The organism is Nocardioides sp. URHA0032, assembly GCF_000620645.1.
Taxonomy (GTDB): Bacteria; Actinomycetota; Actinomycetes; order Propionibacteriales; family Nocardioidaceae; genus Nocardioides.
The window spans coordinates 449,550-502,093 of record NZ_JIAV01000014.1; the positions used below are offsets into that span (position 1 = coordinate 449,550).

49 protein-coding genes and 2 tRNA genes (1 of these 51 only partly in view) are annotated in these 52,544 nt (G+C 71.9%); 10 read left to right on the plus strand and 41 right to left on the minus strand.

Going from position 1 to position 52,544, the window contains the following annotated elements; all coding sequences use genetic code 11:
* On the minus strand, nucleotides 1-758 hold the 5' portion of the coding sequence (locus N538_RS0104200) for a helix-turn-helix domain-containing protein (protein WP_028636263.1). 229 nt of this gene lie to the left of the window's left edge; 758 of the gene's 987 nt are visible here — the first part of the coding sequence; it begins with the start codon at nucleotides 756-758; its stop codon lies off the left edge, out of view.
* Nucleotides 759-817: 59 nt separating this feature from the next.
* On the opposite strand from N538_RS0104200, the gene N538_RS23780 reads away from it, so the two are divergent.
* Nucleotides 818-2,035 (plus strand): MFS transporter, encoded by a 1,218-nt coding sequence (locus N538_RS23780; RefSeq protein ID WP_036569324.1) that lies wholly within the window; start codon nucleotides 818-820, stop codon nucleotides 2,033-2,035.
* Here N538_RS23780 and N538_RS0104210 read toward each other — a convergent pair.
* The 3 genes from N538_RS0104210 to N538_RS0104220 all read right to left on the minus strand — a co-directional run bounded on the left by N538_RS0104210 (nucleotide 2,007) and on the right by N538_RS0104220 (nucleotide 7,279).
* Complete coding sequence (locus tag N538_RS0104210) at nucleotides 2,007-5,021, minus strand: ribonuclease E/G (RefSeq protein WP_028636264.1); 3,015 nt, start codon at nucleotides 5,019-5,021, stop codon at nucleotides 2,007-2,009. The two genes, N538_RS23780 and N538_RS0104210, sit on opposite strands and share 29 nt — an antisense overlap.
* Before the next feature lie 338 nt (nucleotides 5,022-5,359).
* Nucleotides 5,360-6,076, minus strand: coding sequence for a TIGR03936 family radical SAM-associated protein (locus N538_RS0104215; protein ID WP_028636265.1), 717 nt, complete (start codon nucleotides 6,074-6,076; stop codon nucleotides 5,360-5,362).
* Between the two features lie 9 nt (nucleotides 6,077-6,085).
* The gene (locus tag N538_RS0104220; RefSeq protein ID WP_028636266.1) at nucleotides 6,086-7,279 is read right to left on the minus strand and encodes a winged helix DNA-binding domain-containing protein; all 1,194 of its coding nucleotides are present in this window, start codon (nucleotides 7,277-7,279) and stop codon (nucleotides 6,086-6,088) included.
* Nucleotides 7,280-7,322: 43 nt separating this feature from the next.
* On the opposite strand from N538_RS0104220, the gene N538_RS23785 reads away from it, so the two are divergent.
* Nucleotides 7,323-8,543 carry an MFS transporter gene (locus tag N538_RS23785; protein ID WP_442937140.1) on the plus strand — a complete coding sequence of 407 codons (1,221 nt, stop codon included), beginning with the start codon at nucleotides 7,323-7,325 and terminating at the stop codon, nucleotides 8,541-8,543.
* A gap of 15 nt (nucleotides 8,544-8,558) precedes the next feature.
* Here N538_RS23785 and N538_RS0104230 read toward each other — a convergent pair whose 3' ends face one another.
* The 3 genes from N538_RS0104230 to N538_RS0104240 all read right to left on the minus strand — a co-directional run bounded on the left by N538_RS0104230 (nucleotide 8,559) and on the right by N538_RS0104240 (nucleotide 12,399).
* Nucleotides 8,559-10,523, minus strand: coding sequence for a TIGR03960 family B12-binding radical SAM protein (locus tag N538_RS0104230; RefSeq protein ID WP_028636267.1), 1,965 nt, complete (start codon nucleotides 10,521-10,523; stop codon nucleotides 8,559-8,561).
* A 73-nt stretch (nucleotides 10,524-10,596) separates the two neighbouring features.
* Entirely contained in the window at nucleotides 10,597-10,755 is a 159-nt protein-coding gene (locus tag N538_RS28305; RefSeq protein ID WP_155991956.1) for a hypothetical protein, read from the minus strand.
* 18 nt (nucleotides 10,756-10,773) lie between these two features.
* Nucleotides 10,774-12,399 (minus strand): MDR family MFS transporter, encoded by a 1,626-nt coding sequence (locus N538_RS0104240; protein ID WP_028636268.1) that lies wholly within the window; start codon nucleotides 12,397-12,399, stop codon nucleotides 10,774-10,776.
* Nucleotides 12,400-12,444: 45 nt separating this feature from the next.
* Between N538_RS0104240 and N538_RS0104245 the strand changes: the two genes are divergently transcribed.
* Entirely contained in the window at nucleotides 12,445-13,569 is a 1,125-nt protein-coding gene (locus N538_RS0104245; protein ID WP_051548707.1) for a calcium:proton antiporter, read from the plus strand.
* On the opposite strand, the gene rodA is transcribed toward N538_RS0104245, so the two are convergent.
* The 7 genes from rodA to N538_RS0104280 form a co-directional block, all read right to left on the minus strand.
* Complete coding sequence (gene rodA / locus N538_RS23790) at nucleotides 13,559-14,734, minus strand: rod shape-determining protein RodA (protein ID WP_051548709.1); 1,176 nt, start codon at nucleotides 14,732-14,734, stop codon at nucleotides 13,559-13,561. The two genes, N538_RS0104245 and rodA, sit on opposite strands and share 11 nt — an antisense overlap.
* 1 nt (nucleotide 14,735) lies before the next feature.
* Entirely contained in the window at nucleotides 14,736-16,814 is a 2,079-nt protein-coding gene (gene mrdA / locus N538_RS0104255; RefSeq protein WP_028636270.1) for a penicillin-binding protein 2, read from the minus strand.
* A gap of 6 nt (nucleotides 16,815-16,820) precedes the next feature.
* A complete protein-coding gene (gene mreD, locus N538_RS23795; RefSeq protein ID WP_036569326.1) occupies nucleotides 16,821-17,348 on the minus strand; it encodes a rod shape-determining protein MreD in 528 nt (175 codons plus the stop codon).
* A gap of 10 nt (nucleotides 17,349-17,358) precedes the next feature.
* Nucleotides 17,359-18,258, minus strand: coding sequence for a rod shape-determining protein MreC (gene mreC / locus N538_RS0104265; RefSeq protein WP_028636271.1), 900 nt, complete (start codon nucleotides 18,256-18,258; stop codon nucleotides 17,359-17,361).
* Nucleotides 18,255-19,286: a rod shape-determining protein gene (locus tag N538_RS0104270; protein WP_028636272.1), complete on the minus strand. Its 1,032-nt coding sequence runs from the start codon at nucleotides 19,284-19,286 to the stop codon at nucleotides 18,255-18,257. The genes mreC and N538_RS0104270 overlap by 4 nt, the downstream gene beginning before the upstream one ends.
* A 199-nt stretch (nucleotides 19,287-19,485) precedes the next feature.
* On the minus strand, nucleotides 19,486-19,893 hold the full coding sequence (gene ndk / locus N538_RS0104275) for a nucleoside-diphosphate kinase (RefSeq protein ID WP_028636273.1): 408 nt from the start codon (nucleotides 19,891-19,893) through the stop codon (nucleotides 19,486-19,488).
* Nucleotides 19,894-19,903: 10 nt separating this feature from the next.
* Nucleotides 19,904-20,575 (minus strand): pyridoxamine 5'-phosphate oxidase family protein, encoded by a 672-nt coding sequence (locus N538_RS0104280; RefSeq protein WP_028636274.1) that lies wholly within the window; start codon nucleotides 20,573-20,575, stop codon nucleotides 19,904-19,906.
* A gap of 71 nt (nucleotides 20,576-20,646) precedes the next feature.
* Between N538_RS0104280 and N538_RS23800 the strand changes: the two genes are divergently transcribed.
* A complete protein-coding gene (locus N538_RS23800; protein ID WP_036569329.1) occupies nucleotides 20,647-21,990 on the plus strand; it encodes an aminotransferase-like domain-containing protein in 1,344 nt (447 codons plus the stop codon).
* On the opposite strand, the gene N538_RS0104290 is transcribed toward N538_RS23800, so the two are convergent.
* Genes N538_RS0104290 through N538_RS0104300 form a run of 3 tightly spaced genes read right to left on the minus strand, consistent with a single transcriptional unit; the run spans nucleotide 21,964 to nucleotide 24,647 of the window.
* On the minus strand, nucleotides 21,964-22,359 hold the full coding sequence (locus tag N538_RS0104290) for a DUF4233 domain-containing protein (RefSeq protein ID WP_028636275.1): 396 nt from the start codon (nucleotides 22,357-22,359) through the stop codon (nucleotides 21,964-21,966). The two genes, N538_RS23800 and N538_RS0104290, sit on opposite strands and share 27 nt — an antisense overlap.
* Nucleotides 22,356-23,741, minus strand: coding sequence for a bifunctional tetrahydrofolate synthase/dihydrofolate synthase (folC, locus tag N538_RS0104295; RefSeq protein WP_028636276.1), 1,386 nt, complete (start codon nucleotides 23,739-23,741; stop codon nucleotides 22,356-22,358). Before folC ends, N538_RS0104290 begins: the two co-directional genes overlap by 4 nt.
* Nucleotides 23,742-23,774: 33 nt before the next feature.
* Complete coding sequence (locus tag N538_RS0104300; RefSeq protein WP_036569330.1) at nucleotides 23,775-24,647, minus strand: GNAT family N-acetyltransferase; 873 nt, start codon at nucleotides 24,645-24,647, stop codon at nucleotides 23,775-23,777.
* Between the two features lie 77 nt (nucleotides 24,648-24,724).
* Here N538_RS0104300 and valS point away from each other — a divergent pair, with 77 nt between their 5' ends.
* Nucleotides 24,725-27,367: a valine--tRNA ligase gene (gene valS / locus N538_RS0104305; protein WP_028636278.1), complete on the plus strand. Its 2,643-nt coding sequence runs from the start codon at nucleotides 24,725-24,727 to the stop codon at nucleotides 27,365-27,367.
* Between the two features lie 33 nt (nucleotides 27,368-27,400).
* Here valS and N538_RS0104310 read toward each other — a convergent pair whose 3' ends face one another.
* The 14 genes from N538_RS0104310 to N538_RS0104375 all read right to left on the minus strand — a co-directional run bounded on the left by N538_RS0104310 (nucleotide 27,401) and on the right by N538_RS0104375 (nucleotide 38,226).
* Entirely contained in the window at nucleotides 27,401-28,153 is a 753-nt protein-coding gene (locus tag N538_RS0104310; RefSeq protein WP_028636279.1) for a hypothetical protein, read from the minus strand.
* Between the two features lie 99 nt (nucleotides 28,154-28,252).
* Entirely contained in the window at nucleotides 28,253-29,536 is a 1,284-nt protein-coding gene (gene clpX, locus N538_RS0104315) for an ATP-dependent Clp protease ATP-binding subunit ClpX (RefSeq protein WP_028636280.1), read from the minus strand.
* Nucleotides 29,537-29,672: 136 nt separating this feature from the next.
* Nucleotides 29,673-30,281 (minus strand): ATP-dependent Clp protease proteolytic subunit, encoded by a 609-nt coding sequence (locus tag N538_RS0104320; protein WP_028636281.1) that lies wholly within the window; start codon nucleotides 30,279-30,281, stop codon nucleotides 29,673-29,675.
* A gap of 11 nt (nucleotides 30,282-30,292) precedes the next feature.
* A complete protein-coding gene (locus N538_RS0104325) occupies nucleotides 30,293-30,880 on the minus strand; it encodes an ATP-dependent Clp protease proteolytic subunit (protein ID WP_051548769.1) in 588 nt (195 codons plus the stop codon).
* Nucleotides 30,881-30,975: 95 nt separating this feature from the next.
* A complete protein-coding gene (locus N538_RS0104330) occupies nucleotides 30,976-31,494 on the minus strand; it encodes a hypothetical protein (RefSeq protein ID WP_155991957.1) in 519 nt (172 codons plus the stop codon).
* Nucleotides 31,491-31,964: an SRPBCC family protein gene (locus tag N538_RS0104335; protein WP_028636284.1), complete on the minus strand. Its 474-nt coding sequence runs from the start codon at nucleotides 31,962-31,964 to the stop codon at nucleotides 31,491-31,493. The genes N538_RS0104330 and N538_RS0104335 overlap by 4 nt, the downstream gene beginning before the upstream one ends.
* The gene (locus N538_RS23805; RefSeq protein WP_051548711.1) at nucleotides 31,961-33,082 is read right to left on the minus strand and encodes a PGAP1-like alpha/beta domain-containing protein; all 1,122 of its coding nucleotides are present in this window, start codon (nucleotides 33,080-33,082) and stop codon (nucleotides 31,961-31,963) included. The genes N538_RS0104335 and N538_RS23805 overlap by 4 nt, the downstream gene beginning before the upstream one ends.
* 111 nt (nucleotides 33,083-33,193) lie before the next feature.
* Entirely contained in the window at nucleotides 33,194-34,606 is a 1,413-nt protein-coding gene (gene tig, locus N538_RS23810) for a trigger factor (protein ID WP_036569333.1), read from the minus strand.
* A gap of 39 nt (nucleotides 34,607-34,645) precedes the next feature.
* Nucleotides 34,646-34,718: transfer RNA gene (locus N538_RS0104350), tRNA-Pro, on the minus strand.
* A gap of 24 nt (nucleotides 34,719-34,742) precedes the next feature.
* Nucleotides 34,743-34,816: transfer RNA gene (locus tag N538_RS0104355), tRNA-Gly, on the minus strand.
* 85 nt (nucleotides 34,817-34,901) lie between these two features.
* Complete coding sequence (locus N538_RS0104360) at nucleotides 34,902-35,969, minus strand: PP2C family protein-serine/threonine phosphatase (RefSeq protein WP_028636285.1); 1,068 nt, start codon at nucleotides 35,967-35,969, stop codon at nucleotides 34,902-34,904.
* Nucleotides 35,970-35,997: 28 nt separating this feature from the next.
* Nucleotides 35,998-36,834, minus strand: coding sequence for an Fpg/Nei family DNA glycosylase (locus tag N538_RS0104365; protein ID WP_028636286.1), 837 nt, complete (start codon nucleotides 36,832-36,834; stop codon nucleotides 35,998-36,000).
* Between the two features lie 2 nt (nucleotides 36,835-36,836).
* Complete coding sequence (locus N538_RS0104370; RefSeq protein ID WP_028636287.1) at nucleotides 36,837-37,334, minus strand: ribose-5-phosphate isomerase; 498 nt, start codon at nucleotides 37,332-37,334, stop codon at nucleotides 36,837-36,839.
* Between the two features lie 25 nt (nucleotides 37,335-37,359).
* Nucleotides 37,360-38,226: an alpha/beta hydrolase gene (locus tag N538_RS0104375; RefSeq protein ID WP_028636288.1), complete on the minus strand. Its 867-nt coding sequence runs from the start codon at nucleotides 38,224-38,226 to the stop codon at nucleotides 37,360-37,362.
* A 33-nt stretch (nucleotides 38,227-38,259) separates the two neighbouring features.
* Between N538_RS0104375 and N538_RS28850 the strand changes: the two genes are divergently transcribed.
* Nucleotides 38,260-38,619 (plus strand): YrdB family protein, encoded by a 360-nt coding sequence (locus tag N538_RS28850; protein ID WP_197025226.1) that lies wholly within the window; start codon nucleotides 38,260-38,262, stop codon nucleotides 38,617-38,619.
* Here the strand turns inward: N538_RS28850 and N538_RS0104385 are convergent.
* The gene (locus tag N538_RS0104385; protein ID WP_051548715.1) at nucleotides 38,601-39,749 is read right to left on the minus strand and encodes an amidohydrolase family protein; all 1,149 of its coding nucleotides are present in this window, start codon (nucleotides 39,747-39,749) and stop codon (nucleotides 38,601-38,603) included. The genes N538_RS28850 and N538_RS0104385 overlap by 19 nt on opposite strands.
* 108 nt (nucleotides 39,750-39,857) lie before the next feature.
* Here N538_RS0104385 and N538_RS0104390 point away from each other — a divergent pair, with 108 nt between their 5' ends.
* The 3 genes from N538_RS0104390 to N538_RS23820 all read left to right on the plus strand — a co-directional run bounded on the left by N538_RS0104390 (nucleotide 39,858) and on the right by N538_RS23820 (nucleotide 41,996).
* Complete coding sequence (locus N538_RS0104390) at nucleotides 39,858-40,208, plus strand: Rieske (2Fe-2S) protein (RefSeq protein WP_028636290.1); 351 nt, start codon at nucleotides 39,858-39,860, stop codon at nucleotides 40,206-40,208.
* Complete coding sequence (locus N538_RS0104395) at nucleotides 40,205-40,651, plus strand: RbsD/FucU family protein (RefSeq protein WP_197025227.1); 447 nt, start codon at nucleotides 40,205-40,207, stop codon at nucleotides 40,649-40,651. Before N538_RS0104390 ends, N538_RS0104395 begins: the two co-directional genes overlap by 4 nt.
* 130 nt (nucleotides 40,652-40,781) lie before the next feature.
* Nucleotides 40,782-41,996 (plus strand): endo-1,4-beta-xylanase, encoded by a 1,215-nt coding sequence (locus N538_RS23820; RefSeq protein ID WP_051548717.1) that lies wholly within the window; start codon nucleotides 40,782-40,784, stop codon nucleotides 41,994-41,996.
* 16 nt (nucleotides 41,997-42,012) lie between these two features.
* Here N538_RS23820 and N538_RS0104405 read toward each other — a convergent pair whose 3' ends face one another.
* From N538_RS0104405 to N538_RS0104435, 7 genes are all read right to left on the minus strand, one after another.
* Nucleotides 42,013-43,035 (minus strand): Gfo/Idh/MocA family protein, encoded by a 1,023-nt coding sequence (locus N538_RS0104405; RefSeq protein WP_051548719.1) that lies wholly within the window; start codon nucleotides 43,033-43,035, stop codon nucleotides 42,013-42,015.
* Nucleotides 43,032-44,033 carry a Gfo/Idh/MocA family protein gene (locus N538_RS0104410; protein ID WP_028636293.1) on the minus strand — a complete coding sequence of 334 codons (1,002 nt, stop codon included), beginning with the start codon at nucleotides 44,031-44,033 and terminating at the stop codon, nucleotides 43,032-43,034. Before N538_RS0104410 ends, N538_RS0104405 begins: the two co-directional genes overlap by 4 nt.
* On the minus strand, nucleotides 44,030-45,220 hold the full coding sequence (locus N538_RS0104415) for a hypothetical protein (protein WP_028636294.1): 1,191 nt from the start codon (nucleotides 45,218-45,220) through the stop codon (nucleotides 44,030-44,032). The genes N538_RS0104410 and N538_RS0104415 overlap by 4 nt, the downstream gene beginning before the upstream one ends.
* Nucleotides 45,217-46,236: a carbohydrate ABC transporter permease gene (locus N538_RS0104420; RefSeq protein WP_051548721.1), complete on the minus strand. Its 1,020-nt coding sequence runs from the start codon at nucleotides 46,234-46,236 to the stop codon at nucleotides 45,217-45,219. Before N538_RS0104420 ends, N538_RS0104415 begins: the two co-directional genes overlap by 4 nt.
* Entirely contained in the window at nucleotides 46,233-47,186 is a 954-nt protein-coding gene (locus N538_RS23825) for a carbohydrate ABC transporter permease (RefSeq protein ID WP_051548723.1), read from the minus strand. Before N538_RS23825 ends, N538_RS0104420 begins: the two co-directional genes overlap by 4 nt.
* A gap of 80 nt (nucleotides 47,187-47,266) precedes the next feature.
* The gene (locus tag N538_RS0104430) at nucleotides 47,267-48,583 is read right to left on the minus strand and encodes an ABC transporter substrate-binding protein (RefSeq protein ID WP_155991959.1); all 1,317 of its coding nucleotides are present in this window, start codon (nucleotides 48,581-48,583) and stop codon (nucleotides 47,267-47,269) included.
* Nucleotides 48,584-48,714: 131 nt separating this feature from the next.
* Complete coding sequence (locus N538_RS0104435; RefSeq protein ID WP_028636297.1) at nucleotides 48,715-49,545, minus strand: helix-turn-helix transcriptional regulator; 831 nt, start codon at nucleotides 49,543-49,545, stop codon at nucleotides 48,715-48,717.
* Nucleotides 49,546-49,601: 56 nt separating this feature from the next.
* Here N538_RS0104435 and N538_RS0104440 point away from each other — a divergent pair, with 56 nt between their 5' ends.
* Nucleotides 49,602-50,630, plus strand: coding sequence for a LacI family DNA-binding transcriptional regulator (locus tag N538_RS0104440; RefSeq protein WP_081790268.1), 1,029 nt, complete (start codon nucleotides 49,602-49,604; stop codon nucleotides 50,628-50,630).
* Between the two features lie 283 nt (nucleotides 50,631-50,913).
* On the opposite strand, the gene N538_RS0104445 is transcribed toward N538_RS0104440, so the two are convergent.
* Nucleotides 50,914-51,426 (minus strand): nucleotidyltransferase domain-containing protein, encoded by a 513-nt coding sequence (locus tag N538_RS0104445; protein WP_028636299.1) that lies wholly within the window; start codon nucleotides 51,424-51,426, stop codon nucleotides 50,914-50,916.
* 276 nt (nucleotides 51,427-51,702) lie between these two features.
* The coding region (locus N538_RS28855) for an HNH endonuclease signature motif containing protein (RefSeq protein WP_028636300.1) at nucleotides 51,703-52,544 on the minus strand (842 nt) is incomplete at its 5' end.

The window sequence follows — 52,544 nt, forward strand, 5'->3', positions numbered from 1 at the left end:
TCCGCGGCGCCCCGGTCGACGGGTGCCTGCGCGCCGGTGACCGGGTAGACGACCGCGAACCGCTCGGGCAGGTCCCAGGCGACCCACTGTCCGTTGCTGTGCACCGGCACGAAGGTGAGCTCCCGTGCGGCCGAGAGGTCCCGGGTGGGCAGGTCGTAGGAATTGATCTGGAGGTGACCGCCGCCCTTCCAGTCCATCCGGCGGCCCAGCGTCGGGACGACGCCCGCCCACCCCTGGGTCGCGAGCCGTGCGGTCCGGGACACGATGTCCGCCTCCAGGACCCGGCGTCGTCTCGGCCAGTCCGCGGCCACCGTCGCGGTCCAGACCCAGGCCAGGATCGCGGCGACCGCCGCCCGCAGGCCACCGCCCTCCAGGAGCGCCGGAAGCGGCACGTCCGGCCGCATCGTGCGGATCTCGGCCCGGATCCGCGCGTCGTCCCAGGCGTCGAGCTGGGCGAGCTCGGCGGCGAACGACGCGCCCGGGCCGAGCGGCGGCGCCGTGAGGAAGTCGCCCATCCACCCCGGGACCGACCCCCGCCGGGGCCGCCACAGCCACCCGGAGATCGCGCCGCGGAGCGGGTCGTCGGCGAGCATCTCGGCGTACGCCTCACGGTGGGTGACGTGGAACGTCCGTTGCCAGGGCACGCCGGGCGGCTCCGGCGCGTCGAGCACGGTCAGCGCCGCCACCGTCTCGGCCAGCGGTGAGACCTGGAACCTGCTGCGCGCGAGCAGGTCGGCCGGCACCAGCCACGTCCCCATGTTTCGCCTCCTCGCGAATGATTGTCGCACCGGTGCCCGGGCCTCGCAGACTTCCGAGCGTGTCGACGTACCGCCAGCTGTTCGGGATCCCGGAGTTCCGGGTGCTGTTCGTCAACCGCTGCGTCGTGATGCTCTCGGTGGCGGCGTCCGGGCTCGCGCTCGGCACGATCACCTACGAGGCGACCGGCTCACCGGTGCTCACCGCGATGGCGATGTTCGGCGGCCCGCTGGTGTCGCTGGTCGCCTCCCAGCTGCTCCTCGCGAGCTCGGACTCGGTGCGGCCGCGGACCGCGCTGCTGTGGCAGATGGCCGCGCCGATGGTCGCGAACGCGCTGCAGGCGGTGCCCGGCGTGCCGTGGCAGGGCCGCTTCGTGCTCCTGGCGATCCCCTACGTCGTCAACGCGATGTTCTCCGGCACCCAGTGGGTCGTGGTGCGCGACGTGGTGCCGGAGGGCTCGTACGTGCTGGCCCGGTCCGCGCTGAACCTGGCCGTGGGCGGCATGCAGGTGGTCGGCTACGGACTCGGCGGCCTCGCGCTGCTGTGGCTCTCCCCGCGGGACCTGTTCCTCGTCGCCGCCGTCGCGGACGCCGTGTGCCTGGTCAACCTGCGGCTCGGGCTCCGCGACAGGCCGGCCCGGGGCACGGGCGGGGGCAGCGTCGTGCGACGCACCGCCCGGGTGAACCGGCTGCTGCTCGGCTCCGTGGTGACCCGGCCCCTGTACGTCGCGATGTGGGTGCCCAACGGCCTGGTGGTCGGCGCCGAGGCGCTCTACGTCCCCTACGGGCACGGCTCGACCGCCGGCTACCTGTTCGCCGCGGCCGCCGCCGGCATGATGCTCGGCGACCTGGTCGTCGGGCGGTTCGTGCCCCACCACCTGCGGGACCGGCTGATCGGGCCGCTGCGGATCACGCTGGCCGCGCCGTACCTGCTCCTGCTGCTGAGCCCGCCCGCCGGGGTCACCGTGGTCGTGGCGTTCGTGGCGTCGGTCGGGTACGCCGCGTCGCTGCCGCTGCAGGAGCGGCTGTTCGCCCGGACCGACGACGCCGTCCACGGCCAGGCCATGGGGCTCTACGGCACCGGGCTGATGGTCTGGCAGGCGATCGGTGCGCTGCTCGGCGGCCTGGCCGCGACCAGGGTCTCCCCCGCCCACGCCATGGGCCTGATGGCCCTGGCCTCGGTGGCGGTCACCGTCGCGAACACGCCCGGTCTCCGGCGCTCGGCGCCGGACCCCGCTGCCGCTGACGAGGTCAGCGCTTCCGGGAGCCCTTCTTCTTGATCGGCACGTGCTCGATGTGGGGGTGGTCGCCGTCCACATCGGGCTCGGAGCCCGGCTCGGCAGCGGCCGTACCGGGCTCCACGGCACCGTCCACCGGCGGAGCGCCGACGCTGCCGAGGGTCCCGACCGGAGCCGGCAGCTCCTCACGCACCGGCGGACCGGCCGGACGACTGGCCGCACGACGGCGGGTGCGCGTCACGACCTTGGGCGGCTCCGGCGCGGCCGGGACCTCCTCGGGAGCGTCCTCGATCACCGGCTCCACCACCGGCGCCACGACGGGCTCGGGCGTTGCGACGACGGCCTCCGGCTCGCCGGCCGGGCGGCTGGCGCTCCGTCGGCGGCTGCGGGTGCTGACCTGCGGCTTCTCGGGCTCGGCGGGAGGCTGCTCGACCGGCTGCTCCACCGGCTCCTCGGCCGGCTCCTCGGCGGGCTCGGCGTCGGCCTCCGGCTCGCCGGCCGGGCGGCTGGCGCTCCGTCGGCGGCTGCGGGTGCTGACCTGGGGCTTCTCGGGCTCGGCGGCCGGCTGCTGGGCCGGCTCGTCGACCGGCTCGGCGACCGGCTGCTCGAACGGCTCGTCGAACGGCTCGTCGAACGGGGCGTGGTCGCCGTTCTCCGGCTTGGCCATCGCCGCCACGTCCTTGGGCGACGGTGCCGCCTTGGGGGCGTCCTTCTGCTGCGACTGCTGCTCGCCCTCGCCGCGACCGCGGCGACCGCGGCGACCGCCACTGCTCGGTCGCCGCGACTCGTCGTCGCCGCGCCGCGGCTCGACCGGGTGCTCGTGGACGATCACGCCCCGGCCCTGGCAGTGCTCGCAGGTCTCGCTGAACGCCTCGAGCAGGCCGGTGCCGATCCGCTTGCGGGTCATCTGCACCAGGCCGAGCGAGGTCACCTCGGCGACCTGGTGACGGGTGCGGTCCCGGCCCAGGCACTCGACCATCCGCCGCAGGACCAGGTCGCGGTTGGACTCCAGGACCATGTCGATGAAGTCGACGACGATGATGCCGCCGATGTCGCGGAGCCGGAGCTGCCGGACGATCTCCTCGGCCGCCTCCAGGTTGTTCTTGGTGACCGTCTCCTCGAGGTTGCCCCCGGAGCCGGTGAACTTGCCGGTGTTGACGTCGACGACCGTCATCGCCTCGGTGCGGTCGATGACCAGCGAGCCACCCGACGGGAGCCAGACCTTGCGGTCCAGCCCCTTGGCGATCTGCTCGTCGATGCGGTACTCGGCGAACACGTCCGCCTTGCCGCCGCGGCCGTGCTCGCCGGGCTCGTAGCGCTCGAGGCGCTTCTCGAGGTCCGGCGCCACGTGCTGGACGTAGCTCTGCACGGTCTCCCAGGCGTCGTCGCCCTGGATGACCAACCGGGAGAAGTCCTCGGTGAACAGGTCGCGGACGACCTTGAGCGTGAGGTCGGGCTCGCCGTAGAGGAGCTGCGGCGCACTGCCCTTGGCCTTGCGCTCGATGTCCTCCCAGCGGGCCTTGAGCCGCTCCACGTCGCGGGTGAGCTCATCCTCGCTGGCCCCCTCGGCGGCGGTGCGCACGATCACGCCGGCGCTGTCCGGGACGATCTCCTTGAGCAGCGCCTTGAGGCGGTTGCGCTCGGTGTCCGGGAGCTTGCGGGAGATGCCGCTGGTGGTGCCGTCGGGCACGTACACGAGGAAGCGGCCGGCCAGGCTGACCTGGCTGGTCAGCCGGGCACCCTTGTGGCCGATCGGGTCCTTGGTGACCTGCACGAGCACGGTCTGGCCCGACGACAGCACGGACTCGATCTTGCGCGGCTGGCCGTCCTTGTGGCCCAGCGAGGACCAGTTCACCTCGCCGGCGTACAGGACCGCGTTCCGGCCCTTGCCGATGTCGATGAACGCCGCCTCCATGGAGGGCAGTACGTTCTGGACCCGGCCGAGGTAGACGTTGCCGATCAGGGAGGTCTGGGACTCGCGGGCGACGTAGTGCTCGACCAGGACGCGGTCCTCGAGGACGCCGATCTGGGTGAGCTCGTCGCGCTGGCGGATCACCATGACGCGGTCCACGGACTCGCGCCGGGCGAGGAACTCCGCCTCGCTGACGATCGGGGCGCGACGGCGGCCGGCCTCGCGGCCCTCGCGCCGGCGCTGCTTCTTGGCCTCGAGGCGGGTCGAGCCGGAGACCGCGGTGATCTCGTCCTCGGCGGACCGGCGGCTGCGGACCCGGGTGACGGTGTTGTCGGGGTCGTCGTTCCCGTCACTGTCGTCGCCGGAGCGACGCCGACGGCGCCGGCGGCGGGACGAGGTGCTCTCGCCGTGGCCGTCCTCGGCAGGGGTGGACTCCTCGTCCTGCTCGTCCTCGTCGTCGCCCGACTCGTCGCCCTCGGCGGTCTGGGCGTCGCCGCCCTCGCCGCCGGGCTTGCGGCGGCGGCGGCCGCCACGGCGGCGGCGCCGGCGGGCGCCGGTGCCGTCTCCCTCGGCGGCGTCGGCGGACTCCTCCTCGGCAGGGGCTTCGGCCTCGGCGGGCGCCTCCGACTCCGGGTCGGCCTTCTTCGCGGTGGCCTTCTTGGCGGTGGTCTTCTTCGCCGCCGTCTTCTTGGCCGCCGACTTCTTCGCGGGCGTCGTCTCCGGCGTCGTCTCCGGCGCCTGGAACAGCACCGCGGGCGCACCGGCGACGGGCGCCTCGCCCTCGGCCGGGTCGTCCTCCGCCGGCGCCACAGCCTTCGCGGCGCTCTTCTTCGCGGTGGTCTTCGCGGTGGTCTTCTTGGTGGCGGCCTTCTTGGCGGCCTTCTTCGCTGGCGCCTTCTTGGCGGGCGCCTCGGCGGTGTCGACGGCTGCGTCGACGGTGACGTCGAGCGGCTCGTCGGCCGGCGCCGCGGCCTTGGCCGCGGTCTTCCTCGCGCCGGCCTTCTTGGCCGGCGCCTTCTTGGCGGCCTTCTTCGCCGCGGTCTTCTTCACCGGCTTCTCGGCCGGGGCCGCGTCGTCGGTGGTCTGGTCTGATCCGACCTGGAGGTCGTCGGCCATTGCTGCACTCCTAGCGCCCCAGCGCTGCGCGCCCGGGCGGTCCGACGCCATCCGCCCGGGAACTCAGGACGGCTGACGCAAAGCCTTCGTGTGGCGGCGACCCCTCCGCGGCTGCGTCACCTGCGGCGCGTACGTACGCCTGCCGCGGTCGCCGGGCCCTCAGTCAGTTCACTGTGGCGGGTCGCTGTCACCGACCTGCCGGGCCGCGTCGCGGTCTGGCGACGAACGTGTCACACGTGTGCCGGACCACGGGGGCCCGGCGAGAACGTCGTCGTGTCGTCCCGGACGGCTGCCCGGTGCGACCACGGCGAGTATCGCACACGAACCCCGGGACTCCCTCACTCCGAGACCCGCAGCGGGTCGCCGACCTCTCCGGTCGCCCGGTCCAGCGGGCCCTGGGCGAGCCGGGTGAGCAACGGCGCGCCGTCGAGCACGAGGCCGCCGACCGAGGCGAGCCCGGACAGCACGTCGTCGGGACGGACGGCGGGCTCGACGTGGCGCAGCACCAGGTCCAGGCGGGTGCCGCCCTCGCGGGGCGCGGCCGCGAGGGCGACGACCGCGGCTCGGCAGTCGAACTGGCGCAGGCCCTTCTTGGTCATCCGCTCGACCGGCACCGACTCGGCGTCCAGGAACGCCGTCACGGCGGCCGCGGCGGTCTCGACCGGGGCGGCCACGTCCAGAAGCCAGTGGCTGGCCTCGAGCCGGTCGGCCAGCGAGCCGCCCGGGGACTCGACGACCTCCAGCACGTCGAGCCCGTCGGGCAGCGCCTCCGCGAGGCGGGCGTGCAACGCCGCCGGGTCGACCACTTCGGCGAGGCCGATCTCGAGGTACTCCGCCTCGCTGGCCGATCCGGTGGGCGAGGCCCCGGCGTACGAGATCCGGGGGTGGGGGTTGAAGCCCGAGGAGTACGCCATCGGCACCCGGGCGCGGAAGACGGCCCGCTCGAACGCCCGGCTGAAGTCCCGGTGGCTGGTGAAGCGGAGCCGTCCGCGCTTGGCGTAGCGGATCCGCAGCCGCTGGACGGGCGGGGCTTGCTGCTCGGGCTGGTCACGCACCGCACAAGGTTAGGGGGCGAGGGCCTGCTTCATCGCAATCGACGGGTAGACGGTGCTGACCCGGTGGCCGTCGAGCCACCCGGTCAGCCGGGAGGCCTCGGCGTCCAGCGCGGCGCGGGCATCGGAACCGACGTCCTCGAGCAGGTTGAGCGTCACGACGCCGTCGGGGTCCTGCACCCAGCAGCCGACGACCCGGCCGTCCCACCAGGCGGTCGTGCCGGCGTTGCCGTTGGTGTCGAACAGCATCGGGCCGTGGTCGCCCAGGTAGAAGCCGCGCTCCTTCCAGCCCATCAACGTCGGGTCGAGCACCGGCAGCAACGCCGCCCACGGCGCGACCGGGTCGTCGGGGTCGCCGGGGTCGTCGGGGTCGTCGTCCGGCAGCACCCAGCCCCTGCCGTCCTCCAGCGTGACCTCCACCGCGGCCACGTCGGCGAGGGCGGCGCGGACGGCCGTCTTGGTCGAGCCGAGCCACCAGACCAGGTCGGCCTCGGTCCCGGGTCCGAACGTCGCCAGCCACCGGCGCACCAGCTCGGCGTAGCCCTCGCGCTCCTTCAGCGGCTCCGGGGGATCGCCCAGCCAGGTCGTCATCGCCGTCCACTGCGGCCGGGCCGTGCGCCAGTGACCGCCGTTGTGCCCGCGCACGATCTTGCCCTCGACGCCGAGCTGGGTGAGCAGGCGCGGCGCGATCGGGAAGCTGCCGCCGTAGGTCTTGCCCGGCGACATCTCGACCCGGCCCGCCAGCGCGGGCACCTGCTCGCGCAGCTCGGACGCGGAGAGCTCGGAGCCGTCGGCGAGCCGGGCCAGGACGGCCGCCTCGGCCGCGTCGACCCAGGCCGCGCCGTCGGTGGCGACGCCACCGCACTCGACGTCCTTGGCCAGCCGGACCCGGTGGGCGGCCGCCACCCGGGCCGAGGCACTCCCCCAGGCGGCCGGCAGCAGGTCCCGCGGGAACACGAACAGGGTGCGGCGCATCGCCAGCTGCTTGACCAGGCTGCGGTCGTCGTACAGCGCGCGGTCGACGTCCGCGACGGTGAGCCCGTTGACGCGCGCCCACAGCGACAGGTAGACCGACGGTGCCTCGGTGGCGTGCAGCACGGTCATCGCCCGGGTGGCCTCGAGCGGGTCGGCGGCGTGGTGCGCCGGCGCGAGTGCGTGCCTGCGGGCCAGCCGTTGTCGCCTCTCGCCGTCCGTCACCGTCCGCATGTGGTCCATCCTGCCGAAGACCACCGACGGACGCCCTGCGAGCATGGAGCGAGTGAGCACCAACGCCCGCCGCGCGACGGCCCTGGTCCTGGTCGGCATCGTCCTGCTGTCCTTCAACCTCCGGCCGACGGCCGTGAGTGTCGGGCCGGTGCTCAAGGAGGTGCGCGACTCGTTCGGGATGTCGGGACCGGTCGCGGGCCTGCTGACGTCGCTGCCGGTGATCGCGTTCGCGGTGTTCGGCGCGCTGGCCCCGGCGGCGGCGCGGCGGATCGGCATCCACCGGGTGACCCTCCTCGCGATCATCGCCGCGGTCGCCGGCCTGCTCGGCCGCGCCGTCACCGGCAGCGAGGCGCTCTTCCTGGTGCTCTCCCTGCTCGCGCTGGGCGGGATGGCGATGGCGAACGTGCTGCTGCCCTCGCTGGTCAAGCTGCACTTCCCCGACCGGATCGGCCGGGTGACCGCGATCTACACGACCGCGCTGTCGATCGGCCTGACCGCGGCCCTGGTGCTGACGGTCCCGGTCTCCGACGCTTTCGGCGGCTGGCGGTGGGGGCTCGGTGCGTGGGCCGCGCTGGCGATCGTCGCGGCTCTGCCCTGGCTCTCGCTGGTGGCGCACGACCGCAACCTCGAGCGCACGCCCCGCACGATCACGTTCACCCAGGTCGCCCGCACCCGGCTCGGCCAGGTGATGGCGCTGTTCTTCGGGCTCCAGTCGTTGCAGGCCTACGCGATCTTCGGCTGGTTCGCCCAGCTGTGGCGTGACAACGGCTACTCCGCGACCACCGCCGGCATCCTGGCCGGCGTCCTCGCGGGTACGGCGATCCCGCTGTCGCTCTGGCTGCCGAACGTGCTGGCCCGGACCGAGGATCCCCGGCGGGTGCTGTTCGCCGTGATCGCTGCGTACCCGGTCGGCTTCGTCGGCCTGATGATCGCCCCGCACTCGCTCGCGATCCTGTGGGCAGTGATCGTGGGCATCGCGACGGTGACGTTCCCGCTGATCCTCACCCTGATCGGGCTGCGCGCCCGCACCCCCGAGGGGACCGCCTCGCTGTCGGCCTTCACCCAGTCGACCGGCTACCTGATCGCCGCGGTCGGCCCGTTCCTCGTGGGCGTGCTGCACGACGCGACCGGCGACTGGACGTGGCCGCTGGTGCTGCTGCTCGCGCTCGCGCTGCCGTTGTTCCCGCTCGCGGCCTACGTCTCCCGCAGGGTGATGGTCGAGGACCAGCTGCCCACCGCGGAGACGTCCGGGCACCCGGCCTGACGCACCGGACCGGCGTCAGACAACCGACAGGGGCAGCAGCGTCTGGCCGGTGGGGCCGATCTGGATCTCGGTGCCCATCTCCGGGCAGACGCCGCAGTCGTAGCACGGCGTCCAGCGGCAGTCCTCGACCTCGATGTCGGCGCCGTCCGCGGCCGCGAGCGCGTCCTCCCAGTCGGCCCACAGCCAGTCCTTGTCCAGGCCGGAGTCGAGGTGGTCCCAGGGCAGCACCTCGTCGTACTCCCGCTCCCGCGTGGTGTACCAGGCGAGGTCGACGCCGGTCCCGTCCAGCGCCTGCTCGGCGGCGGTGACCCAGCGGTCGTAGGAGAAGTGCTCGCTCCAGCCGTCGAACCGGCCGCCGTCGCGCCAGACGGCCTCGATGATCCGGCCGACCCGCCGGTCGCCGCGGGACAGCAGCCCCTCGATGGTGCCGGGCTTCCCGTCGTGGTAGCGGAACCCGATCGCGCGGCCGAACCGCTTGTCGTCCCGCACGGTGTCGCGCAGCTTCTTCAGCCGCTCGTCGGTGGTCTCGTGGTCGAGCTGGGCCGCCCACTGGAAGGGCGTGTGCGGCTTCGGCACGAAGCCGCCGATGGAGACCGTGCAGCGGATGTCGTTGCGCCCGGACACCTCGCGGCCCTTGGCGATCACCTTCTTGGCGAGCTCAGCGACCTGGAGCACGTCCTCGTCGGTCTCGGTCGGCAGGCCGACCATGAAGTAGAGCTTCACCTGCCGCCAGCCGTGGGAGTACGCCGTCGCCACGGTGCGGATCAGGTCCTCCTCGGTGACCATCTTGTTGATCACCCGTCGCATCCGCTCGCTGCCGCCCTCGGGGGCGAACGTGAGGCCGGAGCGCCGGCCGTTGCGCGAGAACTCGTTGGCCAGCGTGATGTTGAAGGCGTCGACGCGGGTCGACGGCAGCGAGAGCGAGACGTTCGTTCCTTCGTACCGGTCGGCCAGGCCCTTGGCCACCTCGCCGATCTCGGTGTGGTCGGCGCTCGAGAGCGACAGCAGGCCGACCTCCTCGAAGCCGGACTTGCGGATGCCGTTCTCGACCATGTCGGCGATCGTGCCGATGGAGCGCTCACGGACCGGGCGGGTGATCATGCCTGCCTGGCAGAACCGGCAGCCCCGGGTGCAGCCGCGGAAGATCTCGACGGAGAAGCGCTCGTGCACGGTCTCGGCGAGCGGCACCAGCGGCTTCGCCGGGTACGGCCAGGCGTCGAGGTCCATCAGCGTGTGCTTGCGGACCCGGAAGGGGATGCCGGGGCGGTTCGGGACGACGGCCTCGATGGTGCCGTCCTCGGCGTACACGACGTCGTAGAAGCGCGGCACGTAGATGTTGCCGCTGACCGCGAGCCGGCGGAGCAGCTCGTCGCGGCCGCCCGGCCGGCCCTCGCCCTTCCAGTCCCGGACGACCTCCGAGATCGCGAGCACGACCTCCTCGCCGTCCCCGAGCACGGCGGCGTCGAGGAAGTCGGCGATCGGCTCGGGGTTGAACGCAGCGTGCCCCCCGGCGAGCACGATCGGGTCGTCCTCGGTGCGGTCGGCCGCGTGGAGCGGGATCCCGGCGAGGTCGAGGGCGTTGAGCATGTTGGTGTAGCCGAGCTCGGTGGAGAAGCTCAGGCCGAAGACGTCGAAAGCGCGCACCGGCCGGTGCGCGTCGACGGTGAACTGCGGGATGCTGCCCTGCTCGTCCCCGGCCCGCATCACCTTCTCCATGTCCGGCCACACCGAGTAGGTGCGCTCGGCCACGATCCAGTCGCGCTCGTTGAGCACCTCGTAGAGGATCTGCACGCCCTGGTTGGGCAGCCCGACCTCGTACGCGTCCGGGTACATCAGCGCCCAGCGGACGGTCTCGCCCTCAGGGGCGCAGTCCCAGTCCTTGACGGTGGAGTTGAGCTCACCGCCGACGTACTGGATCGGCTTCGACACCGACGGGAGCCGGGGCTCGAGTCGCGGGAAGACGCTCACGGGCGCGGACATGGAGCTACCTCGCAGCACTGGGGGTTCGGGGAACGCCCCAGCCTACGTCGGCAGCGGTCGTCGCAGCGAACCGTCAGTCCGGGTCCGGCGACAGCTCGGCGTACGCACGCCGGGCCTCGTCCAGCGCCGCCTGCGCCCTGGCGATGAGGTCCTCCAGGCCGGCGGCGCCGTACCGGTTGGCCACATGCTGAACGGCGTCGGCGATGTCGGGCTCGATCGTCTGGTCGCTCATGGCCTCCATCCAAACAGATCAGAGCTGGGGTTCCGCGGCGTCCGCCTGGGCGCGCGCCGCGACGCTGGCGGAGGTCGCCCGCAGCTCGACGGTCGGCAGCAGGAGCAGGATCAGGAAGGCGAGGACCCCGATGCCGGCCGCCAGCAGGAACACGGTGTCCATGGACTCGGCGAAGCCGACCTTGAACGGGTGGGCGATGACCGGGTGCATCCGGTCGATGACCGAGGAGTCGTCCTGGACCTGGGCGATCACCGACGGGTCGAGCCCGTGGCCCTCCGCGACCGCCTGCTGCCACTGCGGTGTCTGGCTCTCCACCTTGATGGCGTCCGCGATGTTCGAGCCGACGCTGCCGAAGAGCACCGACAGGAAAACGGCGACGCCGAGGGTGCCACCGATCTGGCGGAAGAACGTCGCCGAGCTGGTCGCGACCCCGATCTCGGCCGGCGGGACCGCGCTCTGGACGATCAGCAGCAGCGGCTGCATGCAGTTGCCGAGGCCGATGCCGAGCACGAACATCGCGGCGCTCACCCAGCCGAGCGGGGTGTCGGCACCGCACAGCGAGAGCAGGCCGAGGCCCGTGACGATGATCGCGGAGCCGAAGATCGGGAACAGCCGGACGTGGCCGGTGCGGGAGATGAACTGGCCGGACCCGATCGACGCGGCCATCATGCCGACCACCATCGGCAGCATCAGCAGGCCGGACTCGGTCGGCGAGGCCCCGTGCACGATCTGCATGTAGAGCGGCAGCAGCATGATGCCGCCGAACATCGCCGCGCCGACGATCACGCTGGCCGAGATCGTCACCCACGCGGCGCGGATCCGGAAGATCCGCAGCGGGATCAGCGCGGCATCGCCCATGGCGCGCTCCGCGAGGAAGAATGCGACCACGCCGAGGGCTCCGACGACGAAGCACGCGACCGAGCGCGGCGAGTCCCAGCCCCAGGTGCGGCCCTGCTCGGCGACGGTCAGCAGCGGGACCAGCCCGACGACCAGTGCGGCGGCGCCCCACCAGTCCACCCGGACGTCGCGACGGTCGTGGTGCACGTGCAGCGTGCGGAACACGACGAAGAGGGCCGCGATGCCGATCGGGACGTTCACGAGGAAGACCCAGCGCCACCCGCTGATCCCCAGGATCGTCTCCTGGCCGGCGAAGAACCCGCCGATCAGCGGGCCGAGCACGCTCGACGTACCGAACATCGCCATGAAGTAGCCCGAGTAGCGGGCCCTCTCGCGAGGGGACACGATGTCGCCGATGATCGCGAGGACCAGCGTGAAAAGGCCGCCGGCGCCGATGCCCTGGACCGCACGGAACGCCGCGAGCTGGTACATCGAGTTCGCGAACGAGCACAGCGCCGAGCCGACGATGAAGACGCTGATCGCGAACATGAACAGCTTCTTGCGGCCGTAGAGGTCGCCGAGCTTGCCGTAGATCGGCGTCGTGATCGTCGCGGTGATCAGGTACGCCGTCGTCACCCAGGCCTGCACCGACAGACCGTTGAGGTCGTCTGCGATGGTGCGGATCGACGTGGACACGATGGTCTGGTCGAGGGCGCCGAGGAACATGCCCAGCATCAGGCCGGACAGGATGGTCAGCACCTGCCGGTGGGTGTACTCGCCCGTCGCGGAGCCGGAGTGGTCGCTCATCGTCCGCAAGCGTAGGGCGTGGGGGGAACTCCGTAGGGTCACGGTATGGATGTGGGCGCCCGGGTACGCGGCAGGTTCCAGTGGACGGTCGCCGTACCGGTCGCCGCGGCGGCGCTGCTGGCCGTGAGCTGGAGTCACCACGAGGGCGCCGTCGTGCTCTCCCTCGTGGCGGCGGGTGTGGTCGGCGCCGTGCTCGCCGCGGTCTACCACGCCGAGGTGATCGCCCACCACGTCGGGGAGCCGTTCGGGTCGCTGATCCTCGCGGTCGCGGTCACCGTGATCGAGGTCGGCCTGATCGTGATGCTGATGACCAGCGGCGGGGACCACACCAGCACCTACGCCCGCGACACCGTCTTCGCCGCCGTGATGATCACGCTCAACGGCATCGTCGGGCTCTCCCTGCTCCTCGGTGCCGGCAGGCACCACCTCGTCAGCTTCAACGCCTCCGGGTCCGGCTCGGCGCTCGCGACCGTGGTCACGCTCGCGACCGTCACGATGGTGCTGCCGAGCGTCACGGTCTCCGGCGAGGGTCGCCAGTTCTCGCCGTCCCAGCTGGCGTTCGCCGCCGTCGCCTCGCTCGCGCTGTACGGCTCGTTCGTCTTCACCCAGACCGTCCGGCACCGCGACTTCTTCCTGCCGGTGACGAGCGACGAGCTCGGCCGGGTGACGGGCATCCTCGACGAGGACGGTGACGGGCACGCCGACCCGCTGCCGGCGCGGGAGGCGTGGCTCAGCCTCGGCCTGCTGCTCCTCTCGCTCGTCTCGGTGGTGGGCCTCGCCAAGCTCCTCTCCCCCTCGATCGAGTCGGGCGTCGACCGGCTCGGCTTCCCCTACGCAGTCGTCGGCGTCGTGATCGCGCTGCTGGTGCTCGCCCCCGAGACGATCTCGGCCGTGCGCAACGCGCTCCACGACCGGGTCCAGGTCAGCCTCAACCTCGCCTACGGCTCGGCGATGGCCTCGATCGGGCTGACCATCCCGACCATCGCGGTCGCGTCGATCTGGCTGGAAGGACCGCTCGAGCTCGGCCTCGGCCCGACCCAGGTGGTCCTGCTCGCGATCACGGTGGTGGTCTCCATCCTCACCGTCGTCCAGGGCCGTGCGAAGGGGCTCCAAGGCATGGTGCACCTGGTGCTGATGGCGGCGTTCGCGTTCCTGTCGATCAAGCCCTGACGGGCGTCCGCGCCGGAGAGGCGGTGAACCGGCTCGGCACCGTCGTCGCCGAGCGCAGGTGGATGTTCTGCAATAGGCCGATCGCGAGCATGCCCGCGAACATCGAGCTGCCGCCGTACGACACGAACGGCAGGGGTACGCCGGTGACCGGCATGATCCCCAGGCACATGCCGACGTTCTGGAACGCCTGGAAGCCGAACCAGCAGGCGATGCCGGCCGCCGCCAGCCGGCCGAAAACGTCGTCACTGTGCGTGGCGATGCGCAGCGCCCGCCAGATCACCACCGCGAGCAGCGCGATCAGCACGCCCGCGCCGACCAGGCCGAGCTCCTCGCCGGCGACCGTGAACACGAAGTCCGTGTGCTGCTCCGGGACGAAGCCGGCGCGGGTCTGCGAGCCGTCGAAGAGTCCCTGGCCGAACAACCCGCCGTTGCCGACCGCGATCCGGGCCTGCTCGACGTTGTAGCCGGCGCCGCGCGGGTCGAGGTCGGGGTTCGTGAACGCGAGGAACCGGTCCACCTGGTACTGCTTGAGGAACCCCGCGGCCACGGCGGCGGCCGCCGCGGTCACACCGCCGGCCGCGAGCAGCGCGAGCCACCGGCGCGGCGCGCCCGAGACGGCGAGCACGCCGAACACGGTCGCCGACAGCACCAGCATGGTGCCGAGGTCGGGCTGCAGGATGATCAGCGACGCCGGGACCCCGGCGATGGCCAGCATGCCGACGACGTCCCCGAGGACGTGACCGGTGGTGACCGCCCGCTGCCGGCGCACCTCGGCGCGCTCGGCCACCCACAGCGCCATGCCGATGACGACGGCGAGCTTGGCGAACTCCGAGGGCTGGATCGACATGCCGCCGAGCTGGAGCCAGGAGCGCGAGCCGTTGACGGTCGATCCCATGGCCAGCACCAGCACCAGGCCCGCGACCGAGGCGAGGTAGACCAGCGGCGCCATGATCCGCACCCAGCGGTGGTCGGTGGCGATCACCAGGACCATGAGCACCAGGCCGATCACGACGTTCACGAGCTGCTTCTTCAGGTACGCCGTGGGGTCGGCGCCGGTGAGGTCCTCGCGGTGGCTGGTCGCCGACCAGACGAGCAGGCTGCCGAGGGTCACGAGCGCCAGCACGGCGATCAGCAGGATCCAGTCCACGCGTGGTGTGCGGAGCACCTCAGTCCCCCTTCTCGTCGCGGGCCGGCGGCAGGATGCTGCCGTCCTTCATGAAGACCGGGAGCCCGGCCGGGGGCGTGGTCCCGGGGATCGCGGCCTTCGCGGGGTCGACGGTCATGCCGTCGATGCCGTAGAGCGTCTCCCAGATCTTGCGGACCGCGGGGCCGGAGGTGCCGGAACCCGTGCCCGCCTGGCTGACCATCATGATCACGACGTAGTTCTCGTCGTACGACGCGACCCACGACGTCGACTGCTTCCCGTAGACCTCGGCCGACCCGGTCTTCCCGCGGATGTGCACCCGGTCGAGCGGGAACCCGCCGAACTTCCACGCCAGGGTGCCGACCTTCGGCGTGCCCTGCAGCGCGGTGTCGACGTAGTGGATGCTGGCCGGCGAGGCGTCGACCTTGCCGACCGCCTTGGGGTCGAAGCGCTTGAGCACCGTGCCGTCGGGGCTCACGATCGCCTTCGCGACCCGCGGCGCGTACAGGGTGCCGCCGTTCGACAGCGCGGCGTACGCGCGCGCCAGCTGGAGCGGCGTGACCATGGTGTCGCCCTGGCCGATGGCGAAGTTCACGGCGTCACCGGCGCGGTAGTAGCTGCCCTCGAGGCAGAACTCGTGCGCGAACAGCTTGAGGAACGGCGACTTCGCGGTGCCCTTCTCGTCCATCGTGCAGTAGTAGTGCTTCATCGCCTTCCAGTAGGCGAGCTTCCAGTGCCGGTCGGCGATCCGCCCGCTCGCCTCGCCGGGGATGTCCGCGCCGGTCTCGCTGCCGAAGCCGAAGTTCTTGGCCTCCTGGACCAGCGGGTCCTTGGCGTCGACGTCCTGCGGGTCCGAGCCGTACCGCTGCCAGAAGTGCAGGCCGACCCGGTAGAAGAAGGTGTCGCAGGACAGCTGCAGCGCCTGGGCGAACGTGATCGGGCCGTACGACGCCGACTCGTAGTTCTTGAACCAGCGGTTGCCGACCTGGAGGCCGGACGAGCAGTCCAGGCGCGTGTCCGGGGAGAAGCCGTTGTTGAGCGCACCGACGGTCATGATCGGCTTCCACGTCGAGCCGGGGGCGAACTGCCCCTGGGTGGCGCGGCCGAGCAACGGGTTGCCGGCCTTGGCGGAGTACAGCCGCGCGAGCTGCTTCCTGGTGATGCCGCCGACCCAGACGCCGGGGTCGTACGTCGGCTGGCTGGCCATCGCCACGATCCGGCCGGTCTTCGCCTCCATCACGACGACCGCACCCGAGTCGGCCACGTAGTTCTTGTGGGTCACCGGGTCGTAGGTCTGCCGGGCGGTCCGGATCGTCTGCTCGAGCTGCTTCTCGACCACGCCCTGCACCTTGGCGTCGATCGTGGTCACCAGCGTGTCGCCGGGCTGGCCCGCGACCTCGCTGTCGTCGCCGAGCACCCGGCCCATCGAGTCGACGGCGACGCTGCGGTAGCCGGGCATGCCGCGCAGCCAGCGGTCGTACTCCTTCTCGACGCCGGCCCGGCCGACCACGGACGCGCCGTTCACCGAGCGGTCGCCGTCCTTCTGGGCGCGGTCGTACTCGTCCTCGGTGACCGGGCTCAGGTAGCCGAGCACGTGCGCGAGGTTCACGCCGTACGGCTGGGGGTAGGCACGGACGCTCTGCTGCTCGGCGAGCACGCCCGGGTAGTCCTCGGGCTGCTCCAGGATGCGCAGCGCGACCTCCTGCTCGACGTCCGTCGCGACCGGGACCGGCTGGTACGGCGAGCCGTTCCAGGTGTCCAGGTCGTGGTGGAGCGACTTCACGGGCTCACCGACGGCCCCGGCGACCCGGCCGAGCAGCACCTCCTGCTGGTGGTCGGTCATCTTGCCGAGCATCGTCGTGTCGACCGAGACGACCCACGAGAGCCGGTTCGCGACCAGCGGGCGACCCATGTCGTCCACGATCAGGCCGCGCTGCGGCTGGACGACGATGTCGCGCACCGACTGGGAGGCGGCCTGGGCGTGGTACTCGTCGCCGCTGACGACCTGGAGGTAGTAGAGGCGCGCGAACAGGGTCGCGAACAGCGAGAACACCAGCGCCTGGACGACGACCAGCCGCAGCCGGCCGGAACGAGTGGCCATCGGCAGTCAGCCGTTCATGTGGGCGAGGGCGGGTTCGAGGCGGCGGAACAGCGCCATCACCGGCGGCAGCACGAGCGGCGTCAGCAGCAGGTCCCACAGCAGCGCGCCCACGATCACCTCGAGCAGCTCCGGGATCGCGATCGGGTCGCCGAGGACGACGCCGGACAGCGCGAACACCGAGGTGCCGACGAACGACGACGCGGCGACGGTCGCCAGCACGGTGCCGCTCGCGGGTCGGGAGTCCCCGCGGCTCCCCTGGCGGACCTGGCCGGCGACGTACCCGACCACCACCAGCGCGAGCGCCCAGCGCCCGGCCAGGTGGTCGGCCGGAGGCGCGAGATCGAGGGCGACGCCGGCCGCGAAGCCGAGCACCATCGCGAACTGCGGCCCGCGGGTGAGTGCGGCACCGACGACCACGAGCAGGCAGAGGTTCGGGACGACGCCGTGCCAGGCCAGGTGCGGGAACAGCGACACCTGGAGCACCAGCGCGAACGAGACGATCGCGAAGGCGACGAGCGCGCGGAGCCAGGTCATCGGGGCCTCCTCATCGCAGCGTCCCGTTCGCCTCGATGACGGCGCGGTCGCTCGCCGTACCGGACGGGACGACGACGCCGACCAGGTCGAGCGCGCCGAAGTCGACGTACGGGTCGATCACCGCGCGCTGCGTGGTCTCACGGACGCTGCTGTAGACGTGGGTGACCTTGCCGATCGGCACGCCCGAGACATAGGGGCCGCCGGCCTCGCTGCCCCAGGTGACGACCGCGTCGCCCTCGGACGGTACGGCGGTCTGGTCGACGAGCTCGAGGTCGAGGCGGCCGTCAGTGCCCAGCGCCCCGCGGCCGTGCAGCAGCCCGACCTGCATGCTGCGACCGACCCGGGCGCCGACCACGGAGTTGGCGTCGACGATCAGCAGCACGGTCGCGGTGGTGTGGGTGACGCGCAGGACCCGGCCGACCAGGCCGTCGTTGTCGAGCACGGTGAGGTCGGGGCGGATGCCGGCGTCGGAGCCCGCGTCGATGGTGACGGTGCGTGAGAACGACTGCGACGAGCCCATGCCGACCACGCGGGCCGGGACGAGGGAGGTGCCGAGGCTCCGGGCGGCCGCGGTGAGGCCGTCGTACTCCTCGAGGCGGTTCTTGTCGTAGTCGTGGGTGGCGAGGTCGGACTTCAGCCGGGAGTTCTCGGCCTGCAGCGCGATCAGGTCCTGCTGCATGTCGTCCTTGGACCGGAACCAGTGCGGGACGGCGGTGAACGGGCGGACCGCGGTCGCGGTGGCGACCTCGACCGGGCCGAAGACCTCGCCGGCCGCGCGGCGGGCGGAGTCGACCGGGCCGCCGGCGGTGGAGTCGAGCGTCATCAGGCAGAACGACGCGAGGACCAGGGCCACCAGCAGGGCGACCGGGGACTTCGGCCCCTCCGGGCCGCGCCAGCGACGTTCCCTCATCCGGCGCGCCTCTGGTCGCTGACCAGGACCTGCTGCAGCGCCTCGAACTCCTCGACGCACTTGCCGGCGCCGAGCGCGACGGAGGTGAGCGGGTCCTCGGCGACGTGCACGGGCATGCCGGTCTCGTGGCGCAGCCGCTCGTCGAGGCCGCGGAGCAGGGCGCCGCCCCCGGTGAGCACGATGCCGCGGTCCATGATGTCGCCGGCCAGCTCGGGCGGCGTCTGGTCGAGGGTCGCGCGGACCGCGTCCACGATCGCGTGCAGCGGCTCCTCGATCGCCTGGCGGATCTCGGCGCTGGAGACCACCACGGTGCGGGGCAGGCCGGTGACCATGTCGCGGCCGCGGATCTCCGCCTCCGGCTCGTCGAGCGTCGGGAACGCCGAGCCGAGGGTCATCTTGACCTCCTCGGCGGTGCGCTCGCCGAGCATCAGGGAGTGCTCCTTCTTCATCCACGCGACGATCGCCTGGTCGAGCTCGTCCCCCGCGGTGCGCACCGACAGGCTCGTGACGATGCCGCCGAGCGAGATGACCGCGACCTCCGTCGTACCGCCACCGACGTCGACGACCATGTTCCCGGTGGCCTGGTGGACGGGCAGCCCCGCCCCGATCGCGGCGGCCATCGGCTCCTCCACGATGTAGACCCGGCGGGCGCCCGCCTGGTAGCCGGCCTCCTTGACCGCCCGCTGCTCGACCGCGGTGATGCCGCTCGGGACGCAGATGACCATCCGGGGCTTGGCGAAGTAGCGGCGGCGGTGCACCTGCTGGATGAAGTACCGGAGCATCTGCTCGGTGGCGTCGAAGTCGGCGATCACGCCGTCCTGGAGCGGCCGGATCGCGGTGATGTTGTCCGGCGTACGGCCGATCATCCGCTTGGCCTCGTGCCCCACCGCGAGGATCTCGCCGGTGGTGGCGTTCAGCGCGACGACGCTGGGCTCGTCCAGCAGCACGCCCCTGCCGCGGACGTACACCAGTGTGTTGGCGGTCCCGAGGTCCACGGCCATGTCGCGGCCGATGAAGCTGTTCGCCATGCGTCGCCCTGTCGCTGGAGGCACCAGTGGTGCAGGTGGGGAAGAAGTGACAACAGGCTACGAAGGGACGCCGCGTGCGGCGGGGAGGACACGCGGCCCGACCAGCACATTCGGGGCGCGCAGAACGCCGACCCGGCGCAGTCTCAGCTGAGACTGCGCCGACTCGGCGTCAACTCAGCTGAGACGGCGCCGACTCGGCTCAGGCGGCGGGGAACCAGAGGGCGATCTCGCGGTCGGCGGATTCCGGTGAGTCGGAGGCGTGCACCAGGTTCTCGCGGTTGGAGAGGGAGTAGTCGCCACGGATCGTGCCGGCCGGGGCCTGGCGGCCGTCGGTCGGGCCGATCAGCGTGCGGACGACCGGCACCGCCTCCTCACCCTCGACGACGACGGCCACGAGCGGGCCGCTGGTGATGAACGTGCGCAGCGGCGGGTAGAAGTCGCGGTCCAGGTGCTCGGCGTAGTGGGCGTCGGCCTGCTCGCCGTTGATCGTGCGCAGCTCGAGCTCGACGAGGGACAGGCCCTTGGCCTCGAACCGGCCCAGGATCTGGCCGACCAGCCCACGGCGGACGGCGTCGGGCTTGAGCAGGACGAGCGTGCGCTGGGTCATGGCGGGGAGACTACAGAGACGCGGTCCGCGCGAGCACGTCGGCCGGGACCGGCCCGACCGCGTCCTCGTCGGGGACCGGCGAGTCCGCGACCCGGCGCAGCGGGATGTGCCCGCCCCAGAGCCCGGCCGCGAGGTCCTCGGGCTCGTCGCCCGGTCCCCCACCCCGGGACTTCATCGACGCCTCGTGCAGGGGTACGGCGAGCACCGCGGTCGCCGCGAGCTCCTTGCGGGTGCTCGGCCGCAGGGTGGCCGCGCGGCCCGGGACCATGTGGTCGACCATCAGGTCGAGCGCGTGCTGCCGCTCGTCGGGGTCGTCGACGACCCGGGCCGGCCCGATCACGACCGCCGAGCGGTAGTTCATCGAGTGGTGGAACGCCGACCGCCCGGCGACCAGCCCGTCCAGCTCGGTCACCGTCACGCACACGGTGGTGTCGGCGGCGGCCGCCAGCCAGCCGGCCGCGACCGAGCCGTGCACGTAGAGCGTGCCGTCGGCGTCCGGCCCGTCCGGGTCGACGGCGAACGCCGTCGGCAGCACCAGCGGGTGCCCGCCCACGACCACCCCTAGGTGCGCGACCAGCGCGTCCTCGAGGAGCCCGTGCAGCACCTCCCGATCCTCGACCATCCGGTTGCGGCCGCGGCCGATGGTCGTGCGGGGCGTCGGGGACAGCGGTGTCGTCGTCACACCGGCTAGCCTGTCGGAGAAGTGGCCTGCACGCACGGGCCAATCCGACGCCAGTTCGACAGGACAATCTCGTGAGCAGCACCCTCCCGGTGACCCTCGACCGCACCGCCGGCGGGTCGCTCGGCGTCCAGCTGTCGGGCCGGATCCGGGACCTGGTGGTGGCCGGCACGCTCGCCCGCGGCGACCGACTGCCGAGCAGCCGCGCACTGGCCGCTGAGCTCGGGGTGAGCCGCTCGGTCACCGAGCAGGCCTACGAGCAGCTGCTCGCGGAGGGCTGGCTCGAGGCCCGGCGCGGCTCCGGCACCTTCGTCACCGCGACCGGTGCTGCGCGGGCCGCCCTACCCCGTCGGCCCACGGCACCGGCGACGGCGGGGCTGGTCCGCCTCGACGCCGGCACGCCGTGGATCGACCCGCGGCACGCCGCCGGCTGGCGGCGGGCCTGGCGCGAGGTGTCGACCGCCCCGCCGCCTCGCGGGTACGACGACCCGCGCGGGCTCCCCGAGCTCCGCGCCCTGCTGGCGGACCGGCTCGGCCGCAGCCGCGGCGTCCTCCTGGACCCCGACGAGCTGGTCGTCACGAACGGCACCACCGACGGGCTGCGGCACCTGCTCACCGCGCTGCCGCACGGTCCGGTGGCGATCGAGGATCCCGGCTACCGCGCCGCGGTCGAGACCGTCGCCGGGCTCGGCCGCACGGTGCTCGACCTCCCGGCGCTCGCCCCGGTCACCGACCTCACCGGCGTCGTGGCGTGCTACGTCACACCGGCCCACCAGCACCCGCTCGGCCGGGTGCTCCCGGGCCCGGAGCGGGTCGCGCTGCTGGACGCCGCCCGGGCCGCGGACGCGGTGGTGGTCGAGGACGACTACGACTCGGAGTTCCGGTACGACGTCGCGCCGGTGCCCGCCCTCGCCAGCCTGGACCGGGGACGGGTCGCCTACCTCGGCACCGCGGCGAAGTCCGTCGCCCCGTCCCTGCGCCTCGGCTGGCTGGTCCCCCCGCCCGACCTGCTCGACCGCATCAACGCCCGCCGCCTGGTCACCCACGAGGGCGCGCCGTGGCCGGTGCAGCGGGCGTTCCTGGCCCTGCTGCGCGACGGGTACGTCGACAAGGTCGTGCGCACCGCCCGCCGCGTGTACGCCGAGCGTGCCCCGCGGGTCGCCGCCGCGCTCTCGCCGTACGCGACCCCGGGCGGGCCGGTGGCCGGCATGTACTCGACCTGGCTGCTGTCCCAGGCCGACGCGCTCCGCGCTCGCGACGCGGCCCGGAGGGCCGGGTTCGAGCTGAACCTGCTCTCCGGCTACTGCCGCACCGCGACGCTCACCGGGCTGGTGCTCGGGTTCGGCGGGGTCACCGACGACGAGCTCGACCGGGCGCTCGCGGCCCTGACCTCAGCCCTCGGTCGGTCCCGGGGGTGACGGCGCGGCGTCGTACGCCGCGAACGCCGCGGCGCGCTCCCGCTCGATCTTCCTCCCGAGGAAGTAGGCCGAACCCCACAGCAGCGCGAAGATCCCGCCGAGGACGAACATCAGCGGGATCACGAAGCCGAGGCCGATCGCGGCGCCCTGGATCACCCAGCCGAGGCTGTAGGCCCACTCCGCCCGCAGCAGGCCGGCGAGCACCAGGCACGCGACGCACAGGCCGAGCCCGACCCACAGAGCCGTCGAGGTGTCGACGCCGGACACGCTGATCATCACCGGCGTCGTGAGGCCGAGGGTGATCGCCTCGAGGCTGAGCACGGCGGCACACATGCCCCGCCGCGGCGACCGGGTCCGCTCGTCGGTCACGACCGGCCGCCCCTCTCGCGGACCAGCAGCGTGCGGGCCTCGCCGACGGTGACCACGGATCCGGTGACCAGCACCGCGCCCGATCCGAGCGGGTCACCGAACGCCTCGCCGGCCTCCGCGAGGGCCGCGGCCTGGTCGAGCGCCTCGGACAGCCGCGGCGCGACGCTGACCCGGTCCTCACCGAACACCTCGCGGGCGACCGCCGCCAGTCGCTCCGCCGGCAGCGCCCGGTCGGCGGAGTTCTGGGTGCACACCAGGTGCGCGAGGTGCGGCTCGAACGCCGCGAGGAGCCCCTCGTGGTCCTTGTCCGCCATCACGCCGATCACCCCGATCAGCGGGGAGAACGAGAACGAGTCCTCGAGGGCGGCGGCGGCCGCCTCGGCGCCGTGCGGGTTGTGGGCGGCGTCGAGCACGATCGTCGGGCTGCGCCGGACGATCTCGAGCCGTCCCGGCGAGGTCACCTCCGCGAACGCCGCGCGCACCACCTCGTCGTCCAGCGGCTGGCTCTGCTCGTTGCCGGCGGCGAACGCCTCGACGGCGGCCAGCGCCACCACGGCGTTCTGGGCCTGGTGCGCGCCGTACAGCGGGAGGAACACGTCGTCGTACCGTGCGCGGAGGCCCTGCAGCGAGACGACCTGGCCGCCGACCGCGGGAACCCGGGCGATGACACCGAAGTCCAGGCCCTCTCGGACCACGGTCGCACCGACCTCGGCGGCCCGCTCGAGCAGGATCGCGGCGACGTCCGGGGTCTGCTCGGCGAGCACGGCGATCGAGCCGGGCTTGATGATGCCGGCCTTCTCGACCGCGATCGCGGCGGGCGTCCCACCCAGGTACGCCGCGTGGTCGACCGCGACCGGCAGCACGACCGCCACGGTCGCGTCGGCGACGTTCGTCGCGTCCCACGACCCGCCCATGCCGACCTCGACCACGGCCACGTCGACCGGGGCGTCCGCGAAGGCGGCGTAGGCCATGCCGACCACCGTCTCGAAGAACGACAGCGGGTGGGTCTCGCTCTCGTCGATCAGGTGGGTGTACGGCGCGACGTCGTTGAACGCGCGGACGAACTCCTCGTCGGTGAGCGGCTCGCCGTCCACGGAGATCCGCTCGGTCATCCGCTCCACGTGCGGGCTGGTGAAACGACCGGTGCGCAGGTCGAGCGCCCGCAGCAGGGTGTCGATCATCCGCGACGTCGAGGTCTTGCCGTTGGTGCCGGTCAGGTGGATGACCGGGTAGCCGCGCTGGGGGTCGCCGAGCACCTCGGTGAACGCGCGGATCCGGTCGAGGGTCGGCTCCAGCTTCGTCTCCGGCCAGCGGGACAGCAGCGCGTCCTCGACCTCCTCGAAGGTCTCGGCCGGACGGGGGGCCATGGGCGTCTCACTCATGCGGGCTCATCTCGCGTCGAGTCTAGAGACACCTCACTCGACCAGCAGACTCATCATGTCCGCCACGCGCCGGTAGCCGATCGCCTCGTAGATCTTGTTCGACGTCGGGTTGGCCTGGTCGGTGAACAGGCAGCACCGGACGCCCTGCTCGACGTACCCCCGCGACACCTCGGCGACGGCCCGGCCGGCGACGCCGCGGCCGCGCTGCGCCTTCGGGGTGTAGACCGGCCCGACGCGGGTGACGCCGTTCGCCGGGAGGTTGGCACCGGTCAGGTGCACGGGCGTTCCCGCCTCGTCCTCCCACAGCCAGATCAGCCCGTCGTCGATGCGCGTCAGCATCATGTCGAGGGAGAACTCCTCCATCGCGTGCTCGCCCTCGCGGCCGGCCTGCTCGGCGGCGTCGGCCCCGAACGCCCGGAACCAGGTGAGGCAGAGGTCGGCGTCGTCACGGACGGCCGGGCGGAGCCGCCCAGGAGGGGCCGGCGGGAGCACCAGCTCGCCGAGCTCGAACAGGCGGAGGTGCTCGTCGACCCTCGCCGCTCCCCCTGCGAGCCGGGCGGTCTCGCCGGCGAACAGCTGCGCCGCCGGCAGCGCGCCGTTCACGCCGCCGACCACCTCGCCGCGCTCGTGGAGGCGCCGGGCGAGCCCGACCGCCGCCTCGTCGGGCATCGGCAGCAGGTACACCGGGTAGGGCGCGAACGGCGCCGTCCGCATCCCGACCCCGGTCACCTCGCCGGCGTCGTCGCGGGCGATCACCCACCAGCGGTACGGCGCCTCCGAGCCGCCGCCGGCCGCGAACCGGGCGGTGACGGTCGCGATCACCGTCGTCAGGACGGGCTCCGCGGCGAGGTGGTCGCGGGTCGCGGCGAGGAACGCTGAAGGATCCTCGGTGAACTCCAGATGCATGACGGAAGTCAGCCAGTCGGGGCCCGCTGCCACAACCGGTTTCTCCGTGCGACGGGGGCCGCCCTAGGATTTCTACCATGACCGAGACGCAGGCTGACCAGGTTCCCGGGACGACGACCGCTCCGCGGCGCGTCGTAGCGGTACCCGACAAGCCCGCGCTGGAGGGGCTCGAGACCGTCTGGAGCGAGCGCTGGAAGGCCGACGACACGTACGCCTTCGACCGCACGCAGCCGCGGGAGAACGTCTACGCGATCGACACGCCCCCGCCCACCGTGAGCGGCAGCCTGCACGTCGGGCACGTGTTCTCCTACACCCACACCGACCTGGTCGCGCGCTTCCAGCGGATGCGCGGCAAGTCCGTCTTCTACCCGATGGGGTGGGACGACAACGGCCTGCCGACCGAGCGCCGGGTCCAGAACTACTACGGCGTCCGGTGCGACCCGAGCCTGCCGTACGACGCGGACTTCACCCCGCCGGAGAAGCCCGACCCCAAGCGGCAGGTCCCGGTCAGCCGGCCGAACTTCGTCGAGCTCTGCGAACGCCTCGTCGAGCAGGACGAGCAGGTCTTCGAGCAGCTCTGGCGCATCCTCGGCCTCTCGGTCGACTGGAAGCAGCACTACACGACGATCGGGCCGAAGGCGCAGACCGTCAGCCAGCGCGCGTTCCTCCGCAACTTCGCCCGGGGCGAGGCCTACCTCCAGGAGGCGCCGACCCTCTGGGACGTGACGTTCCAGACGGCCGTCGCCCAGGCCGAGCTCGAGGCTCGGGAGTACGCCGGCGCCTACCACCGGGTCGCCTTCCACCGGCCGGACGGCAGTCCCGTGTTCATCGAGACCACCCGCCCCGAGCTGATCCCCAGCGTGGTCGCCCTGATCGCCCACCCCGACGACGAGCGCTACCAGCCGCTGTTCGGGAGCACCGTCACCAGCCCGGTCTTCGGCGTCGAGGTGCCGGTCCTCGCCCACCCCGCGGCCGAGATGGACAAGGGCGCCGGTATCGCGATGTGCTGCACGTTCGGTGACCTCACCGACGTCACGTGGTGGCGCGAGCTCGATCTCCCGGTCCGCACGCTGATCGGCCGCGACGGCCGGATGTCCCGCGACACCCCGGAGTGGTTGGCGCACGAGCCCGCGGCCACGGCGTACGAGGACCTCAAGGGCAAGAGCGCCTTCTCGGCCCGCGAGGCGGTCGTCTCGCAGCTGCGCGAGACAGGTGACCTGGACGGCGAGCCGACGCCGACCCGGCGGATGACGAACTTCTACGAGAAGGGCGACAAGCCGCTCGAGATCGTCGCCACCCGCCAGTGGTACATCCGCAACGGCGGCCGCGACGCCGCCCTGCGCACCGAGATGCTCGACCGCGGTGCCGAGATCCAGTGGATCCCGGCCCACATGAAGCACCGCTACGACAACTGGGTCGGCGGGCTGAACGGCGACTGGCTGATCTCGCGGCAGCGCTTCTTCGGCATCCCGTTCCCGGTCTGGTACCCGCTCGACGCCGACGGCGAGCCCGACTACGACCACCCCCTGCTCCCTCGCGAGGAGGACCTGCCGATCGACCCGTCGACGGCGGCGCCGAGCGGCTACTCCGAGGACCAGCGCGGCAAGCCGGGCGGCTTCCTCGGCGACCCGGACGTGATGGACACCTGGGCGACCTCGTCGCTGACGCCCCAGATCGCCGGGGGCTGGGAGTCCGACGACGACCTGTGGCAGCGGGTCTTCCCCATGGATCTGTGCACCCAGGCGCACGACATCATCCGCACCTGGCTGTTCTCCCGGGTGGTCCGCGCGCACTTCGAGAACGACGCCGCGCCGTGGTCGCACGCGCTGGTCTCCGGCTTCATCTTGGACCCGGACCGCAAGAAGATGTCGAAGTCCAAGGGCAACGTCGTGGTCCCGACCGAGATCCTCGACAAGTTCGGTGCGGACGCCGTCCGCTGGCGTGCCGCGATGGCCCGGCCGGGCCTGGACTCGCCGTTCGACGAGAGCCAGATGAAGGTCGGCCGCCGGCTGGCGATGAAGGTCCTCAACGCCTCCAAGTTCGTCCTCGGCGGCGTCGGCGCCACCAGCGTGAACCCGTTCGAGGTCTCCGAGCCGGTGGACTGCGCCCTGCTCGGCCGGCTCGCGGAGGTGATCACGAAGGCGACCGACGCGTTCGAGGCCTACGACTACACGACCGCGCTGGAGACCGTCGAGAAGTTCTTCTGGGAGTTCTGCGACGACTACCTCGAGCTGGTCAAGGAGCGGGCGTACGACGAGCAGGGCGGCGCCGCCACCGAGTCCGCGAAGTCGGCGCTCGCCATCGCGCTCGACGTCCAGCTGCGGCTGCTCGCGCCGTTCCTGCCGTACGTGACCGAGGAGGTCTGGTCCTGGTGGCGCTCCGGCGACGCAGCGGACTCCGCGGGGTCCCGCTCGATCCACCGGGCGACCTGGCCGACGGTGGTCGAGCTCGGGTCCGCCGCGGCGACCGAGTCCGCGACCCTGGACGCGGTCTCGGCCGCGCTGATCGGCATCCGCGGCGCCAAGTCGAACGCCAAGGTGTCGATGCGCGCCGCGCTGTCCCGGGTCGAGATCCGCGGCCCCGAGGCCATGGTCCGTGCCGCCGAGCAGGCCGCCGAGGACCTGCGCAAGACCGGCAAGATCACCGGCGACCTGGTCTTCACCCCCGACGCGTCCGCCACCGAGATCGTGGTGGCCGCGGAGCTGGCCGCGGTCGAGTAGCCGGAGGCCTCGACCTACCGCCGGGAGGGCTGGTCAGTAGTGGTGGCCGTGACCGTGCTGGTCGTGGCCGTGCTCCTGGCCGTGGCCGTGCTCGTGGCCGTGCTCGGGGCCGTGCCCCTGGTCGTGCTCGTGCTCGTCGGGGCCGTGCCCCTGGTCGTGCTCCTGGCCGTGCCCGTGCTCGTCGTGGCCACCCCACCACGGGTGCTGGCCGTGCTCGTGGCGGCCGTCGCCGCGGACCGGGTGCCCCGGGTGGCCGGGGTGTCCGTGCGTGCCCCACTCCGCCGGTGTGCCGACACCGTGGCCGCGGGCACCGTGCCCCTGAGGAGTCGTCGGGGTCGTCGGAGTCGTCGGGGTCGTCGGGGTCGTCGGTGACCCGGTCGGACCGGGCGCGCCCGGGGTGGACGCGGGGGCCGGGGCCGCCGACGGGGCCGGACCGGCCGGATCGGCAGCGACGTGCTGCGGCGAGGGAGCCGACCCGGGCTGCGGTGTGCGGTCCGGCGCGGCCGGGCCGGTGGGCGCCGGTGTCGCGACCGGGGCGGCCTCGGGCTCGCGCGCGACCGCGACGGGCTCCGGAGCCGGCTTCAGGAGGGTGGCGGTGACGACCCGCTGGCCGAGCGGCGAGCCGCCGGCGACGACGCCGGCCATGCCGTGGCGCAGCCAGCCGGGGGCGGCCTCGCTGCGGGCCGTGTGCATGAGCAGTACCAGCGAGATGACCGCGATGAGCACGAACGCCACGAGCGGGGGCTTGTGGTCGGCGAAGATCCGGGGCTTCCGTCGTGCGTTCATGGCGGGCTGAGTCTGTCGGGCGCGGACCGGCGCCGCCAAACCCGTGGCCACAAATGACTCGAAGGGACTAGACCGTCATGGCCCTAGCGGACCATGGGGTCAGGCCGACTTCTTCTTCTTCGCCTCGGACTCGCGCGGGACCAGCGTCGGGGCGACGTCATCCTCGACGACCTCGCGGGTCACGATCACCTTGCTGACGTCGCCGCGCGAGGGCACGTCGTACATCACGTAGAGGAGGACCTCCTCGATGATCGCGCGCAGGCCCCGGGCACCGGTGCCGCGCTCCATCGCCTTGTCGGCGATCGCCTCGATGGCGTCCTGGGTGAACTCCAGCTCGACGCCGTCGAGCTCGAAGAGCTTCTGGTACTGCTTGACCAGCGCGTTGCGGGGCTCGGTGAGGATCTGCACCAGTGCCTCCTGGTCGAGCTTGGAGACGCTCGCGATCAGGGGCAGCCGGCCGATGAACTCGGGGATCAGGCCGAACTTGGTGAGGTCCTCCGGGCGCACCTGCGAGAGCAGGTCCTCGGCCTCGCGCTCCGCCTTGCCGCGCACCTCCGCGGTGAAGCCGAGGGTCTTCTTGCCCACCCGCTGCTCGATGATGTGCTCGAGGCCGGAGAACGCGCCGCCGACGACGAAGAGGATGTTCGTCGTGTCGATCTGGATGAACTCCTGGTGCGGGTGCTTGCGCCCGCCCTGCGGCGGGACCGACGCGGTGGTGCCCTCGATGATCTTGAGCAGGGCCTGCTGGACACCCTCGCCCGAGACGTCGCGCGTGATCGACGGGTTCTCGGCCTTGCGGGCCACCTTGTCGATCTCGTCGATGTAGATGATGCCGGTCTCGGCCTTCTTGACATCGTAGTCGGCGGCCTGGATCAGCTTGAGGAGGATGTTCTCGACGTCCTCGCCGACGTACCCGGCCTCGGTGAGCGCGGTCGCGTCCGCGATCGCGAACGGGACGTTGAGCATCCGCGCCAGCGTCTGCGCGAGGTAGGTCTTGCCGCAGCCGGTCGGTCCGATCACGAGGATGTTGGACTTCGCGACCTCGACGACCTCCTCCTTGCTGTGCTTGCCCGACAGGGGCTGGAGGCCGGCCTGCACCCGCTTGTAGTGGTTGTACACCGCCACCGCGAGCGACTTCTTCGCCTGCTCCTGGCCGATCACGTAGGAGTTGAGGAACTCGAAGATCTCCTTCGGCTTCGGCAGCTCGTCGAGGCCGACCTCGGTGCCCTCGCTGAGCTCCTCCTCGATGATCTCGTTGCAGAGATCGATGCACTCGTCACAGATGTAGACCCCGGGACCAGCAATCAGCTTCTTGACCTGCTTCTGGCTCTTTCCGCAGAAGGAGCACTTGAGCAGGTCGCCTCCGTCACCGATACGTGCCACGGGCGGTCATCCTCCGATTGGATCGAGCAGGTCGAGCGGGTCCGGATGGTGGTGCAGACTCCTCCGACCGTACCCCGTGGCGCCCCCGGTTGGGGGCAGAGACACGAACTCCACGGGGCACGCGTACGGCGGGTCGTCAGGTGAGGGCGGGGGTGCCCTTGAGCGACTGGAGCACGGCGTCGATGAGGCCGTACTCGACCGCACCCTCCGCGGTGAGGATCTTGTCGCGCTCGATGTCGCGGCTGACCTCCTCCACGGTCCGACCGCTGTGGTCGCTGATCATCTTCTCCAGCAGCTCGCGCATCCGGAGGATCTCGTTGGCCTGGATCTCGATGTCCGAGGTCTGGCCGAAGGTGCCCTCGGTGTAGGGCTGGTGGATCAGGATGCGGCTGTTCGGCAGCGCGAGGCGCTTGCCGGGCGTCCCGGCCGCGAGCAGGATCGCGGCGGCCGAGGCGGCCTGGCCGATGCACACCGTCTGCACGTCGGGCTTGATGAACTTCATCGTGTCGTAGATCGCCGTCAGCGCGGTGAACGAGCCACCCGGGCTGTTGATGTAGATGCTGATGTCCTGGTCGGGGTTCATCGACTGCAGGCACAGCAGCTGCGCGATCACGGCGTTCGCCACGTCGTCGGAGATCGGGGTGCCGAGGTAGATGATGCGGTCCTCGAACAGCTTGGCGTAGGGGTCGATCCGGCGGAAGCCGTACGACGTGCGCTCTTCCCACTGGGGGATGTAGTAGTTCACGGGTCAGCCCTTCAGTTCTTGCCGTGGGCGGGGCGGCCGTCGTCGGCGGCCTCGCGGGCGCTCTTGATGACCTGGTCGACCAGGCCGTAGTCCTTGGCCTGGTCCGCGGTGAACCAGCGGTCCCGGTCGGCGTCGGCCTCGACCTGCTCGCGGGTCTGGCCGGTGTGCTCGGCGATCAGGTCGAGCAGCACCTGCTTGATGTGCAGGGACTGCTGGGCCTGGATCTTGATGTCCGAGGCCGAGCCGCCCATGCCGGAGGACGGCTGGTGCATCATGATCCGCGCGTGCGGGAGCGCGTACCGCTTGCCCTTGGTGCCGGCGCAGAGCAGGAACTGCCCCATCGACGCGGCGAGGCCCATGCCGACCGTGGCGACGTCGTTCGGGATGTAGTTCATGGTGTCGTAGATCGCCATGCCGGCGTCCACGGAGCCGCCCGGGCTGTTGATGTGGAGGAAGATGTCCGCCTCGGGGTCCTCCGCCGAGAGCAGCAGCAGCTGGGCACAGATCGCGTTGGCGTTCTGGTCGCGCACCTCGGAGCCGAGGAAGACGATCCGCTCGCGCAGCAGGCGCTGGTAGATGTGGTCGTCGAGGACGTTCATGCCCCCGCCGCCGTTGAGCTGGGGGCTGGAGTTCTGGGTCACGAGAGCGACCCTAGCCGTCAGGATCGACAGTTCCACGACCCAGGGGCCCCTGTTCACTCACAGCGGATTTCGGTGGCGACCCGGCTCAGGTCCCCGGTCGCGAGCCCACTGTCCGCCGGCGACCCGACGATGCAGGTGTGCTGGTGCCGCCAGATCGCGGCGACCCGGTACGTGCCCTCCTGGTAGACGTGCTGCCGACCCGCCACCAGGACGCTCCCGTCCCCGAGCCTCCGGCGGGAGCAGTCGCGCAGCTCGATCGCGTGGCCCGGCAGGTCCGGGACGCCGCGGCAGGCGTAGTAGCCGCCGTCGCGACCGGGGCACGGTCCGGAGGCCACGTCCACCGCCACTCGCGCGCCGGCGTACGTCGCGCTCGCGAGCACCCGGTGGTAGGCGGCCGGGCACTCCGGCGGGATCGGGTGCTCGACCTCGGGATCCGTCGGCACCGCACCGAGCACCTCCCCCACCTGGGCGAGCAGCGGGTGCACGGAGGTCGCCGGTGCGCCGTCCGAGGACCCTCCCGTGCAGCCGCACAGGAGGAGGATCGCCACCAGTCCCGGGACGAGCGCCCTCATGTCCCGACGGCCGCCTTCAGCCGCTCGACGGTGCGGGCCATCCCGGCCTCGAGCTCGTCCGCGTGGCCGTCACTGCCGCCGAGGAACAGCGGCGCGAACACTTTCGACAGCCCGGTGATGCCGTCCGGCACCGGCCGCCGGTGCACCACCCGGGTGCCGGCGCCCTCGGGCGACAGCTCCCAGATCCACCGCGCGCCGCTCGACCTCGTGTCCCAGGTCAGCTCCTTCCCGGGCTCGACGGCGGCGACCACGGACCGGGTCGGCCAGACGACGGCCTTGCGCCGGTTGATGCCGAGGTACCACTGCCCGACGCGCAGGCCACCGCGCTTCAGCGGCACCATCCGGACCAGCTCGGGGCTCCAGTCCGGCATCCTCGACAGGTCGGCGAGCGTCGCCCACACCTCGTCGGGCGGTGCCTCGACGTATGCCTCGGCGCGCAGCTCGCGCTGGGCACCCTGGGGGGCACTCATGCCAGCCACTCTCGCAGAGCGGCATGGATCTCGGGGTGGTTGAGCAGCCCGAAGTGGTCGGCGCGGCCCACGTGCAGCACGGTCGCGCCCGGGAACAGCCGCTGGCCGTACCGGTCCCGTCCGTACGCCGACGGCACCCGCACGAGCAGGTCGCCGACGACGTGGCCGACGGGATGCCGGGGGCGCGTGGTGACCGTGGCCGCGACCAGCCGGTACCTCGCGTGCGGCAGCGGTGGCACGTCCTCGGCCAGGCCGGCCACGAGGTCGTGCACGCCGACCGAGCGCCAGTCCAGGATCCGCCCGAACGGCGCGGTCTCCGGCAGGCGGCCGAGGCCGCGGCTGCCGTGCCCGATCCCGCGCGCGATCGGCGCGCCGAGGTGCGGGGTCCCGAGGGTGACGACGTCCGAGACCAGATCGGTCCAGGGCCGGTCGACCTCGGTGGCGACCGCACCCGCGGCCCGGACGATCAGCCCGCCCATCGAGTGCCCGACCAGGGCGACCCGGGTGACCGGCACGGGCCAGGCCTCCACGAGGTCCTGCAGCAGCGCTGACAGCGCGACGCCGTTCGCCCGGAGGCCGAGGCCGGTGTTGGCGCGCAGGAACACCGGGGTCCAGCCGCGCTCGGCGAGCATGGCGCCGTAGGTCGTCCCGGTCTTCTCGCGGCCGCGGTTCCAGTAGGCCTCGGTCTCGCACAGCCCGTGGAGGAAGACCGCCACCCGCCCGGTGGCGTCCGGGAAGGCGGTGTCCAGCTCGGTCATCGCGATGTCGCGCCCGCCGGACCGCACGGCCATCCGGATCGCCATCCGCGGCCGCTCCTCCGCGAGCCGGTCGCCGATCAGGCCGTTGACCGCCGAGCTCACGAACCGGCCGCGCGGCCCGTCCTCGAGCCGCGGGCCCACTCCGGTGTCCGCCGCCTTGCCGAGGCCGTACGACGCGGCGCGGAGCCCCAGCCCGAGCCCGGCGCACACCGCGGTGGTGATGCCGCGGCCGGGATAGCCGCCGAACCGGTCGGCCCACGCGTCGTGGGTGTCACGGACGCTGCGCACCACGAGGCCGTCGGCCACCTCGGAGAGCAGCGAGAACGCATCGAGGTAGGTGGGCCCGGTCCGGGTGCTCATGGCGCTGATGCTAGTCACCTGGGTGAACAGTCGTACACCATGACGGCGTGACCGTACGCGTGTCGCCACCGCGCCGCGTCGTACGCCCGGTCCACCCGCGACCGGCCGGGCTCACGCCTCGGTAGCGGTCTCCTCGACCTCCGCACCGGCGGCGGCCTCGGGGGCCTCCTCGGAGGCGGTCTCGTCCTCGGGCTCGCCGATGGTGCCGTCCGGGCGCAGGTTCTTCAGCTCGAGCACGTTGCCGGAGGCGTCCTTGACCACCGCGGCCTCGACGATGCGCGCCAAGGCCTTGCCGCGCAGGATCTCCTGCACGAGCTCGGGGATGTGGTTGTGCTCGAACATGTGGTTCGCGAACTCCTGCGGGTCCTGGCCGGACTGCTGGGCGCGCCGCACGAGGTGCTCGGAGAGCTCGGCCTGGTCGATGCCGAACTCCTCCTTCTTGGCGATCTCGTCGAGGATGAACTGGGCGGCGACCGCATCGCGGACCCGGCGGTCGAGGTCGGCCTCGAACTCCTCCTGGGTCTGCTTCTCGTCCTCGAGGTACTTCTCCATGGTGATCCCGGCGAACGCCAGCTGCTGCTCGATGTTGCGGCGACGCGCGTTGAGCTCGTCGGTCACCACGACCTCCGGCAGCGGGATCTCGACCTTCTCCAGCAGGGCCTCGAGGACCGCGTCGCGGGCAGCGGCGGCCTGCTCGAGGCGCTTGCCGCGGCCGAGGCGCTCGCGCACGTCGGCGGTGAGCTCGTCGACGGTGTCGAACTCCGACGCCATCTGCGCGAACTCGTCGTCGAGCTCGGGGAGCTCCTGCTCCTGCACCTGGGAGACCTTGACCTGGACCTCGACGTCCTCGCCGAACAGGTCGCCACCGACCAGCTGCGAGGTGAAGGTCTTGTCGTCGCCGGCGGCCATGCCGACCAGCGCCTCGTCGAGGCCGTCGAGCATGCCGCCCCGGCCGACGCGGTACGACATGCCGCTGACCTCGGCACCCTCGACGGGCTCGCCGTCCCTGGTCGCGACCAGGTCCATGACGACGAAGTCGCCGTCGGCGGCCGGCCGCTCGACGTCGATCAGGGTGGCGAACCGCTCGCGCAGCGCCTCGACCTGCTCCTCGACGTCGGCGTCGGTGAGCTCGACGTCCTCGACCTCGGCCTCGACGCCGTCGTACTCCGGCAGCGTGATCTCGGGGCGGATGTCGACCTCGGCGGTGAACTCCAGGGTGTCGTTGTCCTCGAACTTCGTCACCTCGATCTCCGGCTGCGCGAGCGGCTGGAGGGAGTTCGCCTCGAGCGCCTCGACGTACTTCTGCGGGACCACCTCGTTGATGGCCTGGTCGAGCACCGCGCCGCGGCCCACCTGGCGGTCGATCACGGCCGGCGGGACCTTGCCGCGACGGAAGCCGGGGACGTTGATCTGCTTGGCAATCTGCTTGTACGCCGCGTCGAGGCTCGGCTTGAGCTCCTCGAAGGGCACCTCGACGGTCAGCTTGGCCCGGGTCGGGCTCAAGGTCTCGACGGCGCTCTTCACAGGTCTTCTCCTAGATCGTTCTGGGGGTGGGTGGTGCAGTCGGGGCGACAGGACTCGAACCTGCGATCTCCTGCTCCCAAAGCAGGCGCGCTAGCCACTACGCTACGCCCCGCCAAGGCCCCGTCCTCCGGGCCCTTGGAGCGGATGACGGGAATCGAACCCGCGTAGCCAGTTTGGAAGACTGGGGCTCTACCATTGAGCTACATCCGCGCACGCTCGACCGCTCGTGATCCCGGACGAGTGCGGGAGTCATGGTGCCACACCACGGCGGGCGCCCATGAATCAGCGCCCACTCTCACCGTCGGTGGATCAGCACCAGCGCCCGGTCGTCGTTCTCCGAGCCCAGCGCCTCGACGAGCCGGTCGGCGCCGCCGTCGAAGTTGCCGCGCAGCAGCTGCTCGGCCTGGCCGAGCATCCGGTCGATGCCGAGCCCGATGTCGCGGCGCGGGGTCTCGACCATGCCGTCGGTGTAGAGCAGCAGCGCGTCGCCGCGCCGGAGCTGCCCGGTGGCGACCGTGAACTCGGCGTCCTCGATCAGCCCGAGCACCGGGCCCTCGGCCTCGTGCACGGTCCACCGGCCGACGCCCGCGGTCAGCTGCGCGGCGGGCGGGTGCCCTGCGGTGCGGACCTCGAACTCCCCGGTCGCCACGTCCAGGGAGAGGTGGATCGCGGTGGCGAAGCCCTCCGCCCAGTCCTGCCTGAACAGGTAGTCGTTCGCGGCCGGGAGGAAGTCGGCCGGCGGCAGCGCGCCGAGCAGGCCACCGAAGGCACCGGACAGGAGGAGCGCACGGGTGCCCGCCTGCTCACCCTTGCCCGACACGTCGACGACGGCCATCTCGACGCGGGTCGAGTGCCGGGGACGGGTGGCGACGACGAAGTCGCCGGCGAACGGCGTGCCTCCGGCGGACCGCAGCGCGGTCTCGGCCAGCCAGTCGTCCGGCAGCACCGGCACCCCGCCCTGGTTGAGGATCCGGTCACGCAGGTCGACCAGCATCGACTCGCCCATCGCACCCGCGACACCGAGCGTTGAGCGGCGGAAGGAGGTCACCAGCACGATGAAGCACAGCAGGAACAGGACGGCGATCGCGAAGACCGTGCGCCGGGAGATGTCCGTCTGCCGCCCGATGGTGACCATCAGCATCAGCATCAGGAAGACCACGAACCACGGCAGCTGTCGCGGGCTGATCAGCAGGCTGCCCAGCAGCAGCGGCACCATCAGCACGGTCAGCGCCACGGTGTCCGGCCACGCCAGCACGGCCGCCGTGAGCAGCACCGTGAGCGCCACGAGCATGATCAGCGTGCGGTTGTGCCGCGGAAGGCGACGTCGCAGCGCGCGGCTGAGACCGTGCGGGCGAGCCGTCATGCAACGTTCCTCCGGGTCGGTGGCGGCCTCACTGTAGCGACCGGGAACGGAACCTGCGCTGGCATCCGGGACACCAGAACAGGTTTCTTCCCTGGAGCTCGGTGGTGCGGATCGTCGCACCGCAGACGTGGCAGGGCTGGCCGGTGCGCCGGTAGACGTAGACCTCGCCGCCGTGGTCGTCCCTGCGCGGCGGCCGACCCATCGCCTCGGGGGTGTGCTCGGGTCGCACGGTGTCGATGCGCCCGGTCCGCACGCCCTCGCGCATCAGCTCGGCCAGGTCGGTCCACATCGCCTGCCACTGGCCGCGGCGCAGCGTGCTGCCCGGGCGCATCGGGTCCAGCCGGTGCCGGAACAGCAGCTCGGCGCGGTACACGTTCCCGACCCCGGCGACAACGGCCTGGTCCATGAGCAGCCCGCCGAGCGGCGCCCGGCTGCGGCGGATCCGCTCCCACGCCCGGTCGGGCTCGGCGTCGTCGCGCAGCGGGTCCGGGCCGGAGCGCGCGACGACCGCGTCGCGCTGCTCCGCCGTCACGAGCTCGCAGGTGGTCGCGCCCCGGAGGTCGGCGTACGAGCCGTCACCCACGAGGCGGAGCCGCACCTGCCCGACCGGGGGCGGGACCTCGTCGACGCGGTCGTGGACGTCGAAGGTGCCGTACAGGCCCAGGTGGACGTGCACGAACCGCTCACCGGCGAAGGCGATGAACAGGTGCTTGCCCCACGCCTCGGCTCCCTCGAGGACCTGCCCGTCGACCAGGGCGGCCGAGTCGGCGAACCGGCCCTGCGGACTGCTCGCGCGCACGACGCGTCCCGCGAAGGTCGTGGCCAGCTCGTCGGCGAGGCGGTGGAGAGTGTGCCCCTCCGGCATCTCTAGGCGTCGCCCGCGGACGCCGGCAGCGGGGGCAGCTCGCCGGTCTGCTCGTACGTCGACAGCTGCCCGATCCGCCGGACATGCCGCTCCTCGTCGCTGAACGGCTCGGCCAGGAAGACCTCGACGAAGCGGGTCATGTCCTCCAGCGAGTGCATCCGGCCGCCGACGGAGACGACGTTGGCGTCGTTGTGCTGCCGGGCCAGCCGGGCGGTCTCCTCGGACCAGACGAGCGCGGCGCGCACGCCCCTCACCTTGTTCGCGGCGATCTGCTCGCCGTTCCCGGACCCGCCGATCACGACCCCCAGGCTGTCCAGCCCGGCGGCACGGTCCTCGGCGACGGCCTCCGCGGTCCGCAGGCAGAACACCGGGTAGTCGTCCAGCGCGTCGTAGCGGACCGGGCCGTGGTCGACGGGCTCGTAGCCGTGCTCGGTGAGCCAGCGGGTCAGGTGGTCCTTGAGGTCGAGTCCGGCATGGTCGCAGCCGAGGTGCACGCGCATGCGGACATCTTCTCAGCCGTGCCGGTCAGGCGTGCAGCCGGAGGAATCCGGCGACCTGCCGCACCGCGGGCTCGGCCGACGGGAACGCCTGGGGGTGCCGCCAGAACCCGTGCAGCTGCCCGAGGTAGCGCGTCGCCGTCACCTCGCCGCCGGCCGCCGCGATCCGCCGGGCGAGCTCTTCGCCCTCGTCGCGCAGCGGGTCGTGCTCCGCGGTGACGACCAGGGTGGGCGGCAGCGTCCCGAGCCGGTCCGACAGCAGGGGGGCCAGGTCCGGGTCCGTCCGGTCCGCGGCGGTCGCGTACTGCTCCCAGTACCACGCGGCCTCGCGCGGGTCGAAGCCGTCGGCAGCGGTCGTGTACGACTCGAAGCCCGCGGTCGGGTCGAGGAACGGGTAGACCAGCGCGAGTGCGGCGTACCGGCCGGGATGGCGGAGCGTGTCGACGAGCGCGAGGTTGCCGCCCGCGCTGTCGCCGTGGGCGAGCAGCGGACCACCGAGGTGGTGCCGCGCCCACTCCCCCGCGACCGCGACGTCGTCGACGGCGGCGGGGAACCGGTGCTCGGGCGGCCGGCGGAAGTCGACGCTCAGGACCCGCAGCCCGCTCCGGTTCGCGAGCCGGCGCGCGGCCGCGTCGTGCACCTCGACGTCGTTGAAGACGAACCCGCCGCCGTGGACGTGCACGATGCCGCCCGCACCGGCACCGGCGGGGGTGTAGAGGCGGGCGGGTACGCCGTCCGCGTCGACGTCGGCGACCTCGGCGACCTCCTCGCGCGGCTCCTGCGCGGCCGCCGCCTGCGCCTGCTCACGGGCTCCGGCGACGTCGTAGCCGTCGGTCCACACGGGGGTCTCGCCGGCGGCTGCCTCGAGGGCGCGCCGGGACTCGGGAAAGAGCATGCACAGACGCTAGTCCGCGGAGAGGATGGCCTCGTGACGTTTCTCGGCTGGTGTGTGCTCGGCCTGGTCTTCGTCGACGAGGTCATCGCGCTGATCGCGTTCGCCCTCTGGGGCTACGAGCAGGACCCGTGGTGGGTGTGGGTATGGTTGCTGCCGGTGCTCGCCATGCAGGCGTGGTTCTGGTTCGCCTCACCCAGGGCGCGCTACGGCGGCCCGGTCCTCCGCCCGCTCGTCAAGGTCCTCGTGTTCGGTCTCGCGGCGTGGGCGCTCTGGGACCTCGGCCACCCCACCGAGGCGATCGGCTTCCTGGTGTTCTCGGTCGCGGTCAACGCGATCGCCCAGGTCCCCGGGATCGCGGCGCTCGCCGAACAGGGTCAGAGTCGCGAGCCGTAGGTCTCGACGGCGTTGTCGACGCTGACCCGCTCCCGGATCCCGGCCGGCAGCGCGGTGAGCGCGTGCCGCGGGTCGTCGAAGTCCCAGTGCGGGTAGTCGGAGCTGAACATCAGCGTCCGCTCGGCCTGGGCGATCTCGCACAGCACGTGCAGGTGGTGGCGGCGGCGCGGCTCGGGCAGCGGCTGCGTGGTGAAGCGGACGTGGTCCGCGACGTACTCGCTCGGCAGCCGCTTGATCCACGGCACCTCGTCGCGCAGGCCCTTCACGTTCTTGTCCAGCCGCCAGATCACGTCCGGGATCCAGCCCAGCCCGCCCTCGGTCATGATCACCTTGAGGTTCGGGAAGCGCTCGAAGACCCCGTGGCAGATCAGGCTGATCACGTTGGCCTGGAAGACCTGGCTCAGGCCCGTGTGCCACTCGACGTAGTAGGTCGGGGTCCCGCCGGCCATCGGCGGCGACGTGCGGAAGATCCCCTCACCGGAGTTCGGGTGCACCGTGATCGGCAGCCCCAGCTCGGCGGCCGCCTCGTAGATCGGGTAGTAGTGCCGCTGCCCCATCAAGATGTTGGTGAGCGGGAGCAGCACGGCCACGAACCGCTCGTCGGCGCCGGCCCGCCGGATCTCGGCCGCCGCCAGCTGCGGATCCTGGGCCCCCACCACGAGGTTGCCCCGGTACCGATCGTCCGCACCGAGCCAGGTGGCGGCCAGCCAGTCGTTGTACGCCGACGCGATGATCGCCGCGGCGTCCGGGTCCGGCATCGCGCCGAGGCCGAGGACCTCCCCGCCGATCAGCACGGCCCGGTCGATCCCGTTGCCGTCCAGCAGCTGCTGCGCCGTGAACGCCGGGTCCGCACCGGGCGCCGAGCCGTCGGGCGCCCTCGCGTCGTCGCGCAGCACCCCGGCCTGGTTGACGTACAGCATGTTCCGCGGGACCGAGACGGCCTCGCGGTGGCCCACCGTCGTCAGGTTGCGCCGCTCGTCCAGGCCCAGCCGGCGCTGGCCCTCGCGGGACAGGTACGGCCGCAGCTCGGCCATCCCGCCCTTCATGATCGGGTGCACGTCGCAGTCCACCAGCCGGTAGCGGCTGCGCTGGTCGTCGTCGACGGTCGGGGAGGTCAGCAGGTCGGTCATGGGGTGGGCTCCTGTGCGGACAACCGTTGCGGGGACGGCCCGGAACCGTCAGAGTCATGCATAGCAAATCGTTTGGCTCCGCGATAGGTCCGCGCCAGGAGGTTCCCCGTGGAAGTTCGGATCGGCTCCGTCGACGACGTACGCCGGGAGGGCTGCCGGATCGTCGAGGTCCACGGCCGCCCGGTCGGCGTGATCAGCGTCGGGGACGAGTTCTTTGCCGTCCACGACCGCTGCCCGCACATGGGCGCCTCGATGTGCACCGGCTCGTTGAGCGGCACCTTCCTGCCGGCCGAGCCGCACGAGCTCGTCTACGGACGCGACGACCGGGTGATCCGCTGCCCCTGGCACGGCTGGGAGTTCGACCTGGAGACCGGCCGGTCCCTGCTCGAACCGGAGCGGGTCGGCCTGCGGACCTATCGCGTGACCCAGGAGGGCGACGAGGTCGTCCTCCACGCGTGACGGACGCGAGGATCCCGGTGCTCAAGAACATCGACCCCCTCCTCGACGCCGCGCTGCTCGGCCACCTCGCCGCGATGGGGCACGGGGACGTGCTGGCGATCGTCGACCGCAACTACCCGGCGGCGTCGACCGCCCGTCGGCTGGTCAGCCTGCCCGGGGTGGACGTCCCCACGGCCGCGCGGGCGATCCTGTCGGTCCTCCCCGTCGACACCTTCGTCGAGCCGGCCGTCCTCCGGATGGGCGCCGTCGGCGAGGAGGGCGTCGTCCAGGAGGTCCATGCCGACCTGCAGGCGGTGGTCGACGAGGCCGAGGGACGCCCCGTCCCGTCGGCCCCGGTCGAGCGCTTCGAGTTCTACCGCCGCGCGGCCGCGGCGTACGTCGTGGTCGCCACGACCGAGGCCCGGCCCTACGGCTGCTTCCTCCTCACCAAGGGCGTCGTCTGAATTTCAGCCCTTGGGGGTCTTGCGCGGGCGGCGCGCCCGGCCTACGTTCGTGCCAATCGATTTGCGTGACTCTCGTCACACAGCGCCGTACAGGGCCGGTCGGGACGGCCCGCCACTCCGAGGAGCCGCCATGAACGACACCCCCTCCGTCGCCCGCCGTTCCCTGCTCCTGGGCGCGGCTGGAGCCGCCGCCGGCCTGGCCACCGTGGGGCTGCCGGAAGCCGGTGCGCTCGCCGCCGGGGCGCTGTCGCCCGCCCGGACCGTGGACGCCACCGGCCGTCCGCCGCTGTGGCGCCAGGCCGAGAACAAGGGCATCGTCTTCGGGTCGTCGATCGCGACCTGGCAGCTGGACAAGCGCTACCCCCACCTGTTCGCGCGGGAGGCCGGCCTGCTGTTCACCGAGGACGACCTGCTCTGGTACCAGCTCAAGCCGACGCCCGACTCTCGACTCAACTTCGGGCCGGGCGACCAGATCATCGCCTTCGCCGAGCAGCACCGCCAGCTCACCATCGGAGCCCATCTCGCCTGGGACGAGGGCTTCGGCGACGGCTGGTCCGACGACGACCTGTGGGGCCTCAGCCGGAAGAAGGCCCGCAAGCTGCTCTACAGCGTGATCGGCCGCGAGGTCCGGCACTACCGGGGCCGGATGAACGGCTGGATCGTCGCCAACGAGGTCACCGATCCCTACGACGCCGACAAGCACGGCTTCCGCACCAACGTGCCGTGGTACAACACGATCGGCCCCGGCTACATCGCCGAGTCCTTCCACATCACCCGGGAGCAGGACCCGAAGGCGCTGCGGATCATCAACGAGTTCGGCTTCGAGACCGTCAACGAGTGGGGTGACCGTGCCGAGCCGCGTCGTCGTGCCTTCCTCAAGGCGCTGGACCGGCTGCACCACGTGGGCGCGCCGGTCCAGGCGGTCGGCATCCAGGGACACCTGCTCGCTGACGGCTTCGGCCACAAGTTCCACGAGCGCGGCTACCGGGCGTTCCTGCGCGACATCGCGGACCGCGGGCTGCACATCCTGGTCACCGAGCTGGACGTCCTCGACGACGGGCTGCCCAAGGCCTTCGAGCCGCGCGACCGGATGGTCGCCGACGTCTACCGTCGCTACCTCGACGTGACGCTCGATGAGAAGGCCGTGAAGGTGGTCAACGCGTTCGGGCTGACCGACCGCTACACCTGGCTCGACGAGGACCGACCGCGCGAGGACGGCAGCCACCGCCGGCCGCTTGCCTTCGACCGGAGCATGAAGCCGAAGCCGGCGTACTACGCGATCAGCCACGCGTTCCGGCACGCGCCGCACCGCCACCAGCTCTGGAGGCTGAAGAAGGGCCAGTAGGGGGACTGCTCGCGGGCTACCGGACCTGGACGACCGCCGCCTCGGCGGCGGACCGGTAGCCCGCGAGTGCGACCTCCAGGGCGCGCACGCCGTCCGCGCCGTCGGCGCCGGGCTCCTGGTGGACGCCGGTGCGGACCGAGGTGAGGAAGCCCTCGATCATCGCCCGGTCGGCGTCCTCGGCGAACGACGCGTACCGCAGGCCCCGTGGCCCGCCGTCGCGGGTGCTGACCACCTGGACCGACTCGGCCAGGTCGTTGAGGTCGAGGGCGCCCTCGGTGCCGACCAGGCGCAGGTGGAAGTCGTAGTCCCACGGGTGGTCGGCCGGCACGGACCAGCTCGGGTCGATGCTGCCGACCGCGCCGTTCTCGAAGCGCAGGGACACCACGGCGACGTCGTCGACGCCGCAGTCCCAGAGCAGCGCGCCGGCCTCGGCCGAGACCTCGGCGACCTCGAGCCCGGTGACGTGCCGCATCACGTCGGTGACGTGCACCGAGTGGTCGATGAGCGCTCCCCCGCCGGCCGCGACCGGGTCGGTGATCCAGGCCGGGTACGCCGGCGGCAGCGGCGGACGGCCCCGGTTGCCACCCACGACGCCGATCAGGTCGCCGAGCCGACCGGCCCGGACGGCGTCGCGGGCGCGGGCGACCACGGGCAGGAAGCGCGAGACGAAGGCCAGGTGCAGCTGGACGCCGGCGGCGTCGCAGGCGGCCACGATCGCGTGTGCGTCCTCGAGCGTCGTGGCGATCGGCTTCTCGCAGAGCACGTGCCTGCCGTGCCGGGCCGCGAGCTCGACGTGGGCGCGGTGGTCGGCGTTCGCGCTGCAGACCAGGACCGCATCGGCGGACTCGACGAGCTCGTCGGCGTCCCCGGCGGCCTCGATGCCGAAGTCCTGGCGGATCCAGCGGGTGTGCTCCGGCTCGACGTCGTGGATGCCGACGACCTGGGCGTGCGGTGACCGGGTCAGCGCACGCGCGTACGCCCACGCGTGGCCCATGTGCGCGGCGCCCAGGATCGCGACGCGGGTCGGCGTGCCGTTCACAGGGTCTCCCAGGTGGTCAGGTCGATCGTCCGCCCGGTGCGGGCCGACTCCAGCGCTCCCAGGGCGGTGCGCAACGACTCCGTCGCCTCGGTCGCCGGCACCGGCGGCGGACCGCCGGCGCGTACGGCGTCGAAGAAGGCGCCGAGCTCACGGGTGAACTCCCGGTCGCCGAGCACGTCCCACCACTCCGTGTCGCTCTCGCGCTGGTGGAGGACGCCGCCCATCAGGTGGTCGTAGTCCCACGAGATCCGGCCCTCGGTGCCGACGATCTCCGCGCGCAGCTTGAAGCCGCGCGAGACCGGGTGGGCCCAGCTGCACTCCACGTGCGCGATCGCGCCGTTGGCGTAGCGGACCGTCGCGAGCGTGTACGTGTTCGGCCCGGCGCCGCTGTCGGCGGCCATGCAGTGCACACGTACGGCGGGGCTGCCGATCACCCAGGCCGCGTAGTCGAAGCTGTGCACCGCCTGGTCGAGCAGCGGCCCGCCCGAGGTCGCCGGGTCCGCGAGCCAGCCGGCCTCGCTCCACCCCGGCAGCGAGGTGGTCGTCGAGTGGGTGATCATCCGGACCTGCCCGATCTCGCCGGCCTCGGCCACGTCACGGGCCAGCCGGTGGTCCGGGCCGTAGCGGGCCACCTGCCCGATCGAGAGGATCCCGGGCGCGGCCTCGGCCGCCGCGAGCACGCGGCGCGCCTCCTCGACCGTGCGGGTGATCGGCTTCTCGCAGAGCACGTGCCGGCCGGCCTCGAGCGCCCGGATCGTGGCGTCCGCGTGGGTGGTCGGCGGCGTGCAGATGTCGACGACGTCCACGCCGAGGTCGAGGATCGCATCCAGGTCGGGCACGACCTGCGCGCCGTACTGCTCCGCGATCCGTTCGGCCTTGCCCGGGACCGGGTCGGCGACGGCGACGAGCCGCACGCCGGCCGCGGCCCGGTAGGCGTGCGCGTGCACCCCGGCGATCATGCCGGCCCCCAGCAGGCCGACGGTGAGCTCGGAGCTCATCGCCCGCGCACCTCGATGGCCGGGGCCGCGGTGTGCAGGTCGGGCCCGAAGAACGTGAACACCACGAGGTCCTCGCTTCCCGTGTTGACGACCTCGTGGTCGCGGGTCGCGACGTCGTGGGTGACGACCAGCTCGTCCAGGCCCGGCTCGCCGCCCCGGACCTCGTGGCCGGCCCAGGTGCCGGTCCCCGACCACGCGAAGACGCTGTAGACCCCGGGCTCGCGGAGCCGGTGGGTGCCGCCGGGCGGCAGCACCAGCCGCTTCCCGGCGTACCTGCTGGTGTTGTAGAAGACCCAGGCCTCCTCGCCGTCGCCGGCCACGCCGGCGACCGGGCGCGGCGAGAGGTGGCGGTTCTCGTAGAACCAGGGGTCTCCGTTGACGTCCCAGTCCACGAAACGGAGCGGGAACCGCTCTCCCTCGCGCTCGCGGTCCTCGTCGCGCACGTCCTTGAAGAGCAGGTCCTTGGAGATGATCGTCCCGGCGTTGAGCGCCTGGAACATGGCCAGGACGTCCGAGTCCTCCTGCAGCTCGAGCGTCAGCGCGGTGCCCGGGGCGTGCAGTACCCCGGACGGCACGTGGAACCCCTCGCCGGGCACCTGGAGCTCGGCACGGGCGTGGCGCAGGATCAGGTCGCTGTCCCAGTCCACGAGGTACGGCAGCAGCGTCTCGTGGGCCCGCTGCTCGGCGATCCACGGGTGCACGCCGAAGAAGGTCTCGGGGTGCGCGCCCAGCTCCACACCGGGCAGGAAGTGGTAGGACTCGTCCTTGGCGTTGCAGCCGACCAGCCGGGCGAGATCCTGCGGCGGGTGGACGTGGTACGGCAGCCGGTACCCGTAGTCGAAGATCTTGGCCAGCCGGCCGAGCCCGCCCGGATGCGTCGCGGCGTACTCCTCGCCGAGCAGCGCCACGGGGTCGGCGGCCACGGCGTCGCGAAGCAGAATCCGCTCGCCGTGGTCGCCGACGAGGTGGCTCAGTCCCTCGTCCTCCGGTCCGACCCGGTTGTCGGCCCGGGTGGTCGAGGCGAGCCACCGCTCGCAGATCGCGCCGCGGTCCCCCACGTCGTACGCGTCCTCGGGTAGGCCGAGCCGGCGTCCCGGCGGCAGGAAGTCACGCGCCACCCAGGCCGGCTCGCACCGCAGGACGCCGTTCCCGTCCGCGAGCAGGCGGGCGAGGACGTCGCGCGTCAACCCTTGACACCCGTCACGGCGATGCCCCGGACGAACTGCCGCTGGAAGATGATGAACACGATGACCATCGGCAGCGTGGCGATGACCGAGCCCGCGAACAGCAGGTTCCAGTCCGTCCGGTTCTGCACGACGAACAACGCGAGCCCCACCGGTGCGGTGGTGTGCTCCGGGTCCCCCGACGTGACCAGCAGCGGCCAGAGGAAGTCCTCCCACGAGTACTGGAAGGTGAAGATCGCGTTGGCGGCGAGCGCGGGAGCGCAGAGCGGCAGCACGACGCTCCAGAAGATCCGGAACTCGCCGGCGCCGTCGATGCGGGCGGCGTCGAGCAGCTCGTCGGGGATCGTCGACATGTACTGGCGCAGCAGGAAGATGCCGAAGGCGCCGACGATGCCCGGCATGATCAGGCCCCAGTAGGAGCCCAGCCAGCCGTGCCCGCCGCTGCCCAGCCAGTCGTTCCCGCCGAAGAACGGGATGTGCTGGATGATGATGTAGTTGGGGATCAGCGTGATCTGGCCAGGGACCATCATGGTCCCCAGGAAGAGCACGAAGATCACGTTGCGACCCGGGAACTTCCGCTTCGCGAACGTGTAGGCGCAGAGCGCGTTGAAGAACGTCTGCAGCACGGTCACGGTGATCGCGACGAACGCGCTGTTGGCGAACCATCTCCAGTCGCCGTGCCCCTGGCCCTGCTGCGCCTTCGTGAGGTGACCGACGTTCAGGAAGCCCCGGTAGCCGTCGAGCGTGGGGTCGCCGGGGATCCACGTCGGCGGGTTCTGGAAGATCGTGCTCAGCGGCTGCATCGACGCGCTGATCAGCCAGGCGAAGGGCGCGACGAACAGGATCGCGATCGGCGCCAGGACGACGTACGTCAGGAGCTTCGCCCGGAGGGACACGTGCTCCTTCTCCCGGGGTGCGCCCGGCGGGCGCTTGGCGCGCCGCCGCCGCGGGGCCGGCAGGATCGGCTCGATCTCGCTGACGAGACGGCTCGCGGTGGGCTCCTCGGTCAGCCCCGTCATGAGACGCCCTCGTTGTCGCGGAACAGCCGGATCTGGAAGACCGTGAACACCAGCAGCATCGCGAACAGCGCGAAGGCCAGGGTGCTCGCATATCCCATGTCGTAGTACTTGAAGGCCCAGAGGTACATGTAGTACACCATCGTCTCCGTCTTGTTGACGGGCCCGCCGTTGGTCATCACGAAGATCTGGGTGAAGACCTGCAGCGAGCCGATGATGCTGATCACGAGCAGGAACAGCGTCGTCGGCCGGAGCATCGGGATGGTGACGTACCACAGCCGACGCAACGTCCCGGCGCCGTCGAGCATCGCCGACTCGTAGAGCTGCTCGGGGATGGCCTGGAGGCCGGCCAGGTAGACGACCATCGAGAACCCCACGCCGCTCCACACGCTCATCAGCACGACGGCCGGCATGGCGAGGTTCTTGTCCGAGAGCCACAGCAGCGGGTGGTCGATGAGGTGGCCCTTCATCAGGTAGTAGTTGAAGAGCCCGTACTGGCCGTTGTAGAGCCACTTCCACAGCAGGGCGGAGACCACGAACGGCGTGACGACGGGCAGGTAGTACGCGGTCCGGAAGACGGCACGGCCGCGGATCGGCTGGTTGAGCAGCAGCGCCAGCACCAGGCCGATGATCATCGTCAGGGGGATCGACGCGCCGGTGAAGTAGGCGGTGTTGAGGACCGACTGGACGAACCGCTCGTCGTGGATCATGTCCTCGTAGTTCTGGAGACCGACGTACGGCTTCGTCGGCTCGATGATGCTCCACCGGTGGAACGTCAGGTAGATCGCGAAGACCAGGGCCGCGAGCGTGAAGATCGAGAACAGGATCACGCCCGGGGCGAGGAACAGGTACGCCGATCGCTCTCGCCAGATCCTCCAGAAGAAGCGACGCACCCGGGTCTCCCGGACGTCCTTCTTCGCGCCCTTCGCAGCCGGCGCCACCGCCGTCGACATACCTGCTCCTTCTCTCGTCAGGGAAACCGTCCGCCCGGGCCGAGTCGGCCCGGGCGAACGGGCGGTGCGTGGTGCAGAGGTCAGCGGGCCAGGATCGCCTGCGCCTGGTTCGCGGTGTTCTCCAGGGCCTCGTCGGCGCTCTGGTCACCGTAGATCGCCTTGCCGAGCTCGTCGTTCAGGATCGTCTCGATCCGCGGGAACTTCGGGTTCGACACGGTGCTGGCCACGCCGCACTGCATGAGGTCGATGAAGCCCTTGAGGACCGGCTTCTCCTTCACGATCTCCTCGCCCTGGAGGAGCGAGTTCAGCGGCGGCAGCAGGGTGCCCTCGGTCTTGTAGGTGGACCGGGCGATGTTCTCGGGCGTGGAGAGGAACTCCATCCAGAGCCATGCCGCGTCCGGGACCTTGGTCTGCTCCGACATCATCAGCGCGTCGCCGGCGATCGTGGTCTTGCAGCCCGCGTCGCCCTCCGGCAGGGGCGCCGTCGCCCACTTGCCGTCGATGCCGGGGAACTCGTCCGACAGCGTGCCGGCCAGCCAGGCCCCCGCGACGTACATCGCCACGTCACCCTCGGCGAAGGCCGTGCGGCCGTCGTAGGAGTTGGAGTTGAAGTAGTCCGGCGGGGAGTACTTGGCCAGGCCCACGTAGAACTCCGCGGCCTTCTTGGCCTCGTCGCTGGTGAACAGGATGTCCTTGCCGTCCGCGGAGAGCAGGTCGCCACCGGCCTGGTAGAGCCACGGGTACCAGTAGTACGCCGACTCGGACGCGAACATCTCGAAGCCGTACTTGTTCTGGGCCGGGTCGGTCAGCGCGGCGGCGTCGGCCTCGAACTCGTCCCAGGTCTTGGGGGGAGAGTCGATGCCCGCCTCCGCGAAGCGGTCCGTGCGGTAGAAGAGGCCGGTGGTCTCACCGTCGACCGGGAGGCCGTACATCTTGTCCTCGTAGGTGACGAAGGTCTTGAAGGCGTCGACGTAGTCGTCCGGCTTCACCACGTCGCTCCGACTGATGTAGTCGCTCAGGTCGACCGCCGCGCCGCGCGAGGCGTAGTCGGCCGTGTCGCTGGCGTTGACGTAGGACACGTCGGGGGCGTTGTTGCCCGCGATCCGGGTCGAGAGCACCTGCGCTGCCTGCTCGGCCGGCACGTTCTCGAACTTGATGGTGATCATCGGGTGCTGCTGGTGGAACTCGGCCGCCATCTTCTTCATCTCGGGCTCGTTGCCGAGCCAGGAGAAGAACGTCACCGTGGTGGGCGAGGTGGGCTCCGCGACGGGGCCCTGGCCCTCGCCCTTCGGCGGGCCTGACGGCTTGTCTGAACCGCCACAGGCGGCCAGACTCATGGATGCGACGGCGACGGCGACCGCGGCGGCGGCCACCTTCCGGGACAGTTTGAACCTCACCGAATCAGCTCCCTTGCTCTTCAAGTGGCTACTCGGAGACCGTCGATGCGACCCGATGCAAATCGTTTGGCTCCTTGGCGGGAAGCATCGTCAACACCCTCCGCTTTGTCAATGGATTCGCGTGCTTTCCGTCACATCGGTGTCGCATCGTGACGCCAGGAGGGCGGCGCGCCGTACCTCCTCCGATAGGCGCGGCCGAAGTGCGACAGGCTGTTGAAGCCGGCGGCGTGGCACACCTCCGAGACGCTGAGCGAGGTCGCGGCCAGCAGCGACCGGGCGAACCGTAGCCGGCACTCCTGGAGGTGGAGCTGGAACGAGGTGCCCGTGTACTGGCGGAAGCGCTCGCTGAAGTAGTTGGGCGAGAGGTGGGCGCGCGCGGCGACGTCCGCCAGCGTCAGCGGCTCCCGGAAGTTGCGCTCGACGTAGAGCACCGCGGCCCGGAGGTCATCCGTCGGGGCGGGCGGGCGCGCGCGGCGCGGGTCGTCCAGGCCGCACCGGCGGGCCAGCTCGACCACCAGGCACGACACGAGCGCCTCGGTCACGGTCGCCGAGCCGAGCCGCGGCTCGTCGAACTCCTGCTGGAGCCGCCGGAAGTCGGCCTCGGCGTCGAGGAAGCCGTCGGCCTGCCAGGGGAACCCCTCCAGTGCCGGGGCACCCACCCCTGCGAGCCGGCGCTCCATCACGCTCGGGTCGATCACGGTGTTGTAGCAGGTCAGCGGCTCGTCGCCGGTCACCCGGATGGCGTGGAAGTCGGCCGGTGACAGCAGGAACACGCTCCCGGGACCGATCGGTCGCGGCACGCCGTTCACGACGTGCTCCGCCTCGCCCGAGACGACCATCGACAGCTCGTAGTAGTCGTGCCAGTGCACGTCGACCATCCGGAGCCGCTGCCGCATGACCCGTGCACCGAGCGCCGGAGCGAGCAGCGACGCGACGCTGAAGCGCTCGATCGGCTCGGTCATGCGGGGGCTCCTCCACGCCTCAAATCGTTTTGGCAGTTGTCCAGTACAGTACCGCCATGCAACGGACGGAGCGGACCGATGCGCAGCCGTTGCCTGCGCGCGTGACGATCGCCCACGTGGCCGACCTGGCGGGCGTCAGCCCGACGACGGTCTCGCACGTCCTCTCCGGCAAGCGCGTGGTCGGCGCGGCGACGCGCAGCTCGGTGATGGACGCCATCAAGGAGCTCGGCTACCGGCCGAACCACGTCGCGCGCAACCTCCGCACGCGGCAGTCCCACATGATCGCGGTGGTCGTCCCCGACATCACCAACCCGTTCTACGCGGTGCTCACCCGTGGGCTCGCCGACGCCGTCGACGCAGCCGGATACGGGACCTACGTCTGCAGCACCGACGGCCTGCACGACCGCGAGCGCAAGTTCTTCGAGGACGTCATGGACCGCGGCGTGGACGGCATCGTGTTCGCGTCCGGTGAGACCGCGTCGGAGGTGACCTTCGGGCCGGCCGACTACGCGACGCCCCTCATCTGCATCGGCGACCACCTCGACCACCCGCTCTGCGACGCCGTCATCCCGGACGACGAGGCCGGGTCGCGGGAGGCAGGTGCGTTCCTGGCCGGTCGCGGCTTCGAGCGGATCGCGATGATCCAGGGGCCGCCCCGCCACGGCGCGCAGCGCACCGCCGGCTTCCGGGCCGCGATGCAGGCCGCCCGTCGCAAGGTGCCCACGGAGCGCCTGGTGCGCGGCGACTGGACCCGCAGGGGCGGCTACGAGGCGATGCGCACGCTGATGGCGCTCCCCAGCCGCCCGGACGCGGTCTTCTGCGCCAACGACCTGATGGCGATCGGTGCCCTCGACGTCGCCCACGAGCTCGGCCTCGACGTACCCGGCGACGTCGCGATCGTCGGCTTCGACGACGTCGACGCCGCCACCATCGTGACTCCGCAGCTCACCACGGTGCGCAACCCGGCGTACGAGGCCGGCAGCACCGCCGGCGACCTGCTGATGAGCCGGATGTCGGGGCGCTACGGCGGCACCGGCCGCACCGTGGTCCTGCCCTGCCCGATGGTCGTCCGCGGCACCGCCTGAGCGATGTACCACCATCCGGCTGGCCCTGATGCGTGCGTGGGGCGGCGCGCAGGACGGTGGCGGACCACCTTCGCGCCGCGCTCGCTGCAGGCCTCATCGTTCGGGGGCTGGTCGAGGAACCGGTCGCCGTGCCCTCCCATGAGGACTTCTCGGAGCCGCACCGCGCCATCGGCGAGTGGCGCTGGTGGACATGGGAGCTGCTCGACTGGGTGCCCGAAGCAGCGCGAATCGCCTGGGACACGCCTTCGCATCATGGTCTGGCACTTCGAGCGTGGCGCCTGAGTCAGAGGTGAGCCACTCGACGCAGATCCTCGCGATGCTTCCGGGGTAGGTCGTATCCCTGGTGCATGGCGCGTTGAGCCGCGGCGCTGACGCACGGGACAAGCCGGCCGCCGACCGTCCCTGTGGCATCGAGGCAGCCGGGAGGCAGCACCCACGGGTCCATGGTCCTGAGCGACACCGAGCGATGCTCGACCTCGACGGCATGCACGTCCAGCTCGCGCCCGTCGCCATGGCGCTCGACGAACGCGGTGTCCCAGGTTCGCCCGTCGAGCGTGATCGGGTCGTTCTCCTCCCACTCGTAGGCGCGCGCGAAGCCCTGCTCCCGGAGCAAGGCGTGCAGGACAGGTAGATCACGGACGCTCACGAGCACATCGAGATCGTGGTGATCCCTCGTCTCCTGCCCGAGGAGGGCATCGACTCCCCAGCCGCCCATGATCCACCAGCGGATGCCCGCTGCCGACGCGGCCGCTACGAGCTCGACCACCTGCGTTGCCGTCATGGCTCGGTCGGTCATAGGCGTCACCCTGCTCGGAGACGTGGCCGCGCGGCAACCGATTCCGCGGCGTGTCCTGCCCGGTCGGGTAGATGTCCAGGTGGATGCGATTCTTGCCAGCAGTCGCGGTCGCGGCAACTTCAGTCCAGGAAGACCACCACCGACTCGTCCGGGTGGACGAGGCTTGCTGCCGCCCGGCCCGCGACGATGGCACAGAGGATGCGCTCCTGCTCCGGGGCCTCCGTGACTCGGTGCGCATGACAGTGACCCCGCCGGCCGTGGTCGGCGGGGTGGGGGTCAGCCGATATGTCGGTGGCCGAGGGGGCTGGTCCAGACGAACCCGGTGCCGGGGGCGTGCTGGTAGGTCCAGTCGGTGAAGGTCTTGAGCCGGTGGTGTCCTCGGCACAGGGGCGCGAGGTTCGAGGTGGTGGTCGCACCGGTGGGCCATTCGGTGATGTGGTCGGTGTCGGCGTGCTGGCCTTGGCGCCAGGAGGGCCGGTGGCAGAACGGGAACGGGCACTCCGGGTGGCGGAGTCGGACCTGTTCCTTGATCAGCGGGGTGGCCTGGTAGGTCTCGGTGGAGAGCTCCTCGTTGAGGTCGATGACCGGCCGCACGGTCACGGTGGTGCCGGCTTGCTGGCACCAGTGCTGGAGGTGTTCGGGGGTGATCACCGAGCGGGTGTTGTCCAGGTCGACCATCTCCTGGCCGGGGCGGGTGTGGGCGTAGATCACCACCTCCCGCCGCGGCTGCCCGGCGGGTCCGGTGCCGAGCATGCCGGCCGCGATCGCGCGGCGCACGTCGAGGGGCAGCGCGGGGTCCAGGGTGTCGGCCTTCGCCGCGACCACGGCGTCCAGGGCGACCGCGTCGGCGACGTCGAGCAGCCCGGAGATCGGGACCAGGCCCTCGGCGGTCATGTACTTCAGGTGCACCTTGAAGTGCCGCTGCTCGGCCGCGGCCAGGCGGCGGCGCTCGGTCTCGGCGGGGTCGTGCTCGGCGCGGGCCTTCTCGACCTGCCGGTCGAGCTCGGCGAACGTGCACTTGTGGGCCACGAAGTACAGCGCCCGGTCCACGAACCCCGCTCCCGCGGGAGGGAGGGACTGGGTGGCCCGGGCGATCTTGCGGGCCTTCCACACCGGCA

Coding starts and splice junctions, on each gene's coding strand:
- mreC (WP_028636271.1), bottom strand. CDS start 18,258: ATGAGGGAACGTCGCTGGCGCGGCCCGGAGGGGCCGAAGTCCCCGGTC.
- N538_RS0104385 (WP_051548715.1), bottom strand. CDS start 39,749: ATGACCGACCTGCTGACCTCCCCGACCGTCGACGACGACCAGCGCAGC.
- N538_RS0104370 (WP_028636287.1), bottom strand. CDS start 37,334: ATGCGCGTGCACCTCGGCTGCGACCATGCCGGACTCGACCTCAAGGAC.
- N538_RS23805 (WP_051548711.1), bottom strand. CDS start 33,082: ATGAGCACCCGGACCGGGCCCACCTACCTCGATGCGTTCTCGCTGCTC.
- N538_RS0104245 (WP_051548707.1), top strand. CDS start 12,445: ATGGATGTGGGCGCCCGGGTACGCGGCAGGTTCCAGTGGACGGTCGCC.
- mrdA (WP_028636270.1), bottom strand. CDS start 16,814: ATGGCCACTCGTTCCGGCCGGCTGCGGCTGGTCGTCGTCCAGGCGCTG.
- N538_RS23825 (WP_051548723.1), bottom strand. CDS start 47,186: ATGTCGACGGCGGTGGCGCCGGCTGCGAAGGGCGCGAAGAAGGACGTC.
- N538_RS0104310 (WP_028636279.1), bottom strand. CDS start 28,153: ATGAACGCACGACGGAAGCCCCGGATCTTCGCCGACCACAAGCCCCCG.
- N538_RS23820 (WP_051548717.1), top strand. CDS start 40,782: ATGAACGACACCCCCTCCGTCGCCCGCCGTTCCCTGCTCCTGGGCGCG.
- N538_RS0104360 (WP_028636285.1), bottom strand. CDS start 35,969: ATGACGGCTCGCCCGCACGGTCTCAGCCGCGCGCTGCGACGTCGCCTT.
- N538_RS0104375 (WP_028636288.1), bottom strand. CDS start 38,226: ATGCTCTTTCCCGAGTCCCGGCGCGCCCTCGAGGCAGCCGCCGGCGAG.
- N538_RS0104240 (WP_028636268.1), bottom strand. CDS start 12,399: ATGAGCGACCACTCCGGCTCCGCGACGGGCGAGTACACCCACCGGCAG.
- folC (WP_028636276.1), bottom strand. CDS start 23,741: ATGAGTGAGACGCCCATGGCCCCCCGTCCGGCCGAGACCTTCGAGGAG.
- N538_RS0104335 (WP_028636284.1), bottom strand. CDS start 31,964: ATGAGTGCCCCCCAGGGTGCCCAGCGCGAGCTGCGCGCCGAGGCATAC.
- N538_RS0104420 (WP_051548721.1), bottom strand. CDS start 46,236: ATGACGGGGCTGACCGAGGAGCCCACCGCGAGCCGTCTCGTCAGCGAG.
- N538_RS0104210 (WP_028636264.1), bottom strand. CDS start 5,021: ATGGCCGACGACCTCCAGGTCGGATCAGACCAGACCACCGACGACGCG.
- N538_RS0104230 (WP_028636267.1), bottom strand. CDS start 10,523: ATGTCCGCGCCCGTGAGCGTCTTCCCGCGACTCGAGCCCCGGCTCCCG.
- N538_RS0104270 (WP_028636272.1), bottom strand. CDS start 19,286: ATGGCGAACAGCTTCATCGGCCGCGACATGGCCGTGGACCTCGGGACC.
- mreD (WP_036569326.1), bottom strand. CDS start 17,348: ATGACCTGGCTCCGCGCGCTCGTCGCCTTCGCGATCGTCTCGTTCGCG.
- N538_RS0104365 (WP_028636286.1), bottom strand. CDS start 36,834: ATGCCGGAGGGGCACACTCTCCACCGCCTCGCCGACGAGCTGGCCACG.
- N538_RS0104440 (WP_081790268.1), top strand. CDS start 49,602: ATGCAACGGACGGAGCGGACCGATGCGCAGCCGTTGCCTGCGCGCGTG.
- N538_RS23785 (WP_442937140.1), top strand. CDS start 7,323: ATGGAGCGAGTGAGCACCAACGCCCGCCGCGCGACGGCCCTGGTCCTG.
- N538_RS0104220 (WP_028636266.1), bottom strand. CDS start 7,279: ATGCGGACGGTGACGGACGGCGAGAGGCGACAACGGCTGGCCCGCAGG.
- N538_RS0104445 (WP_028636299.1), bottom strand. CDS start 51,426: ATGACCGACCGAGCCATGACGGCAACGCAGGTGGTCGAGCTCGTAGCG.
- valS (WP_028636278.1), top strand. CDS start 24,725: ATGACCGAGACGCAGGCTGACCAGGTTCCCGGGACGACGACCGCTCCG.
- N538_RS0104300 (WP_036569330.1), bottom strand. CDS start 24,647: ATGCATCTGGAGTTCACCGAGGATCCTTCAGCGTTCCTCGCCGCGACC.
- N538_RS28305 (WP_155991956.1), bottom strand. CDS start 10,755: ATGAGCGACCAGACGATCGAGCCCGACATCGCCGACGCCGTTCAGCAT.
- N538_RS0104435 (WP_028636297.1), bottom strand. CDS start 49,545: ATGACCGAGCCGATCGAGCGCTTCAGCGTCGCGTCGCTGCTCGCTCCG.
- N538_RS0104330 (WP_155991957.1), bottom strand. CDS start 31,494: ATGAGGGCGCTCGTCCCGGGACTGGTGGCGATCCTCCTCCTGTGCGGC.
- N538_RS0104410 (WP_028636293.1), bottom strand. CDS start 44,033: ATGAGCTCCGAGCTCACCGTCGGCCTGCTGGGGGCCGGCATGATCGCC.
- ndk (WP_028636273.1), bottom strand. CDS start 19,893: ATGACCCAGCGCACGCTCGTCCTGCTCAAGCCCGACGCCGTCCGCCGT.
- N538_RS0104325 (WP_051548769.1), bottom strand. CDS start 30,880: ATGAACGTCCTCGACGACCACATCTACCAGCGCCTGCTGCGCGAGCGG.